Origin of the sequence: Paenibacillus oleatilyticus (genome assembly GCF_018998565.1) — a bacterium.
GTDB lineage: Bacteria > Bacillota > Bacilli > Paenibacillales > NBRC-103111 > Paenibacillus_G > Paenibacillus_G oleatilyticus.
The window spans coordinates 115,343-173,013 of the sequence record NZ_JAHNZO010000003.1 but is presented as its reverse complement, the minus strand read 5'-3'; the positions used below and the strand labels follow the sequence as shown (position 1 = coordinate 173,013).

Below are 57,671 nucleotides of genomic sequence, written 5' to 3'. Positions count from 1 at the left end.
CTGCGGAACCAAATCGAACGGCAGCTGCACGTCCTTCTTGCACTGCGGGCACACCGCCTGCACGCCCGTCCCGTTCAGCCGGGCCAGCAAAATGCGGGTGCGGATTCTCAGCGTCCCGTCCTCCAGCTCATCCATCATAACCCGATTGCACTTGTGACAATTGATCAATACCATTGCTCAGGTTCCTCCTCTCGTCATCCTCCTTCGCCGAGCCATGTTGTCCGATTGTTGTCCGGAGTCCCCTTCATCATGACATATTTGATGTTAATTAATTGTAAATTTTACAAATAGCCCGCGAGATGCATAGGTTTACCGTTTAAGGAGCCGGCGAAAAGCGATGCTTGTGCTTTAATCGATCGTCCGGTTGGGTTCCGCCTTCGGCTAAAATATGCATGAGAACGAATTGTCCCTTGGTGTTTTTATCGTAAACATAAACGACATCCGGTTCGTCTTTATAGGCAACCTTTACATAATAATCATTTACCTTCGCATCATAGTGCCCTGAGATTTGTTGAACGGACTCTTGGGGCATATGTTCTTTCGAAGACAGCTCTTGCAAAAATTGCTGCCGGATGTTGAGCCTTTCCGCTTCCTCCCCTTGGGAATTTAGCGCGTCAGCAGCACGCCGAGCCGTGTAATCGTACAAACACAAAATGAGAATTACGGTCGTCATGGATACGCACATGGCGGTAATCAATGCTTTATATTTCATAAGAACACCTTCCACCTGTACAACTTTGTTAAAATCATCATACTGTATATTTTTATAAAATGGTAGGCAAAAGACCCCGGGAGCATCCTCCCAGGGCCCATCGAATTACTTAAATTCATACAGCTTATCCCTCAGCAGTGCCGTGTCTTTGTTCTCCGCATACCACTTGGCATACCAGTCGTCGACCTGCTTGCCTCCCGCCTGATCCCACGTGCTCTTCGCTTCCGTCATCGCCTGCTCCGGCGTGTACGAGGGGCCGCTGACAATCGCCTTGATCCACAGATCGTTGACGATCTTGTCCGTGTTCGTCGAGATCAGCTGCAGATCCTGCGGCAGCGTCGGCATATGCTCCGGGTTCGTGATGTCGGCGATCGGGCGCTCCGGCGTCAAGTACGCTTCGTCGGCCATTTTTAACAGATCGTAATACTCCTTCTCGATCTTGTTGTCCAGATTGAGCGTTTCCGCGTATCTGCCGCACTTGCCCTCCAGCACCGGGGAGAACAGCATTCGGAAGTCGCTCGCGTAGGTCACTTCCTTCGCCTTGTCCTTGTCGACAAACGCCGGACAGCCGTTCTTGCCCGCCGTATAATGCGTGCCTTCGATGCCGTAGCCCAGCGTCTTCCCGGCTTGCTCGGAGGAGATGAAGTCGACGTATCTCATAATCGCCTCGGGGTTTTTGGCCTGCGCGTTCACCATCGCGGTGAGCTGCACCGGGTTGTTGATGATCGGGCTGAACTGCCCGTACGGCCCTTTCGGCAGCGGAATGACGATCACCTCGGCGGACGGGTTGTTTTTCTTCAGCGACTCGTACACCTGCAGCCATCCGGGGCCGCCCGTCTGTCCGCCCCACATGCCGAGCTTCCCGTTCACCCAGTCCTGCTGCGCCTTCTGGCCGGCCTTATCCGTCAAATAATCCTTGTCGACAATGCCTTCGTCATAGAGCCGCTTCTTGAACGCCGTCGCCGCCTTGGCCCGTTCCCAATCGTGGACGAGCTTGCCGTCCTCCACGACCCACTTCGAGTTCTGGAACATCGCATTCAATATCTGATTCGTAATATAGGCGAGCGACGTGCCGTACGTGTCCGCTTTTCCGTTGCCATCCGGGTCTTTCTCCTTGAACGCCTTGAGCGCCTCGAACAGCTCGTCGGTCGTCTTCGGCACCGGCAGGTTCAGCTTCTTCAGCCAGTCCGCCCTCAAGTAGAGCGCATGGTTCGTCTGCAGACCGTTGACTTTGCCGAACGCATACATTTTGCCGTCGGGCATCTTGGCCACCGTCTTGAGCACCGGATATTTGTCGAGCAGCGCCTTGTACGTCGTGCTGTATTTCTCGATCATCTCGTCCACCGGCATCAACTGCTTCTGCGCATACAGCTGGCTCCGCAGCACGGAGGAAAACTCGAAAACCAGGTCCGGCGCGCTGCCCGACACGAACAGCGTCGTCAGCTTCTGCGTCGCATCGTTGCGCGGAATGGCGACGAACGTGACGTTGGCCGGACCGTTCGTGTTGATCCAATCGGTCCAGCGGTTTTTCTCAATCGTGCCCTCGTTCTGGGGAACGGCCCCCCGGTCGTAAATCGTCGCGGACAGCTCCGGCTTCTTGCCGTTCCCGGCCCCTCCGCTTCCTCCGGCTCCCGGCGAGGCGCAGCCCGCCACAACGACCGTCGCCGCCAATCCGAACGCCATGCCGGCGTTCCACCGCTTCTTCCCTCTGCGTGTACTCATTTTGCCAGCCCCCTTTTCTTTTGTTCCCCTCTACACCGCTAGCCTTTCACCGCACCGATCATGACGCCCTTAATAAAATACTTTTGCATAAACGGATACACCAGCAGCAATGGCAGCACCATGACGACAATGCCCGCCGTCTTGATCCCCTCCGGGGTGATAAAAGCCTGCATGTCGCTGGCGTTCATCTCCTGCATCAACGACTGGCTTTGGATCATCTGCTGCACCAGCACTGTCAAGTTGAACTTGCTCGTCTGGTTGATGTACATCAGCACCTGGAAGAACGAGTTCCAATACCCGACCGCGTAAAAAATCGACAGCGTCGCGATCACCGGCACGGACAGCGGCAGCACGATCCGCAGCAAATAGCGCCATTCCCCGCAGCCGTCCATCCGGGCCGCATCGTCCAGCTCGTCGGGAATGCCTTCGAAATACGTCCGCATGATCAGCATATTGAACGTGCTGACCAGACCCGGCAGCCAGATCGCGCCGTACGTATTGATCAGGCCGAGCTGCTTCAGCAGCAGGTAACCCGGAATCAAGCCTCCGCTGAACAGCATCGTGAACACGATCGCCAGCGTCCAAAACCGCCGCATGTAAAAATAACGCCGGGACAGCGGATAAGCGGCCATCGTCGTGAAGATCATGCTCAGCGCGACACCGACAACGGTGAGCTCAACGCTGTTTTCGAAAGCGCTCACGATTTTCGAGCCACGAAGCAGCAGGCCGTACGATTCCAGCGTCCAGCCTTGCGGCCACAACGTCACGGCGCCGGACAAGACGGCATGCGGGTCGCTGAGCGACACCGACACGATATGCAGCAGCGGCAGCAGACAGCTCAAACCGACAATTATCAGCAGCAGCGCGTTGACGGCCAGGAACCATTTTTCTCCGGTCGTAGATTTCATCGCCTTACAGCCTCCTCCACCTAAAATACAATCGCAGCAGACTCGGCACCGTTACCATAGTCCCTGGTTAAACCGCCGGGCAATCGCATTGGACGTCACGACCAGCACCAGCCCGACCGCCGATTCGAACAAGCCCATCGCGCTCGTCAGGCTGAACTCGCCCTTCTGGATGCCGAGCGTGTAAATATACGTGCTGATGACTTCGGATACGCCGGCGACGACGGAGTTTTGCAGCGTATACACGGGGTCGAATCCGACCTCCATCACCTTGCCCATCGCCAGGATCAGCATTAGCACCACGGTCGGCGAGATGCCGGGCAGCGTCACGTGCCAGATGCGCCGCCATTTGCTTGCGCCGTCGATACTGGCCGCTTCGTACAGGCTCGGATCGATCGTCGACAGCGCCGCCAAATAAATGATCGCGCTGAAGCCCGCTTCCTTCCAAATGCCCGAGCCGATGAAGATTGCCACCCATGACGTCTCGTTGTACAAGAAAGGAAACGGCTGCCCGAACCATTGGACGATCCAATGGTTGATGACGCCCGACTGCTGGGAGAACACCGTCACGACGATGCCGCCCACGATGACCCAAGATAAGAAATGCGGTAAAAAGACGAGCGTCTGCACGGACTTTTTGAACCATGCCTTCTTCACTTCGTTCAGCATGATCGCCAGCAGGATCGGGAACGGAAACCCGGCAACAATATGAAGCAGACTGAGCATCAACGTATTGCGGATAATGAGCAGCGACTTCGGGTTGTTGAACAGCAGCTGGAAGTTTTTCAGGCCGACCCACGGGCTTCCCCAGATGCCGTCGGCGAAGTTATAGCTTTTGAAAGCGATAACAACTCCGGCCATCGGAATGTACTTGAACACCACGTAGAACGCGACGACCGGGAGAAACATAAGGAGAAGCGGGACATTGCGTCGGAACGTTCGGCTGCGCCGCAGCCCGGCGACCTGCTTGCTGCGTTCCAGCGAGATCGGCGCGGGATGCATGGACTGTTCCACGATTCGATCACCTCGGCTTTCGTGTAGTGAATCGAATGTACCCCGGCCAGGCGCTGCAGCACAATGGACAGTATTCTTCGAGGTCGCGTTTTTCCGCCAAACGGGCGAAAACGCGCCGTCTTGCCGAGGCTTCGGGGATGAGGACATTTTTCCGTGCGACGGACATTTTTCAGCTTCGGCGCCCCCAGCCCGCTATTTCTTGCGGAATTCCCCGGGCGTCACGCCGGTCGCTTTCTTAAACACGCGCAAAAACGACCGGACGCTCGGATACCCGACCCGGGCCCCGATGTCCTGCACCGTCTCCTCCGTTTCCGTCAGCAGCCGCTTCGCCTCCCGGATCCGCAGCTCCGAGACGTAATCGAGGAAATTCACGCCGAATTCCTCCTTGAACATTTGGCTCAAATACTTCGGATTGACATTCAACTCGCTTCCCAAAAAAGTCAGAGACAAATTCGGATTCGCATACTGCTCGTGAATACGCTCCTTCATCTGCACCATGACCGTATGGTTTGCGCGCGCCGTCCTCATCGCTTCCATCCGCCAGGCGCTTGCGGTTAGAATGGCGGCGAAGCTTTCCCGCCACTCGTCCAGCGTATCCGCCTGCTCCATCGCCCGGTGCAGCTCCGGCAGCGTATCGTCGTTCCACAGCCGGCCGAATTCCGGCGGAAGCTCCGTCATTTCGCGCTGCAGATGATAGATCAGCGAATGCAAAACGGCCGACGCGTCGTCCTCGGAAAACACCCCTTCCTTCAGCTCGGCGAACAGCCGGTTCATTTCCGCTTCCCATCCGGCTTCCCCGGCACGGAACCGCTGTGCGATCGAACGCAGAAGCTGCAAATGCTTGTACACCCCACCCTGCGATTTCGCCCGAAGGCTTGCGGCATCGATAATCCGGTCGGTTCCAAGCGCGGATTTGTATTTGAGCGCCTCCAATGCTTCGGCATGCGAGCCCGGAAGCTCGTCCAGCCCCAGCGCCAGCGTACCGAGCCCCACCGTGACCGTAAACGACAAGTGCCGGTTCGTCCAGTACTTCACGTTCTCGAACATGCGCGCCGCCGCCCCCGTATCCTCCGCCTCCGGCGGCAGATGCAGCAGCACGCTCAGCTCCCGGTTCGAGGTCCATTCCATCCACGCTGACAGGCCGGACTGCTGCGCAATTTCGGCGATCACGCTGCTCAGCGCGAATTTAAGCAAATATTGATCGCGCTGGCTGTACCGGCTGCAAAGCCCGGCATATTTGTCGATTTCGACCACGGCCATCACCAAGCCCGTAGACCGCTCCGCCATGCCGAAGCGGCGCATTTCCGCCTGAAACCGTTCGTCCGTCACGGCGCCTCCGTCTTCCAGCAGCTCCAGAAAAAAATTGCGCTTGCGAAAAATAAGGTCCTCCTCATGCAGCTTCCGGTAGCTGATCGTCCGTTCCACCAGATCGTCGAGCGCTGTCTCGATGAACCGGAACTCATCTTGGTCCGCCCGGCCGCCTACAGCAAAAGCGCTGTTCCGCTGCGAAGCGTAAGCGTCGATCCGATCCAGAATGGAGCGGATCGGCCGGTAATTGCGGCGGGTGACGAGCACGATCCAGACGGCCCCGGCCGCGACCAGCCCCACATGGAGCAGCGACCACAGCGACGTATACGAAAACCCGGCAAACGCCGAACGGGTTCCCTGCAGACCGCTTTCGACGGTCCATCCCGTATACTCGGACGTGACCGTGGTCAGCACCGCCGCCTCATCCCCCTCGGAAGAAGCCAGTGTCCGGCGGTTTCCGTCCAGCAAACGGACGAAGCTGACATCGGACTCGATCATTTCCTTGATAGCGCTTGCAATCGTAGACATGCGGACGTTGACGACGACGATTCCCTTCTCGCCGCCGAGCAGCGGCAATTTGCGCACTAGCGACACGACGGTTACCGGCTCTCCCTGATCGTCGAATTCCCTGTACGGCCGGGCGTCCGTCCAGCGGCTCCTGCCGTTTCCGTTCAGCGCTTCGCGAATGAACTCCCGATCCCCGAACTGCTCGATGCCCGCCATCAGATTCGGACTAAGCACCGTCCGGTCGGAAGCGCGCACCAAATAGATCGAATCGATAAACGGCGTGTTGACGATGATTTCCCGAAGCTTGCCCGACGTTTCGTACAGGTCCAGCGCCGTTCGCCCCGACTCCCGGCTGGTGTAAAATTTCGCCAGCTTCTCGTTCGTCTGAATCTCCTTGATCAGCTGCCGGTCGACCGTCCGCATGGTCTGGTCGACAAGCTGGAGCACATGCTCCGCAAACACGTGATTGGCGCGGACCGCTTCCTTCCGGGCAAGCTCGCCCGCGGAAAAGACGGAGAGAAGAATCAAGGCGGCGGCTACCGCCAAAAACACGGGCAAATACGACAGCAGCAGCCGTTGAAACCAGTTTCTGCGCAAGGGTCACAGCTCCTTCCCGGGATGAACTTGAACTGCGGTGCGGTTATCGCGGCATTCAGTGGACTCGCCTTGCCGTCCGATTACAACCGCCGGGTCGAACGGCGGACGTTCAGCTTGCCCGGCAGCACGATTTCCTGCGCGCCCAACTCCGGATCGCGCCACTGCCTGAACAACAGCTCCACGGCCATGCTCCCCATCAGCTTGCCCGACTGATTGACCGACGTAAAAAAGTCGGCATACCCTTCCGGCAGCACCGCATACTTGTCGTCGAACGTGACGACGCTGAGCTCCTCGGGAATGCGCAGCCGAAGCTCGTTCGCCACCCCGATCAGCACCCCCAGGTGCCCGGGATCGGCCGCATAGACCGCCGTCGGCCGGTCCTCGCTCCGCAGCAGGGCGCGCAGCTCCGCCTCCGGCGAAACGCCGCTTTCCAAGAGCACTTCATAGCTTGACGGCATCTCAAGCTCCTGCTCCATCAGCGCGAAGCGGTAGCCCTTGATCCGCTCCCGGTGCGTATAATGCCGGTTCGGCGAAAGCAGAGCGATGCGCCGGTGACCGAGCGAGAGCAGGTGGTTCATCAGAGCGACGGAGCCCATGAAGTTGTCTCCGCGTACCAAATGCGCCTCCACGCCCTCCAGCTTCTGGTCGACAAGCACCATCGGAATGCCGCTTGCCGCCAGCAGCTCCGCATGCTCGCGGTTCTTTTGATCGCCGCTGAGCACGATGATTCCCTCGACGCCTCGGCTGATCATTTTTGACGTCAGCGCGACCTCCCGGCCCCCGAAGGAATTGCCGATCAGAATCATGTAGTCCTGCTCAAACGCCTTCTCTTCGGCTCCGGCCATAATATCGACGCCGAACGAATGGCTCGCAATGTGCTTGCCGAACGGCAGGATCAACCCGATCGTCGCGCTGCCTTCCGGCGAGCGCCTCAGTTCCTCCGCATGAAAATGCAGCTCGCGCATCGCCTCCTGCACCTTCTGCCGGGCTGCAGGCGATACGGTGCCGCTGTTGTTAATAACCCGGGACACGGTCGATTTGGATACACCTGCCCGCTTGGCTACCTCGTCCAATCTGGACATAGTTTCTTCCCCCTTTGCTGATGGCTGGATACCGATGCGAAAAAATGTGGTTGCCGTTTTTATCGCTTTCGTTGTATTATAGCATAAAAATTTAGAAACGTTGCAGAAACGTTTCAAAACAATTCACTTGGGCATCATCCCTATCCCAGTACCGCTGAGCGCGAAGGAGGACGAAAGACGATGAACACAAGCACACCCCAGCTTCACCCGGATGTTGGTACCGCTTACCGAAAGCATGTGATGACCATGGCCAAACCGGCCGTCCGCTGGCAGGACGCGCTGCCGTCCGGCAACGGAACGCTGGGCGCGCTCGTGTACGGCAATATTCAGGAGGACACGATTCTCGTCAATCACGAAGCGTTATGGTACGGGGCCAAGACGAAGGAGCTGCCGGACCTGTCCGTTCACCTGCCGGAGCTGCGGGCGCTGCTCGATGCGGGACGCTATGCGGAAGCGAACCGGCTGTACCCCGGCCTGATGCGCGAAGCCGACTACCTCGCCAACACCGCCATGTTTCAGCCCGGGTTCGACCTGAAGCTGTTCCTGGAGCCCGCGGAAGGGTTCAAGGCGTACGAACGGACGCTCGATATGGAGACGGGCGAAATCACCGTCGGCTGGAACGATGGCGATGTCCGTTTCACGAAGCGGCTGTTCGTCTCGCGCACCGATGAAGCGGTCGTGCTGTCCGTCCGCAGCTCGGCGCCGGGTACGCTCCGGGCGGCGCTGGAGCTGACCGTGCACGACCCGGAGGCGGCGGAGCGCGGCTTCTCGCACGACCGGTTCGTGCGGGACGATGTGCTGTGCGCGATCGGCAAGCACGCCGAGGCGCAGGACCCCTACGGCGCTGCCGCCCGGGTCGTCGTCCACGGCGGACGCCGATATGTACGGGAGCAGGGGCTGCACATCGAAGACGCCGACGCGTTTACGGTTCTGCTCCGCATCGATCCGAAGCTCGGCGGACCGGGCGAACTGGACCCGCTCACGCGTGGATTGAACGAGCTGCCGCCGGACTACGCGCTGCTGTTCGAGCGCCATGCGGCCGAGCACCGGGCGCTGTTTCTGCGTGCCGAGCTGGATTTGCGCGTCTCCGAAGGCGCGGACGCCAGCAACGAGCAGCTGCTGCTCAACGCCTATAGCGGCAGCGTTCCGACGGCGCTCATCGAGCGTATGTACGATTACGGCCGCTACCTGCTGCTCTCCAGCTCCAGACCCGGCGGGCTGCCCGCCAATCTGCAAGGCGTCTGGAACGGCGATTATGCGCCAGCGTGGAGCAGCGCTTTTTTCAACAACGAGAATATCCAGATGAATTACTGGCAGGCGATGCCGGGCCATATGGCGGAGACGGCGCTGCCGTTCTTCGACTTCTTCGAGTCGCTGCTGGACGACATGCGGACGAACGCCCGCAAATGGTACGGATGCCGGGGCATTCTCAGCCCGCTGTTCGCTTCCCCGGATTCGGGCCTGAAGAAAAACCTGCAGCCCCACGTCGTCTATTTTTCCGCCGGCGCGGGCTGGCTGGCGCAGCATTTTTACGATTACTGGCTGTTTACCGGGGACCGGACATTTCTGGAGCAGCGGGCCGTGCCGTTTCTGAAGGAGTGCGCTTTGTTCTACGAGGATTTCTTCGTGGAAGACGCGGACGGGCAGTACAAGTCCTATCCGTCCAATTCGCCGGAAAACTTCGCCAACGGCGCGTTCGAGGGCAGCGGTACAGTGGCGGTCTGCATCAATGCGACGATGGATTTTGCCGTCGCCAAGGAAGTGCTGACGCATCTGTGCGAAGCGTGCGAGGAGCTCGTAATTGAAGCGGAATCACTGCCGAAATGGCGGGCGATGCTGGGCAAGCTTCCGGCATATCAGGTGAACGAAGACGGCGCGCTCAAGGAATGGATGCACCCGGACTTCAAGGACAATTACCATCATCGGCATTTGTCGCATCTGTATCCGCTGTTCCCGGGATACGAAATTACGCAAGGAAGCGAGCCGAAGCTGTTCGAGGCGTGCCGGACGGCGGTGGAGAAGCGGCTCGTCATCGGCCTCCAGGACCAAACCGGCTGGTCGCTCGCCCATATGGCCAATCTGTACGCGCGTCTGGGGGACGGAAACCGGGCGCTGGAATGTCTGGAGCTCCTGAGCCGTTCCTGCCTCGGCGACAATCTGTTCACGTACCACAACGACTGGCGGCGTCAGGGGATCAGCGTCGCGGGCAAGCGCGCGCCGTTCCAAATCGACGCGAATTTCGGCTGGACCGCCGCCATGCAGGAGATGCTGCTCTTCTCCGTCCCCGGCGTCATCAAGCTGCTGCCCGCGCTGCCGGATGCGTGGCGCGAAGGCCGGTTCCGGGGGCTCCGCTGCCGTGGAGGCGCAGAGGTGTCGATGGCTTGGAGCTTGGCAGAAGGAAGCGCCGAGGTATCCTTCGTCTCCGCACGGACACAGACGGTGGAGGTGGAGTTTCCCTTCACGCTGCAAGAGGCGACAGGCGATGCCGTCAGCTTGGCCGAAGCCCCGGGCCAAGCGGCCCGGCACCGCATCGTGCATTTGCCTGCGGGACGGACGGTGACGCTCAAGCTAAAGTTTGCTTAAAAAACGCAAGTACCGGAGCTGCCGCCCGAAAAGCTTCGGCTGCCCCGGTACTTGCACTCCAACGAAACGAATTACGTCTCCGTGCTACAGGAGAAGCGGCTCATCGGTCCAAAATGCGGATGACGAATGTCTTTTCGCTGTAATTTCCCGCACGGTCGAACGATTTCACGGCCAACGCGTAATCTCCCGCCTGAAGCGTATAAGGATTAAGGACAAAGGAGCTGCCTCGCGTTCGTCCGTTGAACGTTATCGTGGACTGCGCTACTCCGCTCAGCGCGTCGCCGATATTCAGCCTCACCTTCACCGGCTCGGACCGGTTGAACGAAAGCGGGGTAACGAGCTCGATCTTCGGCGGCGTGAAGTCCAGCGTGACGACCCCCGTCTTGACGCTCTCCTTATTACCGGCAGCGTCTATGCTGTAGTAGCGGATCGTGTTGATCCCCTCCAGCGTAACGGGAACAACGCTTCCCTCCACCTCTTCCATCTTGCTGTCGCCATACACGTTGGTGGTTACGGTATAATCGCCGTACACGTTCCCATATACGTTGTTGGCAATGCTGTAATTGCCGTATACGTTCCCGTACACGTTCGTGGAAACCGTATAGTCACCATACACGCTGCCATAGACGTTATTGGTGACACTGACGTTACCGCCGGGTCCGCTGCCGGGAATACCGTTGTTCACGCTGTACACGGTTTTCGCGACTCCGCTTAAGTTATCGGATGCCCGCAATTGGACCAGCTGCGGCGTGTTCTTCCACCCTCTGGGTACGTTAGCGACGGTTACAGGCGCTTTTTTGTCGATGCCGATTACCGTCCGCTTCGTGCGCTCCACGTTTCCGGATTTGTCCTCGGAATAATATTGCAGCGTATGAACTCCCTCGTCGGCGATATATACGGCCCCCGTAACGGTCTTCCAAGCGTTGTTGTTCAGCTTGTATTTGGTTGTCTTCACCCGGTCGCTAACCACGAAGGTGACGGCTACGGTTTTGTTGTTAAACGTCCCCTCCCCGGTTACGCCATCCGTCTCTATACGGGTAAGCTCCGGACCGGCGTCTCCTTGGCTCGTCGTGATCACGCGGATCGGCTCGCTATAGTCCGAAACGCCGGTCAAGTCAAAGGCTCTCAGACGATACGTGTACATTTTGTCCGGGGTCAAGCGCGAATCGTTGAAGGTCGTCACCCCGCTGGAAACATAGCCGATTCGCTGCCATTGGGCCTCTCCGTTATCCCGCCGTTCGATCGCATAGCCCAGCGCGTTGTCGTCGCCTTCCGACCAAGCCAGCTCCACGCCGGTATCGGAGATGCGGTTCGTCGTCACGAATTTCGGGGCTTTCAAAGCAGCCGGGGGTAAGCCGATCAAGGTGTTGACGGCGGCCTTTATTCCGCCTAGATCGTTCGCGATAATATTGACCGTGTGATACTCGCCGACAAACGGGGAATTGGCATAGCTGACCGCCGCCTCGCCGGCCGATAAATGGTCGCCTTGCTCGAACAGCAGATACCCTCTGGCTTGATCGAGGAGCAGCACGTTATTCGACGTGTTGCCGATGAGAACAAGATCGGATTCGATCGTTTTCCATTGCGGATATTTGACATACGACGATTTGTATTCCTGCAGCCCGGTCACGGCCCCATTCGGCTCGGCAAGGCCCAGCCGGACTTGGCGGCCCTCACTGCGGTAATACTGCACAAGACGGTTCGCCTGTTCCACCATGGCGGGATCGTTGTTCTGCGCTGCCGTCAAGGCGATCGTCAGAGGAACATCCGCTCTTTCCGCGAATTCGCGAAGACCTTCCTCCCTGTACAATTTCACCGAGGAACGGGGTGCCGTCTGTTGAGCCCCTTGAATGACAACCTGCGTGCCGGAAGACAACCCGCTGAGCAATTCTTTGACGGTTACCGTATACGTTCCGGGTTGGTCCGAGTCCTTCAAGGGCAGCTTCGCGGTCAGGCCTGTGGCCGAATATACCGTTGCCGTATCACCGCTTGTCGCATGCCTTACGGTCAATTCGACCGGGATGCCGGTCATCGGGTCCGGATTGCGGACGGAGCAGAATGCCTCGTAAAATCCGGAAGAGCCTTTGGTTACAGTGACGGAAGGAACCGTCACTTCGACAGGCGGAAGAGCGTACCATTGAAAGCCTTCATTGTGCAGATCGACATAAGTCGCTTCCTGAACGGTCAGCTTCCTGCCTTTTCGCACATCGTAGATCGGGCGCTCCGTATTCCACGTCACCGAGCCCGTTTGTCCGATAAGATGCTGCGATTCGTCAGACTGCTCATCGTGCTTTTGATTGACCACCGTCACATACTGCGTATCTCCGGAACGGGCCGGAATGGCCCAGATCGTACGGCTGTCGGTGACGGCAACCGGCTGCGCGACCGGCGTCATGGCGCTTTTCAGCTTGGCGATGTTATCCGCATTCCGCTCCAGCAGCAGATTGGTCTGATCCGTATCGCTTTGCTTCAGATAAGCCCGGACCTGCATGCCGGTCGCCACGGACGGTACGGGAGATACGGATTCGTCATCCTTCAGAATGAGACCTCCCCGGTCCACGAAGCCTTGAAGCTCGCCGGTCATTCCGTCGTACCAGTGCCAGCTGTCGTCGAAATTGTTCAGTCCTACGAGCAATATGGCCTTGATCGATGACGGCAGCCCTCTCTTCAGCTCTTCCGGCGTGATCACTTTCGACGCCCATCCGGCGGCATGGGTGAAGAACATCGCTTCCGACACTTTTCCTTCGTGGGAACCTTTGAGCAGATCTTCGTCTGTCGGCTCTTTGCCGACGATGCCCCGCAGCAGGGCTTGCTTGTTAACATACATAATGCCGATCGTCGGCGTCGGCTCGGTCATCGCATAGGCGCCACCGTATTTACGAATCCAGGAATAGAGCTCTTTCTGCTCCGCGATCATTTGAGGCTTGGCGAGATCGCCCTTATTGTTCGGCAGCACATTCGTGCCGATCGCCTGAATGCCCCGGGTCAAGGCCAGCGCATAAGCTTTTTCCCGGTCCGTCTTGCCGAAAAACAAGCTGAAATCGTCGGGTGTCGCCCATGTCGTTTTGTTCGGATAATAGCTGCGCAGACGGTCCAGCAAAGCGACCACATGCATCGGTTTGGAGGTGCTCAATTCGTTCCAGTCGTAACCGGTCTGTATCGGCATCCGCTCATGCATCGGCTTCGCGGGAACCGTCCCCCAGGGCCATCCTCCGTGTCCGCCGACGCCGGGCGAGCTTCCGAACGACCCGGTCGTGGTGAGATAGCCGTCGTTGACTTCGGAAACCGCTTTGACAAAATAACCGTACTCCTTGAAAGTTTCATCGTACCGGTCGATGTAGTCGAGGAACGGCTTGGAGGCATTCGCGAAATATTCGTGCGCCTTCGGCTGATACCATCCCTGCACGCTGGGCGCGATCGGCGTCGTAAGCGGCAAACCGCGCGCCCTTTGGAATGCGGTGTAGGCCATTCCCCACGGACGGTTCGGAATCGGAGGCGCCCAGTCCCAATACGGCACGTAGTCTGCGTTATCCGCGCCGATGCTCATGCCCGTCATGTTCGGATAAACCTGAAACCGCTGCAAACTGAGCTGGACGTTCCGGTATAACGGGGCGCGGTAATCGGGCAAATTGTAGGCATAGAACGCCAAATTTGCATTGCGCATATCGATGCCGTTGATGTCCGTGAGCGGAACAAAGCCGAACTGAACGCCCCGTTTTTCGAGCGCCGCCGCCATCTTTTCCGGACTGACCGGACTGTCCGCGTCGGTAAAGTTGCTGAATTCGAATACGCGGTCGTATCCGGTATCGCTGACATAATCGGCATATTCCTCGATGGAACCGAGCGTCTGATACATCGAGGCGACCTTTTTATGCTCGGAATGGTAAAAACCGCCGGAGCTCATGCCGTGTGACATATAAATGAAGTTGATCGTCTCCGGCGACCGCGGAACATCGACTCCCAGATGGCGGGCGATCGACGAACGATCCGGAACATAGCCGGGCGTGACGGGCTTCGCCTCCGAGAGCGCCGCCGTATCCGCATCCCATACCGCCTGATTCGGGAACGTTTCCGGACGGTCCAACGACTTCACGGTAACGGCAGGCCCGCTCCCGGGAACGTTCAGAGCGAACGCAATGGGGACATCCTTCGGATTGCCGGCTTCGATCGGTTGAAGTCCCGCATCGAAACGAACCGGGCCCCGCCCGTCAACCCACAGCTCGTAAGGCTTGCCTTCTTCATTTTGAGGCAGCAGCAGGGTCAGAGAGTCGTACACATTCGCCCCGCTGTTATAAATCTCCGCCCCATCCGCTTTCAGCACGACGTTTTTAACGGCTCCCGGCTCGGCTCCCGCGATCTTCACCGGGAACGTCCAGAGCTCATAATCCCAGGCCCACGTTCTGGCCGTCCTGTCGGAGGTGTACATATACGTCTGGCCCCAGCGCCATTGCACCCCGCGTACCCAATGGTTGCCGGGCTGCAGCACGTTGTCGTAGGGCTGCTGCAGAAGCGGCATGCTTTCCGGCTCGCGCTGCAGCAAAATATCCGTTTTGAATTCCGCTGCGTCGGCGAAGGGCTCTATCTTGCTTTTCGTTTGATCCGCTTGGGGGATGTGCAGCGTGATTCTGGGCCAATCCACCGCATCGGGGCCTTCCTTGCGCACGGCGGTTTGGTGGATTTTGGCGCTGCCGTTCGTAAACAAACCGTTCGGCATGTCGTACCGGACCAATCGGAAGGTCGCCCATTTCAATGGGAACGTGAAATCGCTCGGCTCCGCCGGACGGGTTGTCATCGTGTTCGCCATATCCGCTTTAATCTGGCCGGAGGTCAGGGGGGCCGCATAAATATGCAAGGAATCGATCGAACCCCGGAACCCGTATTGACGCATCGATCTTGTCGCAGGGTCCCAGTGCCACTCCGTGCCCAGCATCATGTTCACGAAGTTCGGCAGCGCATCCGTGAACACCGCAGAGCCGTCGACACTGCCGATGAGCTTCCCGTTCACGTAAAATTTGATGCCGACATGTTTTTCGAAGGTTACGGCGACATGGCACCATTGCCCGGCCACGATCGAATCCGAAGGAAAGGACCAGTCGTACCATTTCTCTCCGTAATCCGCCGCAAACCCTAGACGATTCCCGGTCAGTCTCAAATAAAACGTCGATCCTTTCCAGTTGGCGTCACGCTTCGTGACGATGGGCAGATGCCCGTTCAAATCGTCCGGCTTGATCCAGGCGGTAATCGTAAATTTGGAGGAAAGATTGTTCAGCATGCCCGTGGGAGAAGTGGGAGAAGAAACCATAGCTTGATTCGGTCCGGTAAACCTTAACGCCTTTCCGCTGCCCTCCCGTCCGTCTTCGAAGGAGGCCGGAGAGGTGACGGTGCCGTTCTGTCCAAAACCGCTATCGTCCCGCAGCAGCGTCGGATTCGATGGGTCCGGCTCCATCTCGTACCTGGCCGCCAAAGGCAGCGCGATGACATCCTGCGTGGTTATCTTCAGGGGTACGCTCGGCGGCGACAGATTGCCCGACAAATCTTTGGCGCGTACGGTAAACGTATAGGGCGTTTTGGCAGCGAGATCCTCTGCCTTGTAGCTGGTAGCCGTCGTATAGCCGATCAATGTGGAACCGGCGTAAACATTGTATCCTACCACGGCAACGTTATCGGTTGAGGCTTCCCAGGTAAGATCGACTTCCGTATCGAGTATTTTGGTGGCGGTTAAATGAGAGGGAGTGGTGGGGGGATCGTTATCAGGAGCTAGGACGCCGTAAAGATCCAGTTCATGGATAGACCACCATAAGCCTGAGGTTTTCGTTAGGGCGATTCGGATATATTTGGCGGTTTGCTGCGGAAAACTGATCGTCACGACCGAAGAACTGCCCGTACCCGACGCAACCGGTGCGCTCCAATTCACACCGTCGTCGGAAACGGTAACCTCGTATCCGCGAGGGTAATCTCCGGATGAGCCCCCGGCATCGAGCACCAGCTTGTTGTACGTTTTATCCCCCGGTCCCGTATCGATCTGGAACCACGTCCCCGGCGCTTGCGCTGCCCCGCTGGTCCATCGGGAGGACAGGATTCCGTCGATCGCCATGCTGGGTGAGGAAGTGCTGCCGGTCGACGACGCCGTCGCCTTCCAGAGCGTGCGATCGAGCTTATCCTGCGTGGTCACCGCATAGGGTGCGGACGGTGCGGAAACGTTGCCAGCCGGATCTCTTGCCCGGATCGTAAACGAATAGACGGTTCTCGGGGACAACCCGGATACCTTATACTCTGTCGACTTTGTGGAACCGACGAAGTCCGGGCCAAGATAAACGTCGTATGCGAAGACAGCCACATTGTCCGTAGAAGCATCCCAGGACAACCGGATCTCATGATCCGTGACGTCGGAATCTCGGATGCCGCCCGGAACGGTCGGAGCTTGGGAATCGGGCTGCATGGCGCCGTACAGATTCAAATCATAGATCGACCACCACAGTCCGGAGCTTTTCGTCAACGTAACCCGGACATACTGGGCGGTTTGCTGCGGAAAATCGATCGTCACGACGGAGGAACTTCCCGTACCCGATGCGATTGGAGCGCCCCAGTTCGCCCCGTCGTCGGACACGCTGACTTCATACCCCCGGGGGTAATCTCCGGTGGAAACTCCGGTATCCAGCACTAGCCTGTGGTACGTTTTATCCCCCGGGCCCGTATCGATCTGGAACCACATCCCCGAGGCTTGTGCCGCTCCGCTGCTCCATCGGGTGGACAGGCTGCCGTCGACCGCCAAGGATGGCGGTGCTCCGCCGGCACTGGAAGACGCGGTGACGGCCCAGAGTCCCCGGTCAAGCGCGCCCGGCTGAACGGCGAACGGACTGCTTGGCGCCGATACGTTCCCCAATGCGTCTCTGGCCCGTACCGTAAACGTATAGCTTCCGCCCGGAGTCAGCCCGGTTGCCCAATAGTCGGATGAGCCGCTCGTGCTTCCAATCAACGCATTGCCGTTATAGACGTCGTAACCGATGACCGCACTGCCGGAGGAGGAAGCGGTCCACGCCAAATGGACCGAGGTATCGGTCCGCCAAACGGAGGTCAAATTTGAGGGGGGTGAGAGCGCCTGTGCCTCCACGACCGCAGCAGTTCCCAAGGGGAAAGGGACATGGCCGAACAACAGAAATACCACCAGCCAAAAGCTTGCCAACCCTTTCATTTTTTTCCCTGTCAAAGCGGATTCCTCCCCATACAAAATTTGCGACATTGACAGCGTTTACAAAACAAACGGTTTCATCACAAATGATTTGGGCACCTCCCTTCAAAAAGAGGAACATGCAGGGCGGGAAGCCGGACGCCTCCCGCCCTGTGAGAACAGCCGGACAGACATGCTGCGCAGGGAATCTTACTTATTTATTGGAATACAATTTCACGGCGTCTTCGCCGAATTTATATAAATCCTCCAGCATAAATGCTTTCGGCTTGTTCTCCGCGTACCACTTGGCATAGAAGTCGTCCACCCGGGTACCGCCGGCCTTTTCCCATAACTCCTTCGCGTCTTTATAGGCCTGCTCCGCCGTATAGCCGCTTCCGCCGACAACCGCTCTAATCCAAATATCCTTGAGCTGCTGGTCGGAATTTTTGACGATGATGGCAAGCTCCTGCGGCAGCACAGGCAAGTATTCCGGCTTCAGGGTAGGGATCGGCCGCTCTCTCGAAACGTAGGCGGTATTGGCCTGCAGCGCCAGCTCGCGCAATTCCTTCTGTGCTTCCGTCTTCTGCGGCCGATACGAATCAAACCCGCATTTGCCGTACAGCAGCCGGGAGGCCATCATGCCAAGATCGGCGCTATACGATACTTCCTTCTTGTTCTTCTCGGCGTCAATCGGCTGCGGGCAGCCGTTCTCGTCCTTGCTCCAATGCGTGCCTTCCAAGCCGTATTGAATGGTTAATGCGTTTTCCGGTTTAATCATAAAATCGATATATTGCATGACCGACTTCGGGTCTTTGGCGGCGACGTTCAGCACGCCGACCATCTGAATCGGGCTGCCGACCGCCGGACTGAACTGGCCGAATTCGGATTTCGGCAGCGGCAGGATCGCAAGCTTGCCGTTCGGATTGTTTTTCTTGAACGTATCATAGTCCTTCTCGCCCGGGAAATCCTGAAACAGATACATGCCGAGCTTGCCGGAGAGGAAATCCTGCTTCGCTTTCTCCCCGTTTTTATCCGTCAGAAAATCTTTGTCGACCACACCGGCGTCAAACAGTTTTTTCTGAAACGCAACCGCCGCGGCCAAACGGTCCCACTCGTGAACGAATTTGTCGTTTTCGAAGCGCCACTGGACTTCTCCGAATCCGAACATATGCTGGATGATCGAGGGGGCATTGCCGCTCAAATTGAGACCGAACGTATCCTTTTTGCCGTTTCCGTCCGGGTCCTGTTCCGCGAACAGCTTCGCCACGTTAAAAAACTCTTCCGTCGTTTTGGGAGCCTGGAGGTTCAGCTTCTGCAACCAGTCCTCGCGAATGTAAACGCGGTGCCCCGCGGTAAGCGGAGAAATTCGGCCGATTTCGTACATTTTCCCGTCGTCTTTGGTCGCCAATTTTTTTAACTGGGGAAACTGCTTCATCAGCTCTTTATACGTGGTGCTATATTTCTCGATGACCTCGTCCAAAGGCATAAGCAGCTTCTGGGCGTACCACTGGTTTCTGTAGCCCGTATCGTATTCCAGGATCAAATCCGGAGCCGCGGCGCTGGCGAACAAGGCGTTGAACTTCTGGAAAGATTCCCAGCGCGGAACCAGAACATATTTGACCTGAACCGGACCGTTCTTGTTGATCCATTCGCTCCAGCGGTTCTTATCCCAATTCCCTTCTTCCGGCGGAATGTTGTTCCGGTCGTAGATCGACACCGTCAGGCTGCCTTTCCCTTCCTGCTGACCCGCCTTGTCGTCCGGCGCGCTGCTGCCATTGCAGCCCGCCACAAGCATTCCCGCCGCTAGAACGGCGGCAGAGCTTGTCACACAGGCTTTGTTCCATCTTTTTGCTTTCATCGATGAACCCCCTCTGCAAAATATGCACTTTCTCCCTTCGGGGTTACCTCAGCAGCCCTGCCGTTGTTGCCCAAACTGCCAGCCCCCTTTCCCTACATCCTTATCCTTTGACCGCCCCGATCATGACCCCTTTGACAAAATACTTCTGCATAAAGGGGTACACCAGCAGCAGCGGGACAAGCATCACAACCACACCCGCCGACCGGATCGATTCAGGCGTAATTAACTGCTCCAGCTCATGCTGCTGCAGGTTGTTCAAGCTTTGCAGCAGCGACTGATTCGCGATCATGTTCTGTACCATGACAGCCAGATTGTACTTGGCGGGATCGTTAATGTTGATTAACAAACCCTGGAATGCGTTCCAGTAGCCAACCCCGTAAAACAGCGTCAGCGTCGCCAGAACCGGCATCGACAGAGGCAGGACGATCTGCATCAGCAGCCGCCAATCGCCGCAGCCGTCGATCCGGGCGGCCTCTTCGATTTCGGCCGGCACGTTCTCGAAAAACGTTTTTAGCACCATCAGATTATAAGCGCTGATCAAGCCGGGAAGCCAGAGCGCCCAGTACGTATCGATAATGCCCAGGGAGCGGTTCACCAGAAAAGCCGGAATGGTGGGAATCCCGAACAGCATCGTGAACACGATGGCCAGAGTAAACGCTTTTCTCGCATAAAAATATGCTCTCGAGAGCGGGAAAGCGGCCAAGATCGTGAAGACCATGCTCAAGACGACGCCGACTCCCGTGATGACCACGCTATTTTGGAAGCAGTTGACAATCGGCGTCCCGTCGATTAGCGCTTTATAGGAGTCGAGGCTGAACCCGACCGGCCAGATCCCGACGAAGCCCGAGGCGATGGCGGAATAGTCGCTGAAGGACACCGAGACGATGTTAAGCAGCGGTAGCAGGCAGCTGAGGCCGGCCGCAACGAGCAGCAGATTGTTCACGCAGTGAAATATTTTTTCTCCGAACGATAGCTTCATCGTCACCCTCCTTGTTCGCTCACCATAACGATTGGTTAAATTTTCTCGCGATCCGGTTTGCGCCGACGACCAGAATGAGCCCGATCACGGATTCGAACAGACCCATGGATGTCGTCAAGCTGTAAAGCCCGTTTTGGATCCCGATCGTGTAAATGTACGTGCTGATGACGTTCGATACGTCCGACACGACTGCGTTCTGCAGGTTGTAGATCGGATCGAAGCCGACATCCATGACGCGCCCCATCGCAAGGATCAGCATGATGGTCGCCGTCGGAACAATGCCGGGCAGGGTGACGTGCCAAATTTGTCTTAGCTTCGAGGCTCCGTCCATGCTCGCCGCTTCGTACAGATGCGGATCGATCGAGCTCATCGCGGCCAAATAAATAATGGCGCCGAAGCCGGCTTCCTTCCAAACGTTCGACCCGAAAAAGATCGTCAGCCAAGAGCCCGCCTGATATAGAAACGGGTACTTCGCGCCCGTCCATTGCTCCAGCAGCGCATTCACGACGCCGGCCTGAGACCCGAACAGCGTAACGACGATTCCCCCGATAATGACCCAGGAGAAGAAGTGCGGCAAATACAAAAGCGTCTGCACCGTTTTCTTCCACCACATTCTGCGTACTTCATTGAGCATGACCGCGACCAGAATCGGGAACGGAAACCCGATCACAATGCCGAAGAAGCTCAGCAGAAAGGTATTTTTCACAATCTGAAGCGTCTGGGGGTTGCTGAATATGATCTTAAAATTGTCCAGACCGGCCCACGGGCTCCCCCAGATGCCCTGCATCAGGTTATACTGCTTAAAAGCGATCACATTGCCGAGAATCGGAATATACCGGAAAGCTACAAAAAAGGCGATGACCGGAATAAACATCAAAATTAACGGCACATTTTGCTTCAGCCTTTTTCTTTGGAGCCTGCGGACGTTAGTATGGGCCTCGGACGTTCTCATCGGATACGACAGCGTCTGCTTTTGAATAGGATCATCCCCTTTCCACGCTTTCACGGATCTGTTCTTCCCCGGTTAAACTGCTGAATCTGCTCGTCGAAGGCGTACAAATCGTCCAGGAGGAACAGCGCGTTCTTGTTGTCCGCGTACCACTTCGCATAAAATTCGTCCACCTTCGCCCCTCCGGCCTGCTCCCAAACGGCCTTCGCTTCGCTGAGCGCCTGATCCGCCGTAAAGCCGGGACCGTTCACAATCGCCTTCATCCAAATGTCCCCGCGGACGACGCCCGTTCCGATCTGCTTCTCCACATTTTTCACGACAATCGACAACGCGTCCGGAAGCAGCGGCAGGGCCGTCGCATTTAAGGCCGGAACCGGACGCTCCTTGCTGATGTAGGCCTTCTTCGCCTGGCTGTTCAACTCGCTCAGCGCCTTATCGGTTGCCGACGGGTTTTCCATAGAATCTCCGAAGGCGCATTTTCCGAACAGCACCTCCGAGGTCAGCATGTTCAGATCGGCGGTATAGACTTCCTTCTTGTTTTTTTCCGGGTCGATTTTTTGCGGGCAGCCGTTGCTCCCTTTGCGCCAATGCACCCCTTCAAGGCCGTTCTTGATGACGATGGCGTTCTCCGGCTTGACCATGAAATCGATATACCGAATGACGGCCTTCGGGTCCGCCGCTTTGGCGTTCACGGCCGCGACCATTTGCACCGGCGCCCCCAGGACCGGGCTAAACTGGCCGAATTCGCTCTTCGGAAGCGGCAGAATGGCGTTGTTCCCCTCCGGATTGTTTTTCTTGAACGTGTCGTAATCGCTGCTGCTGAGACCTTGATGCAAATACATGCCCAATTTGCCGCTTAGAAAATCCTGCTTCGCCTTTTCCCCGTTTTTATCCGTCAGGAAGTCTTTGTCGACTGAGCCTGCGTCAAACAACGTTTTCTGGAAAGCAACGGACGCCTTCAGACGATCCCATTCGTGCACAACGCGATCGCCCTGGATGTCCCAATCGTTCAGACCGTGGCCGAACATGTGATTCATGATCGTGAAACCGTTTCCACTTAAGTTGACGCCAAACGTATCCTTTTTCCCGTTGCCGTCCGGATCGCGATTGGCGAATGCTTTGGCGACCTGCAGCAGCTCCTCCGTTGTTTTCGGCGCTTCCAGCTTCAGCTTTTGCAGCCAGTCCTCGCGAATATAAATCGCGTGATTCGTTGTCAGGGGAGTGACTCTGCCGATTTCATACAGCTTCCCGTCGTCCTTGGTGCCCAGCTTCTTGAGCAGCGGAACCTTGCTCATCAGCTCCTTATAAATCGTGCTGTGCTTGTCGATCAGTTCGTCCAAGGGCATCAGCAGCTTTTGGGCGTACCATTGATTTCGGTAATTCGTATCATACTCCAGAATTAAATCCGGAGCGGCAGCGCTTGCGAACAAAGCATTGAATTTCTGCAAAGATTCCCAGCGCGGAACGGGAACGTATTTGACATCGACCGGCCCATGCTTGTTGACCCATTCGGTCCAGCGGTTTTTGTCCCAATTCCCTTCCTCCGGCGGAATGTTATTCCGGTCGTAAATGGAAACCGTAATGCTGCCTCGCTTGGGTTCCGTCTGTTGTGCCTCGGCCCCTTTCTTCGCCCCAGACGTGTCCTGGTTGTTGCATCCGGCTGCCAGCGCTCCCGCCGCCAATACGGCGGCCACGCTTAACACAACCCCTCGATTCCGCCCCTTTTTGTTCATCGATCGACTTCCTCTCTGCCCTAATGTGCTCTAATGTACTTGCATTCCTCCGGGTGAAGCCGCAAGGAATGTATGCTCAATGTAGCGCTATCCGAACTGGAAAATCAATCTACAAGATTCACCCCGTTAGCCTAAAGGAAAAAGGAGCGATAAGCCTATTTCGCACCATATGCAAAATGGAAAAAGCCTTCCGTCACGAAAGGCTTTTTCCGTGTTTTTTCCTGTATTCGCCGGGGGTGGTCCCCTCTACTTTTTTGAACGCGCGAATAAACGAGATGACGTGCAGGTATCCGACTGCGCTGGAAATTTGCTGCAACGACAGCTGCGTATTTTCCAGCAGCTCCTTGCTTTTTTCGACCTTGATGCCGACCAAATAATCGACCAGCTTTACCCCGAATGCCTCCTTGAACAGACGGCTTACATATTTGCCGTTCAAGCCGAATTCCTCGCAGAGCAGATTGAGGGACAACTCCGGGTTGGCATACTCCCGCTCGATATAGCTTCTCACTTCCCGAATAACGGTATATTTGCTGCGGCTCTCCTGGAGCAGCCGGATTTTCTTTTCGGTGTCCGTCAAGATATCGAGAAATTGGGTCTCCACCTCGTCGACCAGGTCGAACGTATGCAGCACCTGGTTGAGCCGCGGCAGCGTCTCCGTCTTCCAGATCTCCCGAACATTCGGCGGAAACTCCATCATCTCGCGATACAAATGGTAGATGAAGTAATTCATCAGATTGACATGCTCTTCCCGGGAGAAGAGCGCATCCTTGACCTCCGAAAAAATCTGGCCGTAGATCAACCGCCAGTCCTCTCCTCCGGTCCGAAACGCTTGCGCCAGAGAGCGGATCAGCTGCAAATGCCGGTACGGCTCTCCTTGCAGCTTCAATCCCCTTTCGTTGTGAGGAATGACAAGGTTCAAGCCGAGGCTCGATTTATAGGCCAGCGCCGCCAAAGCTCCGGCATACGACTGCGGAATATCGTCCACCTGCGCCATGCACGGTCCGACGCCGACGGTGACGGTGAAGTCCAGATTTTTTTCCACCCACGCCCTTGTGCTTTCGGCAATGGATGCGATAAGCTGTTCGTCTCCGTTCTGCGCGTCCGCCATTTGAAACAGCACCGTCAACCGATGATCCGCCGTCCACTCCGGCCATACCGTGACCGGCAGCGGCTCGGCGATTTCTTTGACCACGCTATTCAGGACGAACTTCAACAAGTATTGGTCCCGTACGGAATATCGTTCCTTCATCGCGGAATATTTGTCAATTTCAAATACGGTCAGGCCGATGCTTGCCACAGGGGACCGCGTCCAGAACAGCTCCAGCTCCGTCGCCCAATCCCGCGGGTTCGCAGGCCGCCGTCCTTCCAGCAGCTGCAGGAAAAAATGCCGCCGCCGGTAAATCACGTCCTCTTCGTGCAGCTTCTGGTACGCATTCGATTGTTCGATCAAATTATCCAATGCCTGCTCGATAAAGTTGAACTCGTCCTTCGCTTTCTTCGTCAGCTTACTGCTCTTGTGCATCGAGTACACATTGATCCGCGAGATGATCGATTCGATCGGCTTGTAATTCCGCCTTGTCACGTAAGCCATCCAGACGGTGCCCGCCGCCACAACGACGAAACCCGAAACGATCCAAAGATACGAGAATACCGAAGCATAGCGGAACAAGTGGTTATCGTATACCCCGCCTTCGTATGACCATCCCGTATAATCGGATACGAAGCGCGACATCACGGTCCCTTCCTTGCCCTTATTCTCGGGAAGCGGATCGGTGATAAGATTGCCGTTCCGGTCTGTAATTTCCACAAAGCTGACCTGGGAGCTCGACATGCCGGCAATCATTTTTTGAATTTCCCGCACGGCGATGTTAATGACGACGACTCCCTGCTCCCCGGTCATCAGCGGATATCTTCTTACGATGGAAATGACCGAAGCCGGCGGGTTATTCTCCGGATCGGGGGCGTCCGAATAGGTTCTTCGCTCGGATAACGTATAAGGGACGCGCGAATCCAGATGCCCGGTCAGGAAGGCCCGGTCTCCGAATTTTTCGAGCGGAACGAACACGGCGGGACTAATCACCATGCCATCCGAGAAACGGTATAAATAGACGGAGTCGATAAAGCTGTTAAACGTGACGAGCTCGTTTATTTTTTTGGAAGCTTCATAAGTGGAGAAATAATGTTGCGAACCGGCGTTCCCCCGAAAAAACGTCCGGAGCTTGTCGTTCGTCTCGATTTCATGGATCAGCATGCCGTCCGTTTCGCGCAGCGAATGGTCGATCATCTGGATCACATGCCGGACGTACATCTGATTTGCGCTCATCGTTTCTTTTCGGGAGAGGTCGCTAACGAATAGAAAGGCGAGCAAAATTAAAACGGAAGTCAAGCTGAAAAAGATCGGAAAATAGGAGAACAGCAAGCGGTAAAACCACGTTTTCTTCATAATTCCCCCCGGGACGAATTCTTCATCATGCTTCGCCGCGTCTCATGCAGTACTCCCGGAGGTTTATCAAACGATCGTAGGTGAGCGGCTTTTTCTCACCCTATATTCTAGACTATAAATTGGCACTTGGCATCTTTTTTTTCCAATTGTAAACATGCCCTGCGCGGCCGGGGATCGGAGCGGCTTCCCTCAACAGGATATGCAGCCGTCACTTGAATCATAATCAGTTTGATAGGTGTACGGCACCGCAGCCGTTGCCGGAGCTATGGTCCTTCGATAAGGAATGTTCTTGATTCAGCACCGGCATCACGGAACGGAGCAGCAGCAGCCCGGCCACCCCGGTCATAAAAATAACGACCGCCATCCCCCAGCCCGGCAGCACGCCGCCGAGTATGATGTTCACTCCTCCCAGGATCATGCCTCCCCGGAAAGCCATGCCGTTGATCGCCATGTAAGAACTGCGCGCGTGATCCGGCACGATGTTCACCAGAAGCGCCTGGCTGAGCGGAACGTAAATCAGCTCGCCGACGGTCGCGACGAACATCATCAGCACAAGCAGCGCCGGCTGGTTGCTGTACGCGAGAAAGCTGTATCCGGCGATGTTGAGCGCAAGCCCCGCGTACATGATCCGCGAATCCGAGCGCTGCTTGATCAGCGCTGCGATCACAAGCGACAGCAGAACGACGAGCAGCGTATTCTCGGTCCGCAGCACCCCCAGCATTTCCATACCGTCAATCTGCCAGTCCGTCCATGGCAGCCACGGCGTCAACCGCATTTCTTTCTCCAGACGAATCGCAATATAGTCGACCAGATTAATCTCCACGGAGTAGAGAAGCACAAAGGCGCCGACATAGACCATAAACGCTTTGTCGCGCAGTACCTGCCGGTAATTGGCCCACAGCTTGCCTTTCTTCGGCTCCGCCGCCCCGGTTGGGCCGCCTTCGGGCTGTTTCCAGGCTTCGGTGATAAAGATCCAGGTGACGGCGAAGGAAACGAGCGTCATGAGCCCGACGGCAAGGAACAGCTCGAACAAGTAATCGGCGAACAGAACCGCTCCGACCATCCCTGCTGCGGCAACAGACAGATTGTTGGTCCAATACGTAATCCGGTACATCGCCTGGCGGGCATGCGGCTCCGTCACATCGATCAGCATCGCCTCGATGGCGGGCTTGTGCAGTCCCCAGCTCGCGCTGACGGCAACCGTCATGACGAGCGTCGCGACCGGCGATTGGCACCAGGGCGAGTTGACGGCAGCCATGACCAGATAAGCCGCGGCGATCGCCGCTTCGGAGATCAGCATCATGCGCTTGCGGCCGACCCTGTCCGCATAATAGCCGCCCAGCATGGCAAAGACGAGCCCCACCGCGATATTGAGGATCGCCACGAGGCCTGCGGCCGTCGCCCCGAGCGTTTTGGCAAAATAAACGGACATGAACGGCACGACCATGCTGCCGAGCACCCCGGTCAAAAAGCTCATAACAATACGAAGTTTAACGTTTGGATGGAAATCCCGAAATCTCATTGCGCGCTCCTTGGAAGCAGAAAATAAATAAAACGTTCTTGAATAGGTTATCTTTGGAAGCCGGGTCGGTCAAGTGAAGGTTTGATTTAGGATAATTGTCCGCCGACGGAATATAGATAATAACGGCCCCGGGCAGCAGGCACAGTCAAAGTCCCACTTTCTTCAACTGCATCCAATTATCATCCTTGACAACCGAAAGAAAAGCACTACAATGATACTAAACTAAGTAGATGAATTTACTTGGTTTTAAGCAATTCGACTCGTCTGTAGAATCTGCGTCAGAGCCGCAGCCGGAAGTCCTTTGTGCTTCATGCCCGCGCTCCCATGCGTTTCTCGTTATGTACAAAGGGGGAATCGGATTCTCTAATAAAGCAAGACCTTCTGATCGAAGATGGATCGAAGAAAGTCCGCTATTTATTTTATGAATCCTTGGAGGTCGTTCGGCATGAATCAAAAAACGTTAATCATCACGCTCGGCGCTTTGGCCGTGGCGATCAATGTCATCGCGGGAACGGTCGTCGGAAGCCTGAAAATTCCGTTCCTGTTCCTCGACGTCATCGGTACGATCTTTATCGCCGCCGTCTATGGCCCGTTCTGGGGCGCGCTGGTCGGCATCCTGACCAATCTGGTCCTGGGCGTGACGTCCGGCTATTCGTCGATTCCTTTTGCGCTAGTGAACGCCACCGTCGGGCTGATTGTCGGCTATACCGCACGAAAATACGGATATACGCTGCGGTCGGCGCTCGTCTCGGGCCTACTGCTGGGCATCGTCTGCCCCGCCATCGGAACGGTCATCGCGATCGGCGTCTTCGGGGGATTAACGGGCGGCGTACAGGATATTGCGGTGCTCTGGCTGAAGCAAGCCGGCAGCAGCTTGTTCGCTTCGGCGTTTCTGCCCCGTCTGGCTGAAAATTTAATCGACAAAATCTTGTCGGCCCTGTTCGTCTACTACGTGATCAAAGGCATTCCGCAGTCGCTCCTCAAGCGGCCGGCCAAACGCGGATCGAAGGGGGCTCCCCATGCAGCGCAGTAAGAAAATCATCGTCGCCTCCCATTGCGTGCTGAATCAGAACGCCGTCGTCGCCGAGGAAGCCCGGAGTCCGGGCGTGATGAAATCGGCGGTCGATTGGGCGAACGGGCAAGGATACGGCATCGTCCAGCTGCCCTGCCCCGAGTTCACGTTTCTCGGGCCGGAGCGGCCCCCGATGACGGTCGAGGAGTACGACACGCCGGAGTTTCACGCCCATAACCGGAACATTCTGCTGCCGTTCGTCGAGCAGTTGAAAGTATATCAGGATCACGGCTACACGATTGCGGGCGGGCTCGGCATTAGCGGAAGCCCTTCCTGCGATCCGGGCAAAGGCGTCTTCATGCAGGAATTCTTGACGCTGGCCGCGGAAAAAGGCGTGCATATCGACTTCTTCTGGCAAATTCCGAATACGGAGGACGGCTTGTTCGATCCCGCCGACGCGAAAAGCGTCTACGGCCCGGTCGCCACTCCGGAAAGGCAGTGATTACGACTTATGATCTCGATTCGAAACGTATCGTTTTCTTATACCGGCGGCGAACCGCCGGTTTGGGCGCTTCGCGATGTCAGCCTGGAGCTTGAGCCCGGCGAATTCGTCGCCTTCCTCGGCCCGAACGGCTCCGGCAAATCGTCGCTAACGAGGCTGCTGAACGGCATCGAGCTGCCGACGGAAGGCTCGATCCTTGTCGAGGGTGACGATACTGCCGACCCTCAAGCGGTCCCTTCCATCCGCAGGCGCGTCCAAATCGTATTTCAAAACCCGGAAAACCAGCAGGTCGGCCTGACGGTAGGCGAGGACATCGCTTTCGGGCTGTCGAACATCGGCTGGCCGCAAGAGGACATGCAGCGCCGGATTCGCTGGGCGCTGAACGCGGTCCGGCTCGACGCCGACGAAGACCGCCTCGTGACGCAGCTGTCGGGCGGAGAGAAGCAGAAGCTGGCGCTGGCTTCCGTGCTGGCGCTCGCCCCCCGCTGCCTGATTCTGGACGAAGCGACCTCGATGCTGGACCCCGTCTCCCGGAAGCAGTTTGTGCAGACGCTGCACGAGGTTCGTCGCGAGCATCCGTTTACGCTGATCTACATCACCCACCACTTGGAGGAAGTGTTCGAAGCAGACCGCTGGGTGCTGTTCCGGCAAGGCGGCGTCCAGACCGTCGGGAAGCCTGCGGACCTGTGGACGCAGGAAGAACTGCTCTCCGGCTGCGGGCTGGAGCTGCCTTACCCGCGCCGACTGGCGCTGGCGGCGCGGAGACTGGGCGTTCCCGTTTCCGATTCGCCCGGGCCGGAGGAATGGAGGAAGCTGCTATGCGTATCGAGCTGAAGAACGTGTCGTTCACCTATGGCGCCTATGGCAAACGGCGACGTAAAAAGGAGTCTTCCTCCGCTGCCCCGACGGTGCTCCGAGAGATCGGGATGACGATCGACAAGGGCGAGATGCTGGCCGTTGCCGGGAAGTCCGGCTCGGGGAAGTCGACGTTCACGCAGTTGCTCAAAGGGTTTCTTTCCCCGACCGAGGGCGAGCTGCTGCTGGACGGGGTCAACCCGCATACCGCCAAGCGTCCGGAGCTGTTCGACCGGGTCGGGTACATTTTTCAATATCCCGAGCATCAGCTGTTTGCGGCGACGGTGTTCGAGGACATCGCCTTCGGCCTGCAGCATGCCGGGCTGACGCCCAAAGCGAAGGAGGCGCAGGTCCGGGCGGCGATGACGGCGGTCGGCCTCGACGATGACGCGTTCGCAAGCCGGAGTCCGTTCGAGCTGAGCGGAGGCGAGAAGCGGCGTGCCGCTATCGCCGGCGTCATCGTGCTGGAGCCGGACGTGCTCATTCTCGACGAGCCGACGGCCGGTCTCGATCTGCCTTCGCGCCAAGCGCTGTTCGAGCTGCTGCACCGTTTGAACCGGGAGAACGGGATGACGATACTGTGGGTCAGCCACCAGCTGGACGAAATTTTGGAGCACGCTTCCCGGCTCATTGCGCTGAAGGATGGCCGCTTTATGGCCGACGGGCATCCGGCGCGATTGTTGTCCGATCCGCAGCTTCTGGCGGCCTTCGGCTGGGAGGAGCCTCCGGCGCTGGCTATACGCCGAATGCTTGGAGGCGGCCCGGTCCTTCCCGAATCGGTCGAAGAGACCGCTCAACGGATCGCACGAAGGTATGCGGAGCGGTCCAATCCAGTCCTACTTTCCTAAGGAGCGCCTGACCTATGTCCGCAACAAGCGATTTGATCTACCAAAAAAGAAACTCGTGGCTGGAGCGCTGGGACCCGCGCATGAAGATTGTCGCCGTGCTGCTGTTCGGCCTCAGTCTGCTGCTGAACCACCACCTGCTCCTGAAAAGCACCCAGCTCGCGCTGCTCATCGTCCTCTGGGGCGTTGCCAAGCTCTCTTGGCGCGTGCTGACGCTGACTTTTTTGTCCCTGCTGCTGTTTTTTACGTCCACGATGATTTACCAAGCCATCCTCACACCTGTTCCGGGGGGTACGTGGATCACGATCGGCTTCGTCACGTTCTCGGTGGAAGGCGCCGTGAAAGGCGTCGTCATGTGCGAGCAGATCGCCGGGATCGTGCTGCTCTTGTCGCTGCTCGTGCGGACGACTTCGCCGATCGTGCTTGCGGAAGGGCTGGAGCTGCTGCTCAGTCCCTTGAAGAAGCTGAAGGTGCCAGTGCATGAAGCGGTGATGATGTTCGCCATCGCCCTTCGCTTCCTCCCGCTGCTGCTGGACGAATTCGATAAGATCCGCAAGGCGCAGACGGCCCGGGGCGGAGGCTTTCACCGCAAAGGGGTAGCGGCCCGCTTCCGGGGCGTGCTGCCGATGCTGCTGCCCTTGTTCGTGCTCTCCATCCTGCGCGCCAGAGATTTGGCCGTTGCGATGGAGTCCCGCTGCTACCAAGGCGATACCGGACGGACGCCGATTCGCGTATACCGGTTCCGCCCGCACGACTACGCCGTGTTCGCTTTTGCGCTGTCGAACTTGACGCTGATTTTGCTCTGGTAAGCTTGCCCGATCCGGCTGCCATAGCCCTCTTCGATCCGGTTCCCCGGTTTCTCGAAGAGGGCTTGTTTGTTTTGTTTTACGGCAGGCCGAATGTCCCTCATTCGAAAAGGAGGGATTTCGCACGAGGATGCAGAAGTATTGGTGAGAGCAGGAATTTTCTGGGGATTTTGTAGCAAAACGTTTAACGGAGTGATTGTTATCAACGAAACCTACGCCAAAATTTTGGAAATCGCCTACCGGCTGTTCGCGGAGCACGGGTTTGACAAAACAAGCCTGTCGATGATCGCCAAAGAAGTGGGAATTTCCAAGCCCGCAATCTACTATCATTTTCCTTCCAAAGATGTGCTAATCGACGTTCTTTTCGATGAAATCGCGAAGGAAATCGACTTTTCGAAATCCTTTTCCATCCAGAACTATACGAAAGACAACTTCGAAGCGAAGCTGCTGGCCGACGGCTGCCGGATGATCGAGGACCAACGGCAGGACGAATACTTCCCCCGCATCCTGAACGAATACATGATCCGGGGCTCCCGCAACGAACCGAAGTACGAGCAGCGGTTCCACGCGGTGACCGAAGGGTTCGCCAGCGGGTTCGAGGAACTGCTGACGCACGGCGCGAAGCTTGGCGTCGTTCCGGACGAGCGGATTACGGCCAAGGCGCATATGCTCACGATGGTGATCGACAACATCGGTAACTTTATGATGATCGGCTTCAAATTCAACTATGAGGACATCTGGCAAGAGGCGGTCAAAAGCGTGCTTCGGAGCGAGGGATAAGCAAGTAAAAGCCAAACCACCTTTTCCAAAGGAGTAGATGGCCGTGAATGCGAAACGGATTCGTTGCTCTGTGCTGCTCGCATCGATCCTTGGCGTCGCCGGACTGACTTCATGTTACCGGACCGGCAATCCGGAAGCCGTCCCGCCGGAGCCGGTCTCCGTCGTTCTGAACAGCTTGGGATTTACGTTCCCCGAGGGCCTGAACGAGAACCGTAACCCGTATCTCGACTATATCAAAGAGCGGACGAATCTGGATATCCGCGTCATAGTGCCGCCTTCCGAAGGATATGAAGTGAAGCTGAACGCGCTTATGGCTTCCGGCAATCCTCCGGATATGCTGAGCGTGTTCAGCGACGTCTGGGTCGCCAATTATGCCAAGAGCGGCCTCCTCCTGCCACTGAACGACTACATCGACCGCTACGGCCCCGCGCTGAAGGCGAGCATTCCGAAGGAGGCCTGGGATAAAGTCACGTTCAACGGCAACATCTATGCGGTTCCCAGCGTCAACGATGTACGCGGCATCGAGCTGATGTACGCGCGGAAAGATTGGCTGGACAAGCTCGGCCTGAAGCCGCCGCAAACGTTGGAGCAATACTACGAGATCATTCGGGCGTTTGCCCGCAGCGACCCCGACGGCAACGGCAAGCAAGATACGCTCGGACTGATCCTGATCGAAAAGATGGGACGGTCCTCCCCTTTTTTCGGCGCGTTCGGCGTCCAGCTCGGCCAATGGCTGGAACGGGACGGCAAACTGGTCTATGCGGACATTTTGCCCGAAACGAAGGAAGCGCTTACTTTTCTCCATCGCCTATACGCCGAGCGGCTCCTCGATCCCGAATTTCCGATCAACAAAAACCGGAACCTCGATCAAAAAGTCGCATCCGGTCAAGTCGGACTGTTCTCGGCGACCTGGTACGATACGCGCGGACCGATTGAACTGAACCGGAAAAACGACCCGCAGGCCGAGTGGATTCCCCTTGATTATCCTGTCGGACCGGCAGGGCGCAAGGGCACGTACGAGACATCGCTGATCCGCCAGTATCAAGTCGTTCCCGCCCATAGCCGCCGGGCCGGGGCCGTCATCCGCATGCTGAACTTCATCGCCGGGGAGGGCAGCCGCGAGTTGAAGCTCGGCTTCCGGAACCAAGTCTGGAGCGAGCGGAACGGACGCATCGTGACCGACTTTACGGAGCACGACAAGCATCTGTACCGGGGCATGTACTCCTCGCTCGTCGATGTGCCTTCCCCGGCCTTATTGAAGGAGCGGCTCGATTCGCTCGGCCCCCGCTTCCAGCTGTACTCGAACATTCAGACGGTCGAGCGGAACGTCATTCGCAACGAATTCCGGGGTCCCCCGACTCCCGCCATGGAAAAGTACAAGAAGAAGCTGTCCGCGCTCCTCGACGTTTTCATCAAGATGGTCGTCGGCGTTATTCCTTTGGACCGGTTCGAGTCGTATGCCGACTGGTGGAGGCGGGAGGGCGGCGACGAAATCACGAAGGAAGTAAACGAGTGGTATCAAAAGCAGCTGGAGGTGCGTTGATGCGACTGTGGCCTTGGTTATACAAACGGTATACGGAAAAAATTCAGCTCCGCCTCACTGTGTATTTCGTCCTCGTGCTGGTCCCTCTCGTCATCGTCAGTCTGTTCGTCAACTTCCGTTCCCAGCGCATCCTGCTGGAGCAAACCGAGGAGCGGACCAAGGGCGCGCTGACCTCTTCGATGGATTATATCGAAGTCACGTTGCAAAATGTCGAGCAAATCTCGACGCTGGCCGCTACGAACAACAACATTCTGAGGCTGCTGAACAAGACGGGACCGGAGTTGACGGCGCAATCGTATGTCAATTTTTTCGAGATCATGAAGGAGCTCTCCAGCGTCACCTCGATCAGCCCGATGGTCTCCCAAATTTCGCTGTATCACGCTTCCTCCCGGATGCTGCTGAACGCCACTAACGGAGGCAAGCTGATCGAGCATCCGCTTCAGGTGCTGAGGCTGCAGGAGCTTGCCGAGGCCGGAGGCTCTGCCATTACCTATGTCATGCCCGACATGGAGTTTCCCGAACGGCAGACATTCGGCTCCGTCATGGATACGGACAGTATTTCGCTGGTCCGTACGATGGATCTCAACAACCCGGACCGCGAGCCGAACCTGCTTATCATTACTTTGAACAAAGACAAGCTGCTCGACTTGCTCGTGTCGCTGCTGCCGTCGCCGCAAGCGCAAATCGCCCTCTATAACGATAAGGGGCACCTGGTGACGGGAACGGAAAGCGCCGACCGGACGCGGAACGGCGCGGACGAAGAGAGCGGAAGCGGGTCCGAGATTTCGACGAAGGTCGATTCGGCCTACTACAAATGGTCGCTCGTGCTGTCCCAGCCGAAGGAAGAATTGTACCGGGAAACGAACCTGAACCGGATGTATACCTTCATTATTATCGGAATCAGTATCGTGCTCGCTTGCCTCATCTCCTGGGGGGTGTACAGCGGCATCGCTTCTCCCGTGCAGCGTTTGCTGAAGGGCATGAAGCGGGTCGGAAGCGGCAACTTTAACGTCCGGCTGGAGAACGACCGGGCCGACGAGCTCGGTTACTTGACCCGGGCCTTCAACAAGATGGTCGAAGAGCAGCGTCATCTGATCGAAAATTATTATGAACAGCAGCTGCAGCTCGCCAACACGGAGCTGAAATTTTTGCAGTCGCAGATCAATCCGCACTTCCTCTACAATACGCTCGATTCGATCTATTGGACCGCCAAAAATTACGACGCCGACGAAATCGGCGAAATGGTGCTGAACTTGTCGAGCTTCTTCCGTCTGAGCCTGAGCAAAGGACGGGAAACGTTCTCCGTGGAAGAAACGGTCACGCACCTGCACTATTACATTCGGGTGCAGCAGCTCCGTTTTCTCGATTCGTTCACGGTCAGCTACGAGCTCTCCGAGGAAAGCAAGAACGTCCCTGTGCTGAAGCTGATTTTGCAGCCTTTGGTGGAGAATGCGATTCTTCATGGGCTGGAAAAGCGCAGAGACGGCCGTCTGCTCATCGCCAGCCGCGTGGAGGAAGGCTGTCTGGTGCTGACCGTGCAGGACAACGGGTCCGGCATTCCCCCGGCGCGGCTGGAGCATATCCGCAGCGAGCTGGCCAAGCTGGCTGCATATGAATCGGGGAAGCTGTCGTATAGACAAAGCAACCCCAAGGACTTGTTCGGCCTGCGCAACGTCATGTCGCGCATTCTCATCGTTTACGGCCAACGGGCCGAACTTCAACTATGCAGCGCGGAGGGCCAGGGCACGACCGCGACGCTGATTCTTCCGCTGGAGAAGTGCAAGGAGAATCACGAGCTGGAGCCTCCCCATCCCGGTCTGCACCAAGAGGTGAAGCTGGCATGAACTTATTCATTGTCGAAGACGAAATTCGCCTGCGCAACAGCCTGATGCATCATATTCCGTGGGAGGACCACGGCATCGAAGTGATCGGCACGGCGGAGAACGGGCTCGAAGCGCTGGAGCTCTTCGAACGCAAGAAGCCGGATATCGTGCTGCTGGATATCGAAATGCCGCAGATGGACGGCATCACGCTGGCCCGAAAGCTGCAGGAACTGGACCCGCTGGTGAAGCTGATCATCCTGAGCGGGCACGATAATTTCGAATTCGCGCAGGCTGCAATGGACGTCGGGGTGATGAAGTATTTGCTGAAGCCTGCCGGGGACGAAGAAATTCTGAAAGCCGTGCTGGAAGCGGCCGAACAGCTTCGGCAGGAGCTGGAGCGGATCAGCAATCAGGCGATGCTGCAGGAGAAATGGCGGCAGCATTTGCCGCAGCTGCGCAACAGCTTCTTCCGGCGCTGGGCGGAAGGAGCTTACAGCCTGCCCGAAGCGGTGCAATACGGCAAGGACGTGCAGTTCGATCTGAAGCCGGACCGGAAGCTGGCGGTCGCCGTGCTCGACATGGACCCGCTCCCTGAATCGGATACGCGCTTCGGCCCGAAGGACCGGCAGCTCCTCTTATTTTCCCTCCACAGCATCGTCAGCGAGCTGCTTCAACGGTCCGGGCATTCGAGCTTTACCGATCCGGAAGGCCGTACCGTCATTCTGTTCGATGCGGAACCGGACGAGGACCCGAACGGCGTTCTGCTGCATGCGCACACGACGGTGACCCGGCTCCTCGGAAAGGTGAAAGAATGTCTGAAGCTCACGGCGAGCGCGGGCATCAGCGGGGCAACCGGCGGCCCCGGGGAGCTGCACAAGCTGTACGCTCAAGCCGGTAAAGCGTTGCTGTGCCGTAAAGTGTACGGACGGGATATCGCGATTCCGTACCGGGAGGAGCCGGAAGGGACTTCCGCGCTTACGCTGCAGCCGACCTTGGAGAAAGGGCTTGAGATCGCGCTGGAGACAGGCGATCCCGGCAAGGCGGAGGAGCTGGCTTCCGCGCTGTGGGCGGAAGGAATGGGCCGGGCCGGGTCCGTGGACGATGTGCACGAGCATGTGCTCTATTTCGTCAGCCTGCTGACCCGGACGATCCAGCGCCAAGGCTGGCGGGTCAAGGAAGTGACCGGGGACGACTACGTGTTCTTCCACAATCCGCTTCAGCTGACGACGAAGGAACAGATCCAGGCATGGCTGAGCCGCACGGTCCGTCATATCGCCGCTTACGTGCAGAACCAGCGCCAATGCATCAGCCATGATACGGTCCGGACGATCCTGGACATCGTCGAGAAGGAGCTGGACTCCGAGCTCACCCTGCATACGGTCGCGGACCGGCTGTATGTCAACTCGTCCTACTTGAGCAGGCTGTTCAAGCAGGAAACCGGGAAGACGTTCTCCACGTACGTGCTGGAGCGCAAGATGGAAGCCGCCAAAGCCGCTCTGCTTAAAGGCGCCAAGGTTTACGACGCTGCCATGCTGGCCGGGTATCGGGACGTGAGCTATTTTACGAAGGTATTCCGCAAATATTGGGGCGTCACGCCAGGGGAGATGAAGCCCTGAAGCCGTGAACCGGCCGCCGGAACGAAAAAAAATCGAACAAGCCGCAGGTAAGGGCTTGTTCGATTCGATTCCGCAAAAATCAAGTGTTATCTGGAAACGGTAATCGTCGCAGTGTTTCCGGAAACAGAGACGGTCGCATAATCCTCCACATCTTTGACCGGATTTCGCGCCGTGCCGTCCACGTTCACGTTTTTAAATTGGGCATAGCTCCTTCCCGTCACGCTATCGGAGCCGGCAATGGTCGCCAGCATTTTCCACCTGGTTACGCTGGAGACATTGACATTCGCCACCTCCAGAACCGACGTGAGGTACGTATCCGCTTGGGAAGAGCACGTCATGTCGGAGCAAATGGCATAGCCGCTCATCGAGAGTCGCACGCTGCCGTTCAAATTCCGGTAAGCGGTAAGGTTTACATCCGAACCGGGCTTATAGCCGTTCTTATACTGCACCTGATTATAAGGCGACACAAACGTGCCGTACGTCTTGGAACCTTTAAATACGGCCATCACAGGCAGCCATTTATGATTATTGTACGCATTGCTGTACTGCAAGCCCATATCGGTTTCTACCGCTTGGCTGCCGGAGGTTCCGGTAAAGCCCGCATAAGTGTAGGTTGCTCCCGATGGCGCACCAACAAGCTGGTTCGGCGTCGCCAATCGCACCGTCGTGTTGAGGTACGAGCCGTTCGTATTGACAACCGCCCTGCCCCCGATGCCGCCCGGAAGGTTGCCCGCCGCTGCCGCAATCCGCTGGCCGGCATCGCCGCCCGCTTCCGAAGCTGCGGCTTCGTAGACGTAAACCTTCTCCTTCGCCTGCGTCGGACTTTTCTCATAGAAATAGGCGGTATCCCCGTCGATTAACGTGTAATCGACCGTATGTCCAACCGCTGCCGCGCTTCTCTGCAAGCCTTGGGCTTGTACGCTCTCCATCCCCGCCTGGCGCGCCTTGGCCAGCACCTCGTCGATTTTCGCAGCCGTCGCCGTCTTCGTGAAGTCCGTCACTTCCACCCCGCTCATTTCGATCGACACCGGTGCGTCTCCGCTTTTCGCACGCCCCGGCGCATCGCTGGCGCTTATCGCCGTTGGGAACACCGCCATGACCGCTGCCGCAACGGCCAATAAACCAAACCTTTTCTTCATCCAAACCACTCTCCTTGGCTTTAAATGGGATTTCCACTTTAAGTCTACAAAATTCAAATAAACCCATATAAGGGAATATAATTACTTTATTTGGTATTCACATGACAACCTGTGGTAACTCAGCACCGTTTCCGCTTGCCTTCCGCCAAAAAACAATCAAACTACCAAAAAAGGTCATCGCCCTCTTCTACCCTCCCGGGCCTCCCCCCGGTACACTGAAATCAAGCTTCCCCGCACCGCAAACCGTCGTCGAACCAAGGAGGTGCCGCACCGCGTGCGAACCGGCAAAATCAAACGGGCCCGGCTCTGGGCCGATGTCCGCCAAGACTGGGATTTGTATGCCGCGCTTGTTCCCGGCCTGCTGTTTCTGTTGTTGTTCAAATATACGCCGATGTACGGCATCGTCATCGCGTTCAAGGACTTCAACATCTTCGACGGCATGAGCGCCAGCCCATGGGTCGGCTTCAAGCATTTTGAGAAGCTGCTGACCTCCTCGGGCTTCCTGCAAGTGTTTCGCAATACGCTGCTCATTTCCGTATACAAAATCGTTTTTTTATTCCCGCTCCCGATTATCGTCGCCATTCTGATGAACGAACTGAAACATATGCTGTTCAAGCGCACCATTCAGACGATCGTCTACCTGCCGCACTTTTTGTCCTGGGTAATCGTCAGCGGGCTGTTCATCGATCTGCTGTCGGTGAACGGAGGGGTCGTGAACCGGTGGATCGCCCTGCTGGGCGGGGAGCCGGTGAAGTTTTTCCTGGACGGCGAGGTCTTCCGCTCCGTGCTCGTCGCCTCCGCCGGCTGGAAGGAGGTCGGCTGGAGCACGATCGTCTATTTGGCCGCCTTGACCGGCATCGACCCGCAGCTGTACGAAGCGGCCAAGATGGACGGGGCGAACAAATGGAAGCAGACGCTGCACATTACGCTGCCGGGCCTCGTGCCGATCATCCTGCTCATGTTCATTTTGCGGCTCGGGTCGATTCTGGAGGCAGGAACCGAGCAGATTCTCGTCATGTACAACCCGAGCGTCTACCACGTGGCCGACGTCATCGGAACGTACGTGTACCGGATCGGCCTCGGGGAGCAGGATTACAGCTTCTCCACGGCGGTCGGCTTGTTCGAATCCGTCATCGCCTTCGTGCTGATCGTTACCGGCAACGGGCTGGCGCGAAAATATTTGAAGCGCGGCATCTGGTAAAAGGAGGAACCTCATGATTAAAATATCACACGCCGCGAAGTCCGCACTCCGCCCACGCCGCAGCAGCATGTCGGCTTCGCCCGCCGGGCGGGCGTTCACGGCGCTGAACTACACGTTCTTCGTGCTGCTCGGCTTGACCACGATGTTCCCGTTCCTGAATCTGATCGCCAAGTCGCTGAGCAGCGAGGAAGCCGTCGTTTCCGGGCGCGTCACGCTGCTGCCGGTAGACTGGCAGATCGGCACGTACCGGTATGTCATGAGCCAATCGTTGTTCCTCGCCTCGTTTCAAGTCTCGGTGTTTGTTACGGTCGCAGGGACGCTGCTGGCGCTGTTCATGACGACGCTGGCGGCCTACCCGCTGTCCAAACCCCGGCTGCACGGCCGGAAATGGTTCATTCTGATGTACATTTTCACCATGCTGTTCAGCGGAGGGCTTATTCCGACCTATCTCCTGATGCAAAGCCTGCAGCTGATCGACAAGCTGCCGGTCCTGTTTCTGCCCGCGATGATCAGCGTTTACAACATGCTCATCATCAAAAATTATTTTGAGAGTCTGCCCGACAGTCTGGAGGAATCGGCGAAGCTCGACGGGGCGGGCAATCTGACGATCCTGTGGCGCATCACGCTGCCGCTGTCCCTGCCCGTGCTGGCGACGATCGCGCTGTTCTACGCCGTGGCGTTCTGGAACGATTACTTCGCTTCGCTGATCTACATCAACACCCCGGAGAACAAGCCGCTGCAGCTGTATTTGAAGGAGCTGTTCGTCTCCTCCAGCGATACGTTCCTGCAGCTCGGCGCACAGATAAACGTGGACGCGGCCATGAACACGTCGCCGCAAGCGATTCAAGCGGCCTCGATTCTGCTCGCGACCTTGCCGATCCTGCTCGTGTACCCGTTCCTGCAAAACTATTTCGTCAAAGGCGTTCTTGTCGGCTCGGTCAAGGAATAACCGTAGTGAACCCTGTTTTTACTTCAACCATGACCATCCAAAGGAGGTTTTTCGATGACCAAGAAACTGGCTGCCATCCTGTCCGTGACCGTACTCGCTTCCATCGCAACTGCCTGCGGCGGCGGGGGTCCGGCCCCCGAACCGGCCAAATTGGACACGGCGAAGCCGCAGCTGCGCCAGCTGCTACAGTACAACCGGTTCGATCCGAACAACAACCCGGTCGGCAAATATTTGAAAGAAAAAACCGGCTACGACGTCAAGTACGATATGCTGCCGGTCGAAAACGCGGACGAAAAGCTGAACCTGCTCATGGCGAACAAGGAGCCCTACGATATCATGAAGCTGAACGCGAACCAGTACGCCAAGCTGTCTTCCTCTGGCGCGCTGGAGCCGCTGGACGACTTGATCCGGAAGTACGGCAAAAACATGCAGGAAGCGATCGGCCCGGCCTCGTGGAACGGCGCCAGACTGAACGGCAAATTGTACGCCATCCCGGAGGGCAGCTCGGGCGTGGCGACCGGCACGGCGCTCGTGTACCGGCAGGATTGGCTCGATGAACTAGGGCTGAAGCCTCCGGCGACCCGCGACGAGCTGTACGCCGTGCTGAAGACGGTCAAGGAGAAGAAAAACGTCATCCCGATAACCGGGGGCAAAGATCCGTTCCACGCGGAGATCGGCTCCACCTTCGGCTGGTATTACGGTCCGGGCACGAACTGGAGCGAGAGCGACGGCAAAATCGTGCATATGGTCGAAGACCCGAAGACGAAGGACTATCTCGCGTTCATGAAGAAGCTGTACACTGAGGGACTGCTCGACGCGGAATGGGCGATCAACCAGCCGAACAAGCTGCTGGAGAAGTTCACGAGCGGCAAGGCGTTCATGTTCCGGTCCGGGTGGTGGGACGCCGCCAATCTCAACAACGCGCTGGCCAAAAACTTCCCGGATGCCAAGATCGGCATCCTGCCTTACTTGACGGGAGACAGCGGAAAAGCGGCGCAGGTCGGCATCGGCGGCGTTCCGTGGTTTATCGCCATCCCGAAGTGGTCTCCGAATAAAGAGGAAGCGATGAAGTATTTGGACCTCAAGCTGGAGAAGGATATTTTCAAGGGGCTGGCGATCGGCCAGGAAGGGGTACACCATGAAGTGAAGGACGGAAAGTACTATCCGATCCTGCCCAAATTCAACGACGAATGGAACTTCGGAAGCGACTTTCTGACGGGAACGGACGAGAAAAATTACGAGGCGTACTGGCAGGCGCGCGTTCGCAAAAACGAGTTCGTCCAGAGCTATTACGAAACGTACCAAGCGAATGCGAAAGGAATCCTGTACCACGACGCGCTGACCTACGCCCCGCCGATTGCGGACATCTCGAAACATTCGCAGAAGCTGCAAAAGCAGGCCGAGGACGCCTTCATCAAGTACGTCACCGGAGCCGAGCCGCTGGAAACCTACGACAAGTTTCTGGAGCAATGGAAAGCAAGCGGCGGCAGCGACATGATCAAAGCGGCCAACGAATGGTATGAGAGCAGCCGCAAGTAACGCCGCACAACAGCCCGCCTGACCTTTTTCGGTTACGGCGGGCTACTCACGGTAGTGAGGTTAAATTTTCGCCGGCCGTTGGCGGGAGTCATTCTTATCTTCGTTCGGAAGCTTGATTTTTAACCAGATACAGACAGACGCGAGCACCAGAAACAATACGCCGCTCCAGGTAATCTGGCGTGTTCCCATATGGGCCAGAAACCACCCGCCCAGAGCGGTGCCAAGCGTGACGCCCAAATTCGCAAAAGAAACAAATAAGCTGTTGGCAAACTCCGGTGTTTCCGGGGCCTCCGAGGTTAGCCAAGTTTGGCTTACAATCAGACCGCCGGTAAAAACGGCCCCCCATACGATGATAATTGCAATCATGGGAATGGAGTAGCTTCCGGCACAAAATATCAGTAAATAAATGGCGCCAAGCACAAGAGGATAAAAAATAATGGTTTTTACCCTATTTTTGCTTAAAAATTTCGCCGCTTGCAGATTTCCAAAAATACCGCTGGCCCCAAAAAGAACTAACATGACGCTTACGATTTTACCGTTCATCCCTGTCACGACCTTGAGATATTCCGCAAAATAGGAGTAGACGGAGTATAAGGCCGCCAGGATGAAGCAAGCCGCTGCAACGTTAAGCCATAATTGTGGTTTTGTCAAAATCGTCAATTGCTCGCCATAAGATAATTTGCTTTTTACGGGTAAGGATGGAATAAAAGCCGCAATTCCGACCAGTGCGATGGCATGGATGATAGAGGAAAAAAGAAATGCGGCTTTAAGCGAAAACTGATCCCCGATAAACGATGTGATCGGAACGCCTATGACCATCCCGACCGTTAGCCCAATAAAAACTTTGGCGACTGCCGTGGCACTTTGTTCTTTCGAAACGGAGCTTGCTGCCGCTGCAAATGCTACAGAAAAATAAACCGGATGAAGAAAAGCGGGCAGCAGCCGAAACAGCAGTAAGGCGGTAAAGGTTGGGGCAAAAGCGGAAAATAGATTCGAAATGGCGAAAACGGCAAGTACCCCGGCCAACATCTTTTTTCGGTTTATACCGGAAAATAAAAGGGTCATAAACGGACCGGAAACGGCAATGATCAATGCAAACATGCTTACAAGCGTGCCTGCTTGAGAGGCGCTTATTTGAAAGTGCTCCGCAATTTGCGGCAAAATGCCCACGATGCCAAGCTCCGTATTTATTATGCCGAATACTCCGAGAGCGATAGAAAATGTGAGGAATGACTTGTTCATTTGCAAGGGTGTTCATCCTTTCGATTGCGCAATATCAAAGTATTAGTATATTTTTAGTTGGTTTTAATCCGGTCCCGCCTTATAATTCGCTATGAAAAGCGGCAAAGGACTTGTTTCATACTTACTTTTGTGGCTTTTCAGGCTTTTGCTTTGATGCGTGTGAGGCGTAATAATTGTTCTCCATTTCCTTATAAGTAACGATTTTATCGGCGAGTAAATGAAGATTATTCTGGAGTTCAATCATATTTTGTTGAACTGCTCTGTAATGTTCTTCGAGGAGAATCCTCCTTGCCGTTAGAGTCGAATCCCCCTGCCTCCGCAGTTCAGCGATTTTTTGCTCTATAAAAAAAGCTTTTTTCTAAAAGATTGTTGCTTTATAGATGACAGTAGTGGGATTATCCTAAAAATGTTATGATTGCATCAGTTTAAGATAGCCGCATGACCGAGTGGTAAATATTGTAAACGAAAGGGCGTTATTTATGAAGGTTGCAAGCGCAACAATGGATGACCTCAAAGGATGGTTAGAGCTAGCTTCTGAGGTTGAATACCTATTTGGACCAATGGTAAATGATCCAAAGTTTATACAAGCATTAGAGAAGAATATAAATCAAGATAGCGCTTATTGTGTGAGAGAGAACGATGGATTACCCGGTTCTAAATTGCTCGGTGGAATTTTATTTTCAGCATCAAATGCCCCAAAATATAAAATTGGTTGGTTATCTGTTTCATCGAAAGCGAGAAATAAAGGAATAGCAACAGCTTTGGTAGGTCATGTTTTGAGACTTATCACTGTTCCATCAGAAGTAGTAGTTATTACATTTGGTGATGATATTCCAGATGGGCAACCCGCAAGAAAGTTGTACCAGAAGTTTGGTTTCATTCCGTTAGACGAGTTAATTCCAAATGGTCCAGAAGGAGGTAGTCGTCAGAAATTTAAGTTGGATTGCCTAAAAGAACCTACTTTCGTAAAGTTTGGCTTTTGACATGATGCCATAAGCATTGCTTTTGGGGTCATTTTTCTCCAATTTCCTTATTCGTCTCTAAGAAGCGGAACCAAAATAAATAGTTATCCAAGTATCGTGTAGCCACACCATTAAATCGATTCATCCAATTTTTGAGGCGACTGTGATACGAATTCACATGTTGGATATGATAGATACCTTTCTTTACATGTACGCCTTTACGAGCATTTATTACTTCATGGTTGATACTGATTTGTTTTGCAAATGATTTATAGTTGGTTGCAGAATCCGTACATAATACAGCATCTTATGGATAACTTTGCCAAGGGCTTGATTGATTTGAACAGAAGTTATTCGCCCACGTCCTGCCAATTGTGAGAAGATACCACCATTTCGGTCATTAGCTACAACAACACAAATCTGTTCATTACTAATGCCTCGTTTTTGGGCTGAACCACCACGTTTGCGTGATTTACGGTGTCAAATCCCACCTTTTTTGCCCTTCTCGCTTTCTATGAAATGGGTTTCATCACTTTCAACAATACCCCTTAGAGTGGTATGACCCAGTGAGCGTATTGCATTCAAGATTTTATGTCGCCAATAAAAGGCAGTGGATATATGGATCTCTAATTTTTGCGCAATTTTGGGTAATGATTTACCTTTACCTTCAACCATCATTTCAAAGTATCGAAGCCACTTATGAGGGTGATGTGTACCAGAGAGTGGACTTCCGCTCATGTCGTTAAAGGTTTTTCCACAATCCTTGCACAAATAGCGTTGCCGTGAACGATACTTTCCGTTTCGTTTCAAACTCAGACTCCCACAGTGAATACAAGCTAGCCCGTTACTAAATCGAACCTCACGTATGCCTTCAATCATGTTTGTGATATTGGTTTTCTGTTCTGGATACAATGTATCCTTAATGGCATCATACAATTTGACCTTTCCGGTATGGGGTATATCGTAGAACTTTTCATAAAGTTCTGTCCACTCCACGGAAATCAGCTCACTTTTTGTAGTATTGATACTGTTATTATAACAAAATTTGGGCTAGGTTCGTTTTATAGCAACAATATTTCAGAAAAAAGCTATAAAAAACGAAACCCGCCATAACCGGGTTAGGCGGGCGTAGCGTATGCTCTTCGCAGCGATAGTTAAAATCGAATTTCGGCGCCTTGAGCGGCGGACTCGTAAATGCCGCACAGCATCTTCATCATCTCGACGCCGTCCTCCACCGGGCTGATCGTTTCCTTCGTGCCCCGGCATACCTCGATAAAATAATCGATCTCGTCCTGAAAGCCGGAGGCGAAATCGAACGACAGATTGTTGATCTGCGGGACGATATTCAAAATCGTGTCGTGCCGCTCCGTAATGATCGCAAGCTTCGGCTCCAGCTCCACGCCGCCCTTCTCGCCGTACAGCTTGACGGTCAGTTCGTCTTCCTTGGCGTGCAGGGAGAAGCTGACGTCCACAAGCAGGGATGCCCCGTTCTCGAAGCGGATCATGGCGTTCGCCAAATCCTCCACATCGTTGTGTCCGGCGTCGTAATCGGCGGCCTTGTAGAACGCGAGGTTTTTAATGTTGGAGCGGTTCCCGAGCTTGCGGTACGTATTGCCGGATACGGACTTGACCTTCGGCCTGCCCATCATATACCAGCACAGATCGATCACGTGAACGCCTACGTCGATCAGCGGTCCCCCGCCGGAACGCTCGATATCCGAGAACCAGCCGCCGGGGTTGCCCAGCCTGCGGATGCAGGACGCTTTGGCGTAGTAAATGTCGCCAAGCTCCCCGTTCTCCGCAAACTGCTTGACGATGCGCGTGTTCGCAGCATATCTGCGCACAAAGCCGACCTGCAGCGTCTTCCCGCTGCGGCGCACGGCCTGCTCCACGGCTAACGCTTCCTCCACCGTCTTGCAAAGCGGCTTCTCGCAGAGTACATGCTTCCCCGCATCGAGCGCTGCAATGCTGATTGGCGCGTGGCCGTTATTCCACGTGCAGATGCTGACCGCGTCGATATCGGGGCGGGACAGAAGCTCGCGATAATCCGTATACACGTGCGGAATGCCGTATTTTTCCGCCTTCGCTTGCGCTCTCGTTTCGTTAAGGTCGCAGATGGCTGCGAGTTCTGCTCGGGGATTGTTCCGATACGATTGCAGATGCAATTCCGAGATCGAACCCGCTCCGATGATGGCAATGCGGATTTTATTGCTCATGAAAGCTACACCTCGTTTTATGATCAAATAAGGTTTACCCGCTCGGCTAAATGGCGTGCATCGATGGCCAAGCCAGCTCCACGCCTTCCCTTGCCAGCAGCGACTGGAACGCCGAGAGCTGCTGCGCGTTTCCGCGGACGGCCCGCGGGCTGAGCCGCTTGTCGATGCAATAGGCGGCAAGAGCGCCGGCCGCTTCGCCGATGTTCCACTCGACCGGATGAAGCCGGTAGCAGCCGTTCGTAATGTGAGTGACGCCCAAATTTTTGCAGGCGGGCAGCAAGTTCTCCACGCGGATCGGAATCATACTGCCAAGCGGAATTTGAAACGGCAGCGACGAAATATCGATATAGTTCCGTCCGGCCGTGCTCGGATGCAGATCGATCCGGTAGGCCCCGATGCCGACCGAATCGTGGAACGCCGCCGCTTGGCCGCCAGGGCGGCAATCGGCGCCCACATGCTGCTCCAATACGGTAAATTCGGCCCGGATGCGCCGCGATTCGCGAATGTACGGATACATCGCCAGTCCGTCCTCCGTGCCGACGATGTCGGGACGCAGGCGCAGGCCCGGGTGACCCTGACCGCCGTCCGGTCGGGGCGCATCCGTCTGCAGCCAGTACAGCAGCGACAGGCTGAGCTGCTTGGCACCCTCCAGATGGCGCCGGCGCTCCTCTTCGCTCACCTCGATGACGGGGCCCAGCCAATAGTCGTTTTGCGGCCAATTGACGAGCGTCGCATGGCTGCGGTACGTACCTTCGGCAAAGTGCGATTTATCGACAATCTGCCGGTAATGAAACAGCGAATAGCGCTCCGTGCCCGGGAACAGCTCGTAAGTGACCGGCTCCAGCGTAGACGGGCGCACACCGGTCCAGCTCAGCTGCTTATCCGGCCAGAAGTCGGCCCGATAGTTCCGCCAGAACGAGTATTGTGCGGGCTTCGCGATCGTATGATCTTCGCCGGGCAAGTAATCCATCGCGAAGCAGTAGGTGAAGCCCTGCATATCGAGCGGGTCGGCCGCTCCGTCCAAGGCGTGCGGCTCGCCGGTCTGGCTGCGGGATTCCGCGCCGGTCACGTACTCGACTCCCGCCAGCGGCAGTACATCCCCGCACTCGGTTGCGTCGATCACATAAGGCGCGGTCAGCACGGTGCGGTCCCCGGTCCGCAGGCAGCGTACCGTCACTGAAACGACGCGATCCCCATCGGTTTCGGCACTTTCCGCCGTATGTCTCGTCAAGATCGTTAGCTGTCCACTGTGAACGTACGGAGCCAGCATCTGCTGCAGAACGGCGAGCGCCGTCCGCGGCTCGTGGCACAACCGGCTGACGCCGCCGCTGCCGGGATTCAGCAGCAGATTCGCCCTTGCCGCGGCCGTCAGCGGAAAATGCCGCCGGTAATAGCCACGCACGCCGTCCCGGAACTGCCGGTAGCTGCGCGTACAGCCGAACTGCTCGATCCACGGATGCTCATCCGGCGGCACCGCCTGGCTCGTCAGCTGCCCGCCGATCCATTCAGTTTCTTCGGTCATGATCACGCGCTTCCCGAGTCTGGCCGCGGCCAACGCCGCCGCACATCCGCCGGTTCCGCCTCCGATGACGACGATCTCCGCCTCCCGCTCTCGGATCATGGCCTGCCCTCCCCATGTGTACGATTGTACTCATCTGCAAAAGCATAGCTTCCGCGAATGCCCTCGGCTTCATCGTCTGTCCCTTCGTACTCCAGCACGTACGCCCCGGCATAACCGGACGCTTCGAGCCGTTCGATCAGCGAAGCCAGACGCGTATCGCCCTCGCCTGCCACGGCGCCTTCGAACGTCTGGCCGCCCAGCGATTGGTACCTTCCTTCCGGATGCCGCTTGAAATCCTTGACATGGACATGCGCAATATAAGGCAGCAGCGGCTCGATCGCTTGCGAAGGATGCTCGTCGACCAGCAGGAAGTTGCCCGTATCGAACGTCGAGCGCAGTGCTTTTGACCCGACTTGCTCGATGATGTCCTTCACCTGCCCGCCGCGCCCGGCCAGCTGACCGTGATTTTCCAGAGCGAGCGTAATCCCGGCCTCTTCCGCCAGCTTCGCCGCTTCGGACAGGCCGCTTATGATCCAGCCACGCGCCTGGTCGTAGTCGATTCCGGGATGCAGACTGCCCGAGAAGACGCGAACGACGGACGTGCCGAGCGCCTTCGCCACCGGGAACGCGTCCGTAATTTCCCGCAAGGCCGCCAACCGCCCTTCCTCCGAGGCGCTGACGAAATCGTTGCCGACCGCATAGCTAGCGACCCGGATACCGCTCTCCCGGGTGTAGCGAACGACCTCTTCAAGCTCCACAGCTTGATTTTTCCAGAATACGTTCAGCAGCTCGACCGAATCGATACCCTCCTTACGGCAAAACAATAAAAAATCGATGACCGTCCACCCGTCTGCTCTCACCGTACGATGCAAGCTCCACATGCTTAACGAAAGCTTCATAAGGCTCCTCCCCAAAACGCGGATAGCATTTGAATTTGAGAATGTTCTACCCCCTCATTGTATTCAATGGCCTTCGGATTCAATAGAGAGAACGATGACTTCTTCTGGTAAATCGATGCTGCGTTCATGAAAAAGACCGGACAACAAAAAAACGGGCGGTCCCGGAGGATCACCCGTCTTCTATGTGCTATTCGGCGTCAAAGCGAATCAAGACCGCCGTTTTGTCGTCGGATACTTTGAACCGCGGATATTTGCGGCATTCCTTGTCCTCCGCCTCCAAATTCATCAGCCACTTCGCATACCCTTCCAGTGACATTTCCTTGATGAGGGTAACGAGTTCGCCGATGCCGTCGGCTGGCGGCTGAGCGCTCGTCTTCGGAGGGAACAGTCCGTCGCTCACGATCAGAATCGATTGCAGCTGGATGCGGTTGATCCGTCCGTATTCGATAAAATCGTTCGCCTCGGGCTGCCCGCTGAGCACGGAGTAGCCGCTTAACGTATTCATCCGCGATTTGTTGCCGCGGATGTGCGGCTTCACCAGCTCCCATAGCTCTTCCCGGGTCTGAACGCCGGTGCGGAGGCCTTCCTCCCAAATTTTCTTGGACTCGTAATCGATGTGCGCGACCTGGTCGCGGGATACGGTGCGGATCGTTCCGTCGGCATAGGAGGCGGCGATCATGCAATCCCCTACCTGCGCGTAGTCGATATAACGGTCGTGAACCCGGACAACCGCCAGCGCGCTGGTCCACAGCGCCGCCTGATCGGTCAGATCGATGCCCGCTTCCTTCATTTTTCCCCTCAGACGAACATTCGCTTGGACCACCGCTTCCTTCAGATCGATGCCCGCCAAGTCTTCCGCCTGCAGCGATTCCAAATACTGCTGAATCGTCCGGGAAGCCAAATATCCCCCGGTTTCCCCGTTAGGCCCGCGGAACGGATGCAGAGAGGTCGCTCCGTCAAGCACCCCGTACATCGATACGCCCGGGTTAACGACCAGCGCGTCCTCGTTCCATTCGGCGGTTCCTTTCAGGGTTAACGTTTTTATGTTCATAGTCTCCTCCACCCGATCCTCTGCTTATAGTGGTAAGGCTTTAGTACAGCATTCCGACGTCCTCCACCGCCTCTTGCGGGTTCAGCTCGATCTGCTCCAGCATGCGTTCCGTCCGTTTCCACCGCTCGTAATCGTCGTCCCGAGGCGCGCGGCCGGCTAAAGAAGGGAGCCAGCTCAAGATCCGCCTCAGCCTTTCGCTTAAAGCCGGCTCTTCCTCCAGCTTCCCGATCACATCCGCGCGTGCCGGAATCAGTCCCACCGTATTCCACAAGGCCGACTGCGCCTCCGGAGCCGTGAGTTCCTGCACGAAGCTTTGCGCGGCCTTCAGCCGCTCCGGGTCGCTTTTCAATGCCAGAAGCCCGTGCACGCCGGGCAAAAGCGCCTCCTGCTTCCAGACGGGCAGCTTCGCCAGATCGAACGAGAACTTCCCGCCGATGTAGCGTTCGATCGTGGGCAGCTTATCGGAAGAGCCGACGTACATGCCGGCCTTGCCGTTAATAAAATCGCTTGCCGCCTTATCATGCTGCAAAGGCTTCATGAGCTTGGATTCGTGCGTCAAATTCCGCCACAGCTCCAGCGCGCTTCGCATACGTTCCGCCGCAGGTCCGCCGGACTCCTTCGGGGCGTAGCTCAGGCTCGCCAAATACCAAGGCAGCTCTTTATCTACGGTCATCGTGCCGTAGCCCTTCGACATCTCTTCCCCCGGAGGCTCCTTGGCGAGCGACAGCGTCTGCCGGACCTCCTCCCAGGTGCCTAACGCCGGGGCGCGCCCGGCCAGCCGCTTGAACGGCTCCTCCCGGTAGTAAAGCACAGGCACGCTGCCTCCCACAGGGACGGCCCAATCCTCGCCCCGATACCGGAACGCGGCCGAAAAGGCCGGAAGAAATGCCGGTTTCCCGGCGGTCAACACATTCCCCGCGGGCAGCACCGCACCTGTAGCCGCAAGCTGGGCGATGCCGTAGAAGCTATGGATTTCCGCAAGCTGCGGAGCCGCGCCGGCCGAGATCGACGCGAGCAGCTCGGTATACAGCTGTTCGTAAGAACGAAACGAGCGGATTTGGACATCGATATGAGGGTTGCTTTGCCCGAAGGCGCGAACCACGTCCTCCCAGCCTTTGCTGTATACCCAGATCGACAGCGACGCGAGAGGGGCCGGCGGCTTCGGTTCGTCCTCCGACAGCTTTCCGTGAGCTAACCCGTAAACCAAAGCGCCTGCGGCGATGCATCCAAGGACAAGCCGAACCGGCCAATTGCGCAGCTTCATGATGGTGATTCCTCCAGTTCCTGATACAAGCGGCTTCTTACTTCCATTGTATCACGAACATGCCTTCGGAATTCAGGCCCCCGCTCATTACAACTGGAGCCCTTTTTTGCTCAGCTTGCTGGCAATCAACAGCGAGATTAGCGTACTGATGGACAGGATCGAAGCAAGCGCCGCGCCGGTGCCGTAATTCGCCGTGAACACTTCGCTGTAGATCGTGACCGAAATGGTTGCGGTCGCCCCGGTATACAGCACGACCGTCGAGCTCAGCTCGTTGATCGTTGTAATCCAGCTCAGAATCGCTCCGGACATGACGCCCGGGGCCATCATCCGTCCCGTCGTCTTGAAGAACGTCTTCATCGGCGGCACGCCAAGGCTGATGGACGCTTCTTCCACGCTCTTATCGAGCTGAGTCAGGATAGCAGTGCTGGAGCGGATCGTATACGGCAGCTTGCGGACCACATAGGCGATCACCAGAATGACCCACGTCCCTGTCAAAATGACCGGCGGCTTGTTGAACGCGATAATCAAGCTGATCCCGAGCACCGTGCCCGGCATGACGTAAGGAATCATCAGGATGCCATCAAGCATTGCGGTAATCTTCGATTTGCGGCGGACGAGCACGTAAGCGACCAGCATGCCCATCACGATCATAATGACGATGGAAATGAGCGAGAAGCTGTACGTATGGGCGATCGCCTTCGGCACCCGATACAAAATTTCCTTATAGCTGTTCAAGCTGAAGCCGGGGTGAAACACGGGCCCTTTTGTTTTAATGAAAGATGTCACGATAACCGTCGCCTGCGGAATGATCGAAATGCAGGCCACCAGCAGTGCCCCGAAGGTGAGCAGCCACTTCGGCAGCGTCTTCAGCGGCTGCACCTTCGGCGTGCGCATGCCGGTCATCGAATAATTTTTGCGCGAGACGAAATACCGCTGCACGAACAAAATCGCGGTCGAGCAGAAGATCAGAATCACGCTGAGCGTGCTCGCCATCGCCGGATTGCCGCCCATCTCGCTGATGAACTGCTCGTACGCCAGAATCGGCAGCACCTTGAATCCTTGGCCCAGCAGCATCGGCGTGCCGAAGTCGGCGAACGAAGCCATGAACACCATCAGCGCCCCGGCCGACAGCGTCGGGAAAATGAGCGGAAGTGTCACGGTCATCAGCCGGTGGAACGCACCGCGTCCCAAGCTCTCGGCGGCCTCCTCCAGCGAGGTGTCAATCGTTTTGAGCGCGCCGGACACGTACAAGTAAATATGCGGGTAAAATTGCAGCGTAAACACGAACACGATGCCCTTCCAGCCGTACACCGACTGGAACGGAATCCCGATATCCTGGAGGAACCGGGTAATGAAGCCGTTGTTCCCAAGCATCAAGATCCACGAATAAGCGCCGATGAACGGCGGGGACAGCAGCGACATGATGACGAGAATTTGGATCAGACCTTTAAATTTGACGTTGTATCGGGCCGTCACGTACGCAAGCGGAACCCCGACGAGAATCGCGAACACCGTCGCCAGCGCCGACACCTTCAAGCTATTCCATAGCGAGCCGTAGTAATATTTTAGCTTCAAGAAATTACCATAATTTTCTAGAGATAAATCCCCTTTGTCATTGAAAAAGCTGTTCCAAAACAACGACACGAGCGGGTACAAAATGAACGCCAGCAGGAATACGTACACGATCACCGTTACCCAAGTCCAGAAATCCCACTGTTTGGGCTGAAGCAGGCGTTTGAACGGATTGGGCCGCAGCGCCGGGGCGGCATTAGTAGGCTGCACGGTACAAAACCTCCTTGCCCGATTCGTCGAATAAGGTCGCCTTGTCGAGCTGCAGATCGACGTACACGGTTTGATGCGCTTTTCTCATCCGGTGCGGCTCGATCGCATGTTCCTGAATTTCGATGACGGAGTCATCGGAGAGCCGGACCGTATAGCTGACCTTCTCGCCCAGAAACGTCACGCTGTCGATCGTGCCCCGGACCAGCCGTTCCCCCGGCTCTTCGCCGCGCAGCCTAATCCGTTCAGGACGAAGCGAGAACAATACTTTTCCCTCGTACGGTCTCGACAGCTTCTGGCTCCACTGCGTCTCCAGCAACCGCAGGCTCGCTTCCTGCGCCGCCTCGTTATAGCCGGAGCAGTGGCCTTCGATAAAATTCGAGGTGCCGATAAAATTGGACACGAACTTGTTCGCGGGATACGAGTAGATGTCTTCGGGAGATGCGATCTGCTGGATGACGCCCTCGCTCATGACGGCAATCCGGTCGGAGACGGCCAGCGCCTCTTCCTGGTCGTGGGTCACGTAGATAGTCGTGATGTTCAGCTCTTTTTGCAGCCGCCGGATGTCGGAGCGCATCTTGACCCGGAGCTTGGCGTCCAGGTTGGACAACGGCTCGTCCATGAGCAGCAGCCCCGGACGAATGACAATCGCGCGGGCGAGCGCGATCCGCTGCTGCTGCCCGCCGCTCATGTCCGATGGGACGCGGTCGCGCAGATGCGTCAGCTGCACCATTTCAAGCGCTTCCATCGCGCGCTGCTCCATTTCCTTTTTCGGGACGCTGCGCGCCTTGAGTCCGTAGCATACGTTCTCGAACACGGTCATATGCGGGAAAATCGCGTAGTTTTGGAACACCATCCCGATGTTGCGCTGATGGGTCGGCACGTCATTGATCAGCTTGTCTCCGAAGTAAATGCCGCCTTCCTCCTGGCGGTAAAAGCCGGCGATCGTGCGCAGCAGCGTCGTTTTGCCGCAGCCGCTCGGGCCGAGCAGGGTGAAAAACTCACCTTCGTTTATCGTAAAATGAGCGTCGTTGACCGCTTTGTGCGTGCCGAAATATTTGGTGACATGGTCAAATACGATCTTTTGCATGGATCGAGCCTCCGTTTCTTTGGAAAAAAAGGGCGCCTCGTCGGACGATCGTCAAAGGCACCCGTGGAACCTGGGCGGACTGCGTTATTCCGCGCCGGTTATAATTTTGGAGAAGTGTTTGATATTGTCGTCCTTCTTGCTCGCGGCGAAGTCGAAGTCATAGTTGACCAGCTTGATATCCTTCGTTTGGACGATGCCCTGGATCGGTTCGGCGTCTTTGCGGACGGAGCGGCGCTTGAATTCTTTTTGAATCAGAGATTGCACGTCTTTGCCGACGAGGAAATCGATGAACTGCTTGGCTTGTTCCATGTTCGGCGCGCCCTTGATGATCGCCGCGCCGTCCGGTACGGCGGACGTGCCTTCGGACGGGTACACGATGCCTACCTTGGCTCCGCCTTCCACGTAGCGAAGCGCTGCTTCCTCCAGGGTGATGCCGATGGCGAACTCTTTGTCCGCAACGCCTTTATACACGAGGCCCGAGCCCGACAGCACTTTGCCGTCCAGGTTTTTCACGAACTTCTTGACGAAGTCCCAGCCCTTGTCGTCCTTGCCGAAAGCGGTCAGCATCGTCACAAGCTGCGTATACGACGAACCGGATTTGGCCGGGTCGGCGTAAGCGATTTTGCCCTTCCACTTCGGATCGAGCAGATCGTTCCAGCTCTTCGGCTCTTCGCCCGCTTTCACGAGCTCCTTGTTGTACATGATGACCATCGGCAGCGCGGCGAACGGCGTCCATACGCCATTTTTGTCGATGTACTCCGGCAGCAGATTGTCGTTTTCTTTCGTTTTGTAAGGCTCGAAAAATTTCTTGTACGCCTCCAGCGAATCGGCGCCGCCGGCCCAGAATACGTCGCCCTGCGGGGAAACCGCTTCTGCCTGCACCCGCTTCAGCAGGTCGCCCGTGCCTCCGGAGATCAACTGCACCTCGATGCCCGTGCGGTCCTGGAATTCCTTGATGATCGGGTTATTCACTTCGGCGGCGTTAGGCGAGTACAGCGTCAGCTTGCCTCCTTTTTTCGCTTCGTTTTTCGTGCCCGCATCTCCGGATGCGGTGTTTTGCGGTGCCGCCTGCTCCGTGCCGCAGCCGGCCAGCGTCGTAACCAGAAGCAGCGAGGCGAGAATGCCCGTAAACGCTTTTTTCATCTGTAGAACCCCTCCGTTTTATATTTATTGTGGATTGAAATCCGGGACAACGGGACCTTGCTTTCGTAAAAAAGCGCTTTCGTCTGCTTCGCTTGATGTGTCCCGCCGGATTTCTTGTTCTTGTTATTAACTATAATCGCTAAAGTAAACGCTCTCAATGCGGTGAAATTTCTTCTTTGTTTAATTTTTTGCACTAATTTTGTGGGAAGGCAGAAAAACCGTCCATGGGTATGGACGGTTAGCTTGTCGAGAAATGGGATGATAGAGGTTAGCGAGGGGGTGGGGTATCCACTTCCGGTCGCTCTTGTCCGCAGGAAATTTTGATTTGAATCCGCTTCGCAGTGGATATTTCCCGCGGACAAAGGCGAACGCTATCGCTCCTCCAGTGCATACCCCACCTCCGTATGTTCTTCTGTATTAGGGGAGACCACTTTCTCGAAACTCTGCGTCCATAAATATGGACGGTTTATCGGTGCGCAGGGGTAGACTTGGCCGCGTCTGCACGTGCGGACGCGATTATACTTAATTGGCCGAGAACGGCCAGCAAGATCACACTCCCCGCGGCAAAAGGAAGAAAGGACGGTCGAAAACCCGCGAACAGAGCAACGCCTCCGGCAAATGAGCCTACGGCGCTCCCTAAATAGTTGGCCGAGCTGTTTAAGGCGACAACCGCTTCAGCGTGCTCGCGCTGTGCAAGCAGCAAGGCATGCTGCTGCGGGGCTAACGAAGCCCATGCGGCCGCTCCCCACAAGAGAAATGGCAGAAAGCCCAGTGCCGGGATATTAAGCGCGAAGGGGATGCCGAACATGGCTAACGCCAAGATGGACAGGAGCACAGCCATGAGCCGCGCCGGATGGCCCGTTCGGTCGATCAGAAATCCTATGGTAAAGCTTCCAGCAACCCCGCCTATCCCCCAAGCCCACAGATAGGGAGCGGCATTGGCAATCCCGTCAAGCTGGTATAGGATGGAAGAGATATACGTGTAAAGACCTAGGCTCGCAATACTGGCCAGAAAGGTGATTCCGACAATCGCCAATACCTTTTTATCGGTCAGCATCGCCGCGCGCTGGCGCAGAGACGGCGGAGCCGCAGCCAAAAAGTTCGGAAAAAACAATAGAATCCCCACCATGGCGCCAAGACCAATGACCGTAATGAGCCAAAGCGTTCCCTGCCATCCGATTTTCCCGGCAGCGTATAATCCGATGGGAACGCCTACCACCGTCCCAGTACTCATTCCTCCCAGAATCATCCCGAGCGCCCGGCCGCGTTTTTGCGCGGATGCCAGAGAGGCCGCCGCAACCGAAGCCAGAGGGGAAAACAGACCGGCGCCGATCCCTGCCACGGCCCGCGCGATAAGCAGCAGCGAAAAATTAGGAGCGAGAGCGCTAGCTGCATTTCCAACCGAGAATACGGCAAGCGCAAAAATCAAGCTCTTCCGAATGGATTTTCCCGCCAACAGCGTCGCAAAGATGGGAGCGGCCAGCGCGTAGCATAAAGTAAAAGCGCTCACGGCTTGCCCCGCCTGGGAATCGCTTTTGTGAAACGTCGCGCCAATATCGGGCAGCAAGCCTGCGACCACGTAAGCGTCAAATCCAAGAGCAAACATGCCTATGGTAAGAAGCAGAACCTTGTTCATTATTATCCTCCTTTTATAGCGCCGATCTGTGATGTGGATTGGATTGCCGTAGACGGAACCCTATAACGTTATGTTATGATAAAGAAGATCGGATCACTATAAAAGGTACCACAACTTCAACGCATACAGAATAATCGTTATGCTATAGGGATATAACGAATCGTTATGGAGGAGGAGAGATCGATGAATACCGAGTGGCTGCACAGTTTTGCCGAAGCGGCTAAGTTGAAAAGCTTTTCCAAGGCGTCAAAAGAGCTCAATCTTACACAACCGGCCTTAAGCAAGCACATTCGGAATCTGGAGCATGATCTGGATGTGACCTTGTTCTATCGAACGTCCGGCGGAATCGAGCTTACCGAAGCGGGCGAACGTTTCTATACGAGAATTGTTCCCGTCATTTCCGATCTGGCTTCGATTCGCAGAGAGCTGCGAGAATATCGGCAAACGGATCACTTGGCACTAGGAAGCCTTCCCAGTCTGGCTACTTATTACCTGCCTTCGAGGATTAAAGCTTTGCAACGCCCTCATACGTTAATGATTCAAAACACATCCGGGGACCTTTTACAATCGTTGAAAGAAGGAAGACTTGATTCCGTGTTGGTGGATACCTTGTATACCGACGATTCGGTGTGGCACTGCGAATTGCTTACGGAATGCTATTATGCGGTATTTTCGGTTGACCATCGTTTTCGGTCGGAAACAAGCGTAACCCTGTCCGACCTGTGCGGGGAGCCGCTCATTGTCCATCAAGCTCCATGCGATACAAGAAACCATATTTATTCGCAGATGGAAGCGCTTGGGCACAAGCCCCATATCGTGAATGAGGTATCCTTCGGAGATTTTATATTTGGCTACGTTATGGCCGGCATGGGATTTGCGATTGTGCCTGAAATCGTGGCCAAGAACATAGGCCATCTTAACCTTTTTGCTCTGCCGATTGCGGATTTTAAAAGATCCATCTCCTTGGCCGCGAAGAGCGGCAAGCTTGGAACGCAGCTATCCGGCTTTTTGTTGTCGGCAGATTAACGAGGCCGCCGGGACATGGGCGTCCGGCGGCCTCACGCTGCCAAGCGAAACATTCAAATCGGAACGTTCGGGATCCCGAGCCGCTTGCGGAATTCCGTCGGCGTCTCCCC

General features: G+C 56.3%; 41 protein-coding genes and 1 pseudogene (2 of these 42 running past the window's edge). 15 read left to right on the top strand and 27 right to left on the bottom strand.

The window, feature by feature from the left end; genetic code table 11:
- From KQX66_RS05615 to KQX66_RS05585, 7 genes are all read right to left on the bottom strand, one after another.
- Positions 1-174 carry the 5' portion of a hypothetical protein gene (locus tag KQX66_RS05615; protein WP_216790766.1) on the bottom strand. Its footprint begins 27 nt before the window's first position, so 174 of the gene's 201 nt are visible here — the first part of the coding sequence; its start codon is at positions 172-174; its stop codon lies off the left edge, out of view.
- A 142-nt stretch (positions 175-316) separates the two neighbouring features.
- Positions 317-712 carry a DUF3139 domain-containing protein gene (locus KQX66_RS05610; RefSeq protein ID WP_216790764.1) on the bottom strand — a complete coding sequence of 132 codons (396 nt, stop codon included), beginning with the start codon at positions 710-712 and terminating at the stop codon, positions 317-319.
- A gap of 105 nt (positions 713-817) precedes the next feature.
- A complete protein-coding gene (locus KQX66_RS05605) occupies positions 818-2,434 on the bottom strand; it encodes an extracellular solute-binding protein (protein ID WP_253956949.1) in 1,617 nt (538 codons plus the stop codon).
- A 38-nt stretch (positions 2,435-2,472) separates the two neighbouring features.
- A complete protein-coding gene (locus KQX66_RS05600; RefSeq protein WP_216790762.1) occupies positions 2,473-3,342 on the bottom strand; it encodes a carbohydrate ABC transporter permease in 870 nt (289 codons plus the stop codon).
- 51 nt (positions 3,343-3,393) lie between these two features.
- Entirely contained in the window at positions 3,394-4,341 is a 948-nt protein-coding gene (locus KQX66_RS05595) for an ABC transporter permease (RefSeq protein WP_216791076.1), read from the bottom strand.
- Between the two features lie 204 nt (positions 4,342-4,545).
- A complete protein-coding gene (locus KQX66_RS05590) occupies positions 4,546-6,765 on the bottom strand; it encodes a helix-turn-helix domain-containing protein (protein WP_216790759.1) in 2,220 nt (739 codons plus the stop codon).
- 80 nt (positions 6,766-6,845) lie between these two features.
- Positions 6,846-7,847, bottom strand: coding sequence for a LacI family DNA-binding transcriptional regulator (locus tag KQX66_RS05585; RefSeq protein ID WP_216790757.1), 1,002 nt, complete (start codon positions 7,845-7,847; stop codon positions 6,846-6,848).
- 180 nt (positions 7,848-8,027) lie between these two features.
- Here KQX66_RS05585 and KQX66_RS05580 point away from each other — a divergent pair, with 180 nt between their 5' ends.
- On the top strand, positions 8,028-10,430 hold the full coding sequence (locus KQX66_RS05580) for a glycosyl hydrolase family 95 catalytic domain-containing protein (protein ID WP_216790755.1): 2,403 nt from the start codon (positions 8,028-8,030) through the stop codon (positions 10,428-10,430).
- 100 nt (positions 10,431-10,530) lie between these two features.
- Here the strand turns inward: KQX66_RS05580 and KQX66_RS05575 are convergent, their stop codons facing one another.
- The 7 genes from KQX66_RS05575 to KQX66_RS05545 all read right to left on the bottom strand — a co-directional run bounded on the left by KQX66_RS05575 (position 10,531) and on the right by KQX66_RS05545 (position 27,082).
- Entirely contained in the window at positions 10,531-17,637 is a 7,107-nt protein-coding gene (locus tag KQX66_RS05575; protein WP_216790752.1) for a discoidin domain-containing protein, read from the bottom strand.
- A 175-nt stretch (positions 17,638-17,812) separates the two neighbouring features.
- The gene (locus KQX66_RS05570; protein WP_216790750.1) at positions 17,813-19,456 is read right to left on the bottom strand and encodes an extracellular solute-binding protein; all 1,644 of its coding nucleotides are present in this window, start codon (positions 19,454-19,456) and stop codon (positions 17,813-17,815) included.
- Between the two features lie 100 nt (positions 19,457-19,556).
- Positions 19,557-20,435: a carbohydrate ABC transporter permease gene (locus tag KQX66_RS05565; RefSeq protein WP_216790748.1), complete on the bottom strand. Its 879-nt coding sequence runs from the start codon at positions 20,433-20,435 to the stop codon at positions 19,557-19,559.
- Between the two features lie 19 nt (positions 20,436-20,454).
- Complete coding sequence (locus KQX66_RS05560) at positions 20,455-21,441, bottom strand: ABC transporter permease (RefSeq protein WP_308647131.1); 987 nt, start codon at positions 21,439-21,441, stop codon at positions 20,455-20,457.
- Positions 21,438-23,117: an extracellular solute-binding protein gene (locus KQX66_RS05555; protein ID WP_216790746.1), complete on the bottom strand. Its 1,680-nt coding sequence runs from the start codon at positions 23,115-23,117 to the stop codon at positions 21,438-21,440. The genes KQX66_RS05560 and KQX66_RS05555 overlap by 4 nt, the downstream gene beginning before the upstream one ends.
- 193 nt (positions 23,118-23,310) lie before the next feature.
- A complete protein-coding gene (locus KQX66_RS05550; RefSeq protein ID WP_216790744.1) occupies positions 23,311-25,560 on the bottom strand; it encodes a helix-turn-helix domain-containing protein in 2,250 nt (749 codons plus the stop codon).
- 223 nt (positions 25,561-25,783) lie between these two features.
- On the bottom strand, positions 25,784-27,082 hold the full coding sequence (locus KQX66_RS05545) for an MDR family MFS transporter (RefSeq protein ID WP_216790741.1): 1,299 nt from the start codon (positions 27,080-27,082) through the stop codon (positions 25,784-25,786).
- Between the two features lie 445 nt (positions 27,083-27,527).
- Between KQX66_RS05545 and KQX66_RS05540 the strand changes: the two genes are divergently transcribed.
- From KQX66_RS05540 to KQX66_RS05500, 9 genes are all read left to right on the top strand, one after another.
- Positions 27,528-28,115 carry a CD3073 family putative ECF transporter S component gene (locus KQX66_RS05540; protein ID WP_253956948.1) on the top strand — a complete coding sequence of 196 codons (588 nt, stop codon included), beginning with the start codon at positions 27,528-27,530 and terminating at the stop codon, positions 28,113-28,115.
- Positions 28,102-28,596 (top strand): CD3072 family TudS-related putative desulfidase, encoded by a 495-nt coding sequence (locus KQX66_RS05535; RefSeq protein WP_216790737.1) that lies wholly within the window; start codon positions 28,102-28,104, stop codon positions 28,594-28,596. Before KQX66_RS05540 ends, KQX66_RS05535 begins: the two co-directional genes overlap by 14 nt.
- Before the next feature lie 9 nt (positions 28,597-28,605).
- Positions 28,606-29,430 (top strand): ATP-binding cassette domain-containing protein, encoded by an 825-nt coding sequence (locus tag KQX66_RS05530; RefSeq protein WP_216790735.1) that lies wholly within the window; start codon positions 28,606-28,608, stop codon positions 29,428-29,430.
- Positions 29,415-30,299: an ATP-binding cassette domain-containing protein gene (locus KQX66_RS05525; RefSeq protein WP_216790733.1), complete on the top strand. Its 885-nt coding sequence runs from the start codon at positions 29,415-29,417 to the stop codon at positions 30,297-30,299. Before KQX66_RS05530 ends, KQX66_RS05525 begins: the two co-directional genes overlap by 16 nt.
- A gap of 14 nt (positions 30,300-30,313) precedes the next feature.
- The gene (locus KQX66_RS05520; protein WP_216790731.1) at positions 30,314-31,105 is read left to right on the top strand and encodes an energy-coupling factor transporter transmembrane component T family protein; all 792 of its coding nucleotides are present in this window, start codon (positions 30,314-30,316) and stop codon (positions 31,103-31,105) included.
- Positions 31,106-31,246: 141 nt separating this feature from the next.
- Complete coding sequence (locus tag KQX66_RS05515; RefSeq protein ID WP_308647129.1) at positions 31,247-31,882, top strand: TetR/AcrR family transcriptional regulator; 636 nt, start codon at positions 31,247-31,249, stop codon at positions 31,880-31,882.
- Positions 31,883-31,919: 37 nt separating this feature from the next.
- Positions 31,920-33,425: an extracellular solute-binding protein gene (locus KQX66_RS05510; RefSeq protein WP_216790728.1), complete on the top strand. Its 1,506-nt coding sequence runs from the start codon at positions 31,920-31,922 to the stop codon at positions 33,423-33,425.
- The gene (locus KQX66_RS05505) at positions 33,425-35,269 is read left to right on the top strand and encodes a sensor histidine kinase (protein ID WP_216790726.1); all 1,845 of its coding nucleotides are present in this window, start codon (positions 33,425-33,427) and stop codon (positions 35,267-35,269) included. The genes KQX66_RS05510 and KQX66_RS05505 overlap by 1 nt, the downstream gene beginning before the upstream one ends.
- Entirely contained in the window at positions 35,266-36,864 is a 1,599-nt protein-coding gene (locus KQX66_RS05500) for a response regulator (protein WP_216790724.1), read from the top strand. Before KQX66_RS05505 ends, KQX66_RS05500 begins: the two co-directional genes overlap by 4 nt.
- 86 nt (positions 36,865-36,950) lie before the next feature.
- Here the strand turns inward: KQX66_RS05500 and KQX66_RS05495 are convergent, their stop codons facing one another.
- Complete coding sequence (locus KQX66_RS05495; protein WP_216790721.1) at positions 36,951-38,003, bottom strand: YrpD family protein; 1,053 nt, start codon at positions 38,001-38,003, stop codon at positions 36,951-36,953.
- Positions 38,004-38,277: 274 nt separating this feature from the next.
- Here KQX66_RS05495 and KQX66_RS05490 point away from each other — a divergent pair, with 274 nt between their 5' ends.
- The 3 genes from KQX66_RS05490 (at position 38,278) to KQX66_RS05480 (ending at position 41,692) form a co-directional block, all read left to right on the top strand.
- Positions 38,278-39,204, top strand: coding sequence for an ABC transporter permease (locus KQX66_RS05490; RefSeq protein ID WP_216790718.1), 927 nt, complete (start codon positions 38,278-38,280; stop codon positions 39,202-39,204).
- 67 nt (positions 39,205-39,271) lie between these two features.
- Positions 39,272-40,153, top strand: coding sequence for a carbohydrate ABC transporter permease (locus KQX66_RS05485; protein WP_216791070.1), 882 nt, complete (start codon positions 39,272-39,274; stop codon positions 40,151-40,153).
- A gap of 54 nt (positions 40,154-40,207) precedes the next feature.
- Entirely contained in the window at positions 40,208-41,692 is a 1,485-nt protein-coding gene (locus KQX66_RS05480) for an extracellular solute-binding protein (protein ID WP_216790716.1), read from the top strand.
- Positions 41,693-41,752: 60 nt separating this feature from the next.
- Here the strand turns inward: KQX66_RS05480 and KQX66_RS05475 are convergent, their stop codons facing one another.
- Positions 41,753-42,940, bottom strand: coding sequence for an MFS transporter (locus KQX66_RS05475; protein ID WP_438804172.1), 1,188 nt, complete (start codon positions 42,938-42,940; stop codon positions 41,753-41,755).
- Between the two features lie 473 nt (positions 42,941-43,413).
- Here KQX66_RS05475 and KQX66_RS05470 point away from each other — a divergent pair, with 473 nt between their 5' ends.
- On the top strand, positions 43,414-43,917 hold the full coding sequence (locus KQX66_RS05470) for a GNAT family N-acetyltransferase (RefSeq protein ID WP_216790714.1): 504 nt from the start codon (positions 43,414-43,416) through the stop codon (positions 43,915-43,917).
- Here the strand turns inward: KQX66_RS05470 and KQX66_RS05465 are convergent.
- The 10 genes and pseudogenes from KQX66_RS05465 to KQX66_RS05420 form a co-directional block, all read right to left on the bottom strand.
- Positions 43,860-44,898: pseudogene (locus KQX66_RS05465) on the bottom strand (IS1595 family transposase). The gene KQX66_RS05470 and the pseudogene KQX66_RS05465 overlap by 58 nt on opposite strands.
- A 152-nt stretch (positions 44,899-45,050) precedes the next feature.
- On the bottom strand, positions 45,051-46,112 hold the full coding sequence (locus KQX66_RS05460) for a Gfo/Idh/MocA family protein (protein ID WP_216790712.1): 1,062 nt from the start codon (positions 46,110-46,112) through the stop codon (positions 45,051-45,053).
- Between the two features lie 46 nt (positions 46,113-46,158).
- A complete protein-coding gene (locus tag KQX66_RS05455) occupies positions 46,159-47,733 on the bottom strand; it encodes an FAD-dependent oxidoreductase (RefSeq protein WP_216790710.1) in 1,575 nt (524 codons plus the stop codon).
- Positions 47,730-48,572, bottom strand: a complete 843-nt coding sequence (locus KQX66_RS05450; RefSeq protein ID WP_216790707.1) for a sugar phosphate isomerase/epimerase family protein — start codon at positions 48,570-48,572, stop codon at positions 47,730-47,732. Before KQX66_RS05450 ends, KQX66_RS05455 begins: the two co-directional genes overlap by 4 nt.
- 187 nt (positions 48,573-48,759) lie before the next feature.
- The gene (locus KQX66_RS05445; protein WP_216790705.1) at positions 48,760-49,623 is read right to left on the bottom strand and encodes a protein phosphatase 2C domain-containing protein; all 864 of its coding nucleotides are present in this window, start codon (positions 49,621-49,623) and stop codon (positions 48,760-48,762) included.
- Between the two features lie 40 nt (positions 49,624-49,663).
- On the bottom strand, positions 49,664-50,887 hold the full coding sequence (locus KQX66_RS05440; protein WP_216790703.1) for an extracellular solute-binding protein: 1,224 nt from the start codon (positions 50,885-50,887) through the stop codon (positions 49,664-49,666).
- Between the two features lie 87 nt (positions 50,888-50,974).
- Complete coding sequence (locus tag KQX66_RS05435; protein WP_216790700.1) at positions 50,975-52,669, bottom strand: ABC transporter permease; 1,695 nt, start codon at positions 52,667-52,669, stop codon at positions 50,975-50,977.
- The gene (locus tag KQX66_RS05430) at positions 52,656-53,756 is read right to left on the bottom strand and encodes an ABC transporter ATP-binding protein (protein WP_216790698.1); all 1,101 of its coding nucleotides are present in this window, start codon (positions 53,754-53,756) and stop codon (positions 52,656-52,658) included. The genes KQX66_RS05435 and KQX66_RS05430 overlap by 14 nt, the downstream gene beginning before the upstream one ends.
- A gap of 84 nt (positions 53,757-53,840) precedes the next feature.
- A complete protein-coding gene (locus KQX66_RS05425) occupies positions 53,841-54,899 on the bottom strand; it encodes an ABC transporter substrate-binding protein (RefSeq protein ID WP_216790695.1) in 1,059 nt (352 codons plus the stop codon).
- A gap of 466 nt (positions 54,900-55,365) precedes the next feature.
- Positions 55,366-56,535: an MFS transporter gene (locus KQX66_RS05420; protein ID WP_216790693.1), complete on the bottom strand. Its 1,170-nt coding sequence runs from the start codon at positions 56,533-56,535 to the stop codon at positions 55,366-55,368.
- Positions 56,536-56,718: 183 nt separating this feature from the next.
- Between KQX66_RS05420 and KQX66_RS05415 the strand changes: the two genes are divergently transcribed.
- On the top strand, positions 56,719-57,561 hold the full coding sequence (locus KQX66_RS05415; RefSeq protein WP_216790690.1) for a LysR family transcriptional regulator: 843 nt from the start codon (positions 56,719-56,721) through the stop codon (positions 57,559-57,561).
- Between the two features lie 53 nt (positions 57,562-57,614).
- Here the strand turns inward: KQX66_RS05415 and KQX66_RS05410 are convergent, their stop codons facing one another.
- Positions 57,615-57,671, bottom strand: the 3' end of a protein-coding gene (locus tag KQX66_RS05410) for a response regulator transcription factor (protein ID WP_216790688.1). Its footprint extends 1,533 nt past the window's final position; the window shows 57 of its 1,590 coding nt (coding positions 1,534-1,590); the start codon falls outside the window, past its right edge; its stop codon occupies positions 57,615-57,617.

What these genes read in the sequence shown, in the direction of transcription:
- KQX66_RS05610 (WP_216790764.1), bottom strand. Translation starts at nt 712, where the DNA reads ATGAAATATAAAGCATTGATTACCGCCATGTGCGTATCCATGACGACC.
- KQX66_RS05605 (WP_253956949.1), bottom strand. Translation starts at nt 2,434, where the DNA reads ATGAGTACACGCAGAGGGAAGAAGCGGTGGAACGCCGGCATGGCGTTC.
- KQX66_RS05600 (WP_216790762.1), bottom strand. Translation starts at nt 3,342, where the DNA reads ATGAAATCTACGACCGGAGAAAAATGGTTCCTGGCCGTCAACGCGCTG.
- KQX66_RS05595 (WP_216791076.1), bottom strand. Translation starts at nt 4,341, where the DNA reads ATGCATCCCGCGCCGATCTCGCTGGAACGCAGCAAGCAGGTCGCCGGG.
- KQX66_RS05585 (WP_216790757.1), bottom strand. Translation starts at nt 7,847, where the DNA reads ATGTCCAGATTGGACGAGGTAGCCAAGCGGGCAGGTGTATCCAAATCG.
- KQX66_RS05580 (WP_216790755.1), top strand. Translation starts at nt 8,028, where the DNA reads ATGAACACAAGCACACCCCAGCTTCACCCGGATGTTGGTACCGCTTAC.
- KQX66_RS05570 (WP_216790750.1), bottom strand. Translation starts at nt 19,456, where the DNA reads ATGAAAGCAAAAAGATGGAACAAAGCCTGTGTGACAAGCTCTGCCGCC.
- KQX66_RS05565 (WP_216790748.1), bottom strand. Translation starts at nt 20,435, where the DNA reads ATGAAGCTATCGTTCGGAGAAAAAATATTTCACTGCGTGAACAATCTG.
- KQX66_RS05555 (WP_216790746.1), bottom strand. Translation starts at nt 23,117, where the DNA reads ATGAACAAAAAGGGGCGGAATCGAGGGGTTGTGTTAAGCGTGGCCGCC.
- KQX66_RS05550 (WP_216790744.1), bottom strand. Translation starts at nt 25,560, where the DNA reads ATGAAGAAAACGTGGTTTTACCGCTTGCTGTTCTCCTATTTTCCGATC.
- KQX66_RS05545 (WP_216790741.1), bottom strand. Translation starts at nt 27,082, where the DNA reads ATGAGATTTCGGGATTTCCATCCAAACGTTAAACTTCGTATTGTTATG.
- KQX66_RS05540 (WP_253956948.1), top strand. Translation starts at nt 27,528, where the DNA reads ATGAATCAAAAAACGTTAATCATCACGCTCGGCGCTTTGGCCGTGGCG.
- KQX66_RS05535 (WP_216790737.1), top strand. Translation starts at nt 28,102, where the DNA reads ATGCAGCGCAGTAAGAAAATCATCGTCGCCTCCCATTGCGTGCTGAAT.
- KQX66_RS05530 (WP_216790735.1), top strand. Translation starts at nt 28,606, where the DNA reads ATGATCTCGATTCGAAACGTATCGTTTTCTTATACCGGCGGCGAACCG.
- KQX66_RS05525 (WP_216790733.1), top strand. Translation starts at nt 29,415, where the DNA reads ATGCGTATCGAGCTGAAGAACGTGTCGTTCACCTATGGCGCCTATGGC.
- KQX66_RS05520 (WP_216790731.1), top strand. Translation starts at nt 30,314, where the DNA reads ATGTCCGCAACAAGCGATTTGATCTACCAAAAAAGAAACTCGTGGCTG.
- KQX66_RS05510 (WP_216790728.1), top strand. Translation starts at nt 31,920, where the DNA reads ATGGCCGTGAATGCGAAACGGATTCGTTGCTCTGTGCTGCTCGCATCG.
- KQX66_RS05505 (WP_216790726.1), top strand. Translation starts at nt 33,425, where the DNA reads ATGCGACTGTGGCCTTGGTTATACAAACGGTATACGGAAAAAATTCAG.
- KQX66_RS05500 (WP_216790724.1), top strand. Translation starts at nt 35,266, where the DNA reads ATGAACTTATTCATTGTCGAAGACGAAATTCGCCTGCGCAACAGCCTG.
- KQX66_RS05495 (WP_216790721.1), bottom strand. Translation starts at nt 38,003, where the DNA reads ATGAAGAAAAGGTTTGGTTTATTGGCCGTTGCGGCAGCGGTCATGGCG.
- KQX66_RS05485 (WP_216791070.1), top strand. Translation starts at nt 39,272, where the DNA reads ATGTCGGCTTCGCCCGCCGGGCGGGCGTTCACGGCGCTGAACTACACG.
- KQX66_RS05480 (WP_216790716.1), top strand. Translation starts at nt 40,208, where the DNA reads ATGACCAAGAAACTGGCTGCCATCCTGTCCGTGACCGTACTCGCTTCC.
- KQX66_RS05470 (WP_216790714.1), top strand. Translation starts at nt 43,414, where the DNA reads ATGAAGGTTGCAAGCGCAACAATGGATGACCTCAAAGGATGGTTAGAG.
- KQX66_RS05460 (WP_216790712.1), bottom strand. Translation starts at nt 46,112, where the DNA reads ATGAGCAATAAAATCCGCATTGCCATCATCGGAGCGGGTTCGATCTCG.
- KQX66_RS05455 (WP_216790710.1), bottom strand. Translation starts at nt 47,733, where the DNA reads ATGATCCGAGAGCGGGAGGCGGAGATCGTCGTCATCGGAGGCGGAACC.
- KQX66_RS05450 (WP_216790707.1), bottom strand. Translation starts at nt 48,572, where the DNA reads ATGAAGCTTTCGTTAAGCATGTGGAGCTTGCATCGTACGGTGAGAGCA.
- KQX66_RS05445 (WP_216790705.1), bottom strand. Translation starts at nt 49,623, where the DNA reads ATGAACATAAAAACGTTAACCCTGAAAGGAACCGCCGAATGGAACGAG.
- KQX66_RS05440 (WP_216790703.1), bottom strand. Translation starts at nt 50,887, where the DNA reads ATGAAGCTGCGCAATTGGCCGGTTCGGCTTGTCCTTGGATGCATCGCC.
- KQX66_RS05430 (WP_216790698.1), bottom strand. Translation starts at nt 53,756, where the DNA reads ATGCAAAAGATCGTATTTGACCATGTCACCAAATATTTCGGCACGCAC.
- KQX66_RS05425 (WP_216790695.1), bottom strand. Translation starts at nt 54,899, where the DNA reads ATGAAAAAAGCGTTTACGGGCATTCTCGCCTCGCTGCTTCTGGTTACG.
- KQX66_RS05420 (WP_216790693.1), bottom strand. Translation starts at nt 56,535, where the DNA reads ATGAACAAGGTTCTGCTTCTTACCATAGGCATGTTTGCTCTTGGATTT.
- KQX66_RS05415 (WP_216790690.1), top strand. Translation starts at nt 56,719, where the DNA reads ATGAATACCGAGTGGCTGCACAGTTTTGCCGAAGCGGCTAAGTTGAAA.